Annotated in this window: 55 protein-coding genes and 1 tRNA gene (2 of these 56 only partly in view); 29 read left to right on the top strand and 27 right to left on the bottom strand. The window is 63.0% G+C overall.

Going from position 1 to position 56,159, the window contains the following annotated elements:
• The 3 genes in view from OCK01_RS07185 to OCK01_RS07175 are tightly spaced (at most 28 nt apart) and all read right to left on the bottom strand, a layout consistent with a single transcriptional unit that may run on beyond the window.
• A protein-coding gene (locus OCK01_RS07185; protein WP_263823516.1) for an HWE histidine kinase domain-containing protein crosses the window boundary here: on the bottom strand, positions 1-1,813 show its 5' portion. It extends 719 nt beyond the left edge of the window; only the first 1,813 of its 2,532 coding nucleotides appear in the window; it begins with the start codon at positions 1,811-1,813; the stop codon falls past the left edge of the window.
• Positions 1,810-2,361 carry a biliverdin-producing heme oxygenase gene (locus OCK01_RS07180; RefSeq protein ID WP_263823515.1) on the bottom strand — a complete coding sequence of 184 codons (552 nt, stop codon included), beginning with the start codon at positions 2,359-2,361 and terminating at the stop codon, positions 1,810-1,812. The genes OCK01_RS07185 and OCK01_RS07180 overlap by 4 nt, the downstream gene beginning before the upstream one ends.
• 28 nt (positions 2,362-2,389) lie before the next feature.
• On the bottom strand, positions 2,390-3,703 hold the full coding sequence (locus tag OCK01_RS07175) for a glycosyltransferase (RefSeq protein WP_263823514.1): 1,314 nt from the start codon (positions 3,701-3,703) through the stop codon (positions 2,390-2,392).
• A gap of 258 nt (positions 3,704-3,961) precedes the next feature.
• On the opposite strand from OCK01_RS07175, the gene glyA reads away from it, so the two are divergent.
• The 5 genes from glyA (at position 3,962) to OCK01_RS07150 (ending at position 9,165) form a co-directional block, all read left to right on the top strand.
• On the top strand, positions 3,962-5,251 hold the full coding sequence (gene glyA / locus OCK01_RS07170) for a serine hydroxymethyltransferase (protein ID WP_182826635.1): 1,290 nt from the start codon (positions 3,962-3,964) through the stop codon (positions 5,249-5,251).
• Between the two features lie 129 nt (positions 5,252-5,380).
• Positions 5,381-6,811: an adenylate/guanylate cyclase domain-containing protein gene (locus OCK01_RS07165; RefSeq protein ID WP_263823513.1), complete on the top strand. Its 1,431-nt coding sequence runs from the start codon at positions 5,381-5,383 to the stop codon at positions 6,809-6,811.
• A 144-nt stretch (positions 6,812-6,955) separates the two neighbouring features.
• The gene (gene nrdR / locus OCK01_RS07160) at positions 6,956-7,435 is read left to right on the top strand and encodes a transcriptional regulator NrdR (RefSeq protein ID WP_137158238.1); all 480 of its coding nucleotides are present in this window, start codon (positions 6,956-6,958) and stop codon (positions 7,433-7,435) included.
• 3 nt (positions 7,436-7,438) lie between these two features.
• Positions 7,439-8,539: a bifunctional diaminohydroxyphosphoribosylaminopyrimidine deaminase/5-amino-6-(5-phosphoribosylamino)uracil reductase RibD gene (ribD, locus tag OCK01_RS07155; protein ID WP_263823512.1), complete on the top strand. Its 1,101-nt coding sequence runs from the start codon at positions 7,439-7,441 to the stop codon at positions 8,537-8,539.
• A 17-nt stretch (positions 8,540-8,556) separates the two neighbouring features.
• The gene (locus tag OCK01_RS07150; RefSeq protein ID WP_263823511.1) at positions 8,557-9,165 is read left to right on the top strand and encodes a riboflavin synthase; all 609 of its coding nucleotides are present in this window, start codon (positions 8,557-8,559) and stop codon (positions 9,163-9,165) included.
• 154 nt (positions 9,166-9,319) lie between these two features.
• On the opposite strand, the gene OCK01_RS07145 is transcribed toward OCK01_RS07150, so the two are convergent.
• A complete protein-coding gene (locus OCK01_RS07145; RefSeq protein ID WP_263823510.1) occupies positions 9,320-9,796 on the bottom strand; it encodes a hypothetical protein in 477 nt (158 codons plus the stop codon).
• Between the two features lie 164 nt (positions 9,797-9,960).
• Between OCK01_RS07145 and OCK01_RS07140 the strand changes: the two genes are divergently transcribed.
• The 5 genes from OCK01_RS07140 (at position 9,961) to OCK01_RS07120 (ending at position 15,055) form a co-directional block, all read left to right on the top strand.
• Positions 9,961-10,461 carry a cupin domain-containing protein gene (locus OCK01_RS07140; RefSeq protein WP_263823509.1) on the top strand — a complete coding sequence of 167 codons (501 nt, stop codon included), beginning with the start codon at positions 9,961-9,963 and terminating at the stop codon, positions 10,459-10,461.
• A 121-nt stretch (positions 10,462-10,582) separates the two neighbouring features.
• Positions 10,583-11,029: a 6,7-dimethyl-8-ribityllumazine synthase gene (gene ribH / locus OCK01_RS07135; protein ID WP_182826630.1), complete on the top strand. Its 447-nt coding sequence runs from the start codon at positions 10,583-10,585 to the stop codon at positions 11,027-11,029.
• 3 nt (positions 11,030-11,032) lie between these two features.
• The gene (gene nusB / locus OCK01_RS07130) at positions 11,033-11,512 is read left to right on the top strand and encodes a transcription antitermination factor NusB (RefSeq protein ID WP_263823508.1); all 480 of its coding nucleotides are present in this window, start codon (positions 11,033-11,035) and stop codon (positions 11,510-11,512) included.
• 9 nt (positions 11,513-11,521) lie between these two features.
• Positions 11,522-12,760, top strand: a complete 1,239-nt coding sequence (locus tag OCK01_RS07125; RefSeq protein ID WP_263823507.1) for an MFS transporter — start codon at positions 11,522-11,524, stop codon at positions 12,758-12,760.
• 162 nt (positions 12,761-12,922) lie between these two features.
• Positions 12,923-15,055 (top strand): sodium-translocating pyrophosphatase, encoded by a 2,133-nt coding sequence (locus OCK01_RS07120; RefSeq protein ID WP_182826628.1) that lies wholly within the window; start codon positions 12,923-12,925, stop codon positions 15,053-15,055.
• Positions 15,056-15,129: 74 nt separating this feature from the next.
• Here the strand turns inward: OCK01_RS07120 and OCK01_RS07115 are convergent, their stop codons facing one another.
• Positions 15,130-15,651: an outer membrane protein assembly factor BamE gene (locus tag OCK01_RS07115; RefSeq protein WP_263823506.1), complete on the bottom strand. Its 522-nt coding sequence runs from the start codon at positions 15,649-15,651 to the stop codon at positions 15,130-15,132.
• Positions 15,652-15,844: 193 nt separating this feature from the next.
• On the opposite strand from OCK01_RS07115, the gene OCK01_RS07110 reads away from it, so the two are divergent.
• The 7 genes from OCK01_RS07110 to OCK01_RS07080 all read left to right on the top strand — a co-directional run bounded on the left by OCK01_RS07110 (position 15,845) and on the right by OCK01_RS07080 (position 20,489).
• Positions 15,845-16,393, top strand: a complete 549-nt coding sequence (locus OCK01_RS07110) for a ubiquinol-cytochrome C chaperone family protein (RefSeq protein ID WP_263823505.1) — start codon at positions 15,845-15,847, stop codon at positions 16,391-16,393.
• On the top strand, positions 16,390-16,947 hold the full coding sequence (locus tag OCK01_RS07105; protein WP_263823504.1) for a YceD family protein: 558 nt from the start codon (positions 16,390-16,392) through the stop codon (positions 16,945-16,947). Before OCK01_RS07110 ends, OCK01_RS07105 begins: the two co-directional genes overlap by 4 nt.
• Positions 16,948-17,085: 138 nt before the next feature.
• Positions 17,086-18,150, top strand: a complete 1,065-nt coding sequence (gene plsX / locus OCK01_RS07100) for a phosphate acyltransferase PlsX (protein ID WP_263823503.1) — start codon at positions 17,086-17,088, stop codon at positions 18,148-18,150.
• Positions 18,151-18,152: 2 nt separating this feature from the next.
• Entirely contained in the window at positions 18,153-19,124 is a 972-nt protein-coding gene (locus OCK01_RS07095) for a beta-ketoacyl-ACP synthase III (protein WP_263823502.1), read from the top strand.
• Positions 19,125-19,232: 108 nt separating this feature from the next.
• The gene (locus OCK01_RS07090; RefSeq protein WP_182826625.1) at positions 19,233-19,586 is read left to right on the top strand and encodes an integration host factor subunit alpha; all 354 of its coding nucleotides are present in this window, start codon (positions 19,233-19,235) and stop codon (positions 19,584-19,586) included.
• Positions 19,587-19,647: 61 nt separating this feature from the next.
• On the top strand, positions 19,648-20,232 hold the full coding sequence (locus tag OCK01_RS07085) for a MerR family transcriptional regulator (protein WP_263823501.1): 585 nt from the start codon (positions 19,648-19,650) through the stop codon (positions 20,230-20,232).
• Between the two features lie 65 nt (positions 20,233-20,297).
• The gene (locus OCK01_RS07080) at positions 20,298-20,489 is read left to right on the top strand and encodes a hypothetical protein (protein ID WP_182826624.1); all 192 of its coding nucleotides are present in this window, start codon (positions 20,298-20,300) and stop codon (positions 20,487-20,489) included.
• Here OCK01_RS07080 and OCK01_RS07075 read toward each other — a convergent pair.
• Entirely contained in the window at positions 20,483-22,060 is a 1,578-nt protein-coding gene (locus OCK01_RS07075) for a sensor histidine kinase (protein ID WP_263823500.1), read from the bottom strand. The two genes, OCK01_RS07080 and OCK01_RS07075, sit on opposite strands and share 7 nt — an antisense overlap.
• 330 nt (positions 22,061-22,390) lie before the next feature.
• Between OCK01_RS07075 and OCK01_RS07070 the strand changes: the two genes are divergently transcribed.
• Positions 22,391-22,464, top strand: a tRNA-Pro gene (locus OCK01_RS07070).
• 226 nt (positions 22,465-22,690) lie between these two features.
• On the opposite strand, the gene OCK01_RS07065 is transcribed toward OCK01_RS07070, so the two are convergent.
• The 5 genes from OCK01_RS07065 to OCK01_RS07045 form a co-directional block, all read right to left on the bottom strand.
• Complete coding sequence (locus OCK01_RS07065; RefSeq protein WP_263823499.1) at positions 22,691-23,836, bottom strand: glycosyltransferase family 4 protein; 1,146 nt, start codon at positions 23,834-23,836, stop codon at positions 22,691-22,693.
• On the bottom strand, positions 23,836-25,086 hold the full coding sequence (locus OCK01_RS07060; protein ID WP_263823498.1) for an O-antigen ligase family protein: 1,251 nt from the start codon (positions 25,084-25,086) through the stop codon (positions 23,836-23,838). Before OCK01_RS07060 ends, OCK01_RS07065 begins: the two co-directional genes overlap by 1 nt.
• The gene (locus tag OCK01_RS07055) at positions 25,083-26,624 is read right to left on the bottom strand and encodes an undecaprenyl-phosphate glucose phosphotransferase (RefSeq protein ID WP_263823497.1); all 1,542 of its coding nucleotides are present in this window, start codon (positions 26,622-26,624) and stop codon (positions 25,083-25,085) included. Before OCK01_RS07055 ends, OCK01_RS07060 begins: the two co-directional genes overlap by 4 nt.
• 99 nt (positions 26,625-26,723) lie before the next feature.
• A complete protein-coding gene (locus OCK01_RS07050; protein ID WP_263823496.1) occupies positions 26,724-27,878 on the bottom strand; it encodes a glycosyltransferase family 4 protein in 1,155 nt (384 codons plus the stop codon).
• Between the two features lie 11 nt (positions 27,879-27,889).
• The gene (locus tag OCK01_RS07045) at positions 27,890-28,429 is read right to left on the bottom strand and encodes a polysaccharide biosynthesis/export family protein (RefSeq protein WP_246697517.1); all 540 of its coding nucleotides are present in this window, start codon (positions 28,427-28,429) and stop codon (positions 27,890-27,892) included.
• Positions 28,430-28,701: 272 nt separating this feature from the next.
• Here OCK01_RS07045 and OCK01_RS07040 point away from each other — a divergent pair, with 272 nt between their 5' ends.
• Positions 28,702-30,909: a GumC family protein gene (locus OCK01_RS07040; protein ID WP_263823495.1), complete on the top strand. Its 2,208-nt coding sequence runs from the start codon at positions 28,702-28,704 to the stop codon at positions 30,907-30,909.
• Positions 30,910-30,935: 26 nt separating this feature from the next.
• On the opposite strand, the gene OCK01_RS07035 is transcribed toward OCK01_RS07040, so the two are convergent.
• Together OCK01_RS07035 and OCK01_RS07030 are read right to left on the bottom strand one after the other, a co-directional pair.
• Entirely contained in the window at positions 30,936-32,147 is a 1,212-nt protein-coding gene (locus tag OCK01_RS07035) for a GNAT family N-acetyltransferase (RefSeq protein WP_263823494.1), read from the bottom strand.
• 162 nt (positions 32,148-32,309) lie between these two features.
• Positions 32,310-32,525, bottom strand: a complete 216-nt coding sequence (locus OCK01_RS07030) for a DUF2842 domain-containing protein (RefSeq protein ID WP_182826615.1) — start codon at positions 32,523-32,525, stop codon at positions 32,310-32,312.
• Positions 32,526-32,604: 79 nt separating this feature from the next.
• Between OCK01_RS07030 and OCK01_RS07025 the strand changes: the two genes are divergently transcribed.
• Positions 32,605-33,705 carry a COX15/CtaA family protein gene (locus OCK01_RS07025; RefSeq protein ID WP_263823493.1) on the top strand — a complete coding sequence of 367 codons (1,101 nt, stop codon included), beginning with the start codon at positions 32,605-32,607 and terminating at the stop codon, positions 33,703-33,705.
• Positions 33,706-33,709: 4 nt separating this feature from the next.
• On the opposite strand, the gene OCK01_RS07020 is transcribed toward OCK01_RS07025, so the two are convergent.
• From OCK01_RS07020 to argC, 3 genes are all read right to left on the bottom strand, one after another.
• On the bottom strand, positions 33,710-34,405 hold the full coding sequence (locus OCK01_RS07020; RefSeq protein WP_263823492.1) for an acyl-homoserine-lactone synthase: 696 nt from the start codon (positions 34,403-34,405) through the stop codon (positions 33,710-33,712).
• 144 nt (positions 34,406-34,549) lie between these two features.
• Complete coding sequence (locus OCK01_RS07015) at positions 34,550-35,284, bottom strand: LuxR family transcriptional regulator (protein ID WP_182826613.1); 735 nt, start codon at positions 35,282-35,284, stop codon at positions 34,550-34,552.
• A gap of 104 nt (positions 35,285-35,388) precedes the next feature.
• Positions 35,389-36,321 (bottom strand): N-acetyl-gamma-glutamyl-phosphate reductase, encoded by a 933-nt coding sequence (gene argC / locus OCK01_RS07010; protein ID WP_263823491.1) that lies wholly within the window; start codon positions 36,319-36,321, stop codon positions 35,389-35,391.
• A 181-nt stretch (positions 36,322-36,502) separates the two neighbouring features.
• Between argC and OCK01_RS07005 the strand changes: the two genes are divergently transcribed.
• Positions 36,503-38,197 (top strand): sulfatase-like hydrolase/transferase, encoded by a 1,695-nt coding sequence (locus tag OCK01_RS07005; RefSeq protein WP_263823490.1) that lies wholly within the window; start codon positions 36,503-36,505, stop codon positions 38,195-38,197.
• 3 nt (positions 38,198-38,200) lie between these two features.
• Here the strand turns inward: OCK01_RS07005 and speB are convergent, their stop codons facing one another.
• Positions 38,201-39,148, bottom strand: a complete 948-nt coding sequence (speB, locus tag OCK01_RS07000) for an agmatinase (RefSeq protein ID WP_263823489.1) — start codon at positions 39,146-39,148, stop codon at positions 38,201-38,203.
• A 59-nt stretch (positions 39,149-39,207) separates the two neighbouring features.
• Positions 39,208-39,561: an antibiotic biosynthesis monooxygenase family protein gene (locus OCK01_RS06995; protein ID WP_263823488.1), complete on the bottom strand. Its 354-nt coding sequence runs from the start codon at positions 39,559-39,561 to the stop codon at positions 39,208-39,210.
• Positions 39,562-39,730: 169 nt separating this feature from the next.
• Between OCK01_RS06995 and OCK01_RS06990 the strand changes: the two genes are divergently transcribed.
• The gene (locus OCK01_RS06990) at positions 39,731-40,033 is read left to right on the top strand and encodes a DUF982 domain-containing protein (RefSeq protein WP_182826609.1); all 303 of its coding nucleotides are present in this window, start codon (positions 39,731-39,733) and stop codon (positions 40,031-40,033) included.
• Between the two features lie 76 nt (positions 40,034-40,109).
• On the opposite strand, the gene rpsI is transcribed toward OCK01_RS06990, so the two are convergent.
• Together rpsI and rplM are read right to left on the bottom strand one after the other, a co-directional pair.
• Positions 40,110-40,577 carry a 30S ribosomal protein S9 gene (gene rpsI, locus OCK01_RS06985; RefSeq protein ID WP_182826608.1) on the bottom strand — a complete coding sequence of 156 codons (468 nt, stop codon included), beginning with the start codon at positions 40,575-40,577 and terminating at the stop codon, positions 40,110-40,112.
• Positions 40,578-40,579: 2 nt separating this feature from the next.
• Positions 40,580-41,044: a 50S ribosomal protein L13 gene (gene rplM, locus OCK01_RS06980; RefSeq protein ID WP_137158197.1), complete on the bottom strand. Its 465-nt coding sequence runs from the start codon at positions 41,042-41,044 to the stop codon at positions 40,580-40,582.
• Positions 41,045-41,472: 428 nt separating this feature from the next.
• On the opposite strand from rplM, the gene OCK01_RS06975 reads away from it, so the two are divergent.
• Positions 41,473-43,650 (top strand): TonB-dependent siderophore receptor, encoded by a 2,178-nt coding sequence (locus OCK01_RS06975; protein WP_263823487.1) that lies wholly within the window; start codon positions 41,473-41,475, stop codon positions 43,648-43,650.
• Positions 43,651-43,679: 29 nt separating this feature from the next.
• Here OCK01_RS06975 and OCK01_RS06970 read toward each other — a convergent pair whose 3' ends face one another.
• The 3 genes from OCK01_RS06970 to cckA all read right to left on the bottom strand — a co-directional run bounded on the left by OCK01_RS06970 (position 43,680) and on the right by cckA (position 47,790).
• Positions 43,680-44,522, bottom strand: a complete 843-nt coding sequence (locus tag OCK01_RS06970) for a DMT family transporter (protein ID WP_182826606.1) — start codon at positions 44,520-44,522, stop codon at positions 43,680-43,682.
• A 113-nt stretch (positions 44,523-44,635) separates the two neighbouring features.
• Complete coding sequence (locus OCK01_RS06965) at positions 44,636-45,184, bottom strand: DUF924 family protein (RefSeq protein WP_263823486.1); 549 nt, start codon at positions 45,182-45,184, stop codon at positions 44,636-44,638.
• Between the two features lie 8 nt (positions 45,185-45,192).
• Entirely contained in the window at positions 45,193-47,790 is a 2,598-nt protein-coding gene (gene cckA / locus OCK01_RS06960) for a cell cycle histidine kinase CckA (RefSeq protein WP_182826604.1), read from the bottom strand.
• A 267-nt stretch (positions 47,791-48,057) separates the two neighbouring features.
• On the opposite strand from cckA, the gene OCK01_RS06955 reads away from it, so the two are divergent.
• The 3 genes from OCK01_RS06955 (at position 48,058) to OCK01_RS06945 (ending at position 50,722) form a co-directional block, all read left to right on the top strand.
• Complete coding sequence (locus OCK01_RS06955; protein ID WP_263823485.1) at positions 48,058-49,173, top strand: flagellar biosynthetic protein FliO; 1,116 nt, start codon at positions 48,058-48,060, stop codon at positions 49,171-49,173.
• A gap of 41 nt (positions 49,174-49,214) precedes the next feature.
• Complete coding sequence (locus tag OCK01_RS06950) at positions 49,215-50,210, top strand: TIM barrel protein (RefSeq protein ID WP_263823484.1); 996 nt, start codon at positions 49,215-49,217, stop codon at positions 50,208-50,210.
• A gap of 89 nt (positions 50,211-50,299) precedes the next feature.
• Entirely contained in the window at positions 50,300-50,722 is a 423-nt protein-coding gene (locus OCK01_RS06945; protein ID WP_263823483.1) for a DUF6455 family protein, read from the top strand.
• A 27-nt stretch (positions 50,723-50,749) separates the two neighbouring features.
• Here OCK01_RS06945 and OCK01_RS06940 read toward each other — a convergent pair whose 3' ends face one another.
• Positions 50,750-51,178, bottom strand: a complete 429-nt coding sequence (locus OCK01_RS06940; protein ID WP_263823482.1) for a CoA-binding protein — start codon at positions 51,176-51,178, stop codon at positions 50,750-50,752.
• Positions 51,179-51,242: 64 nt separating this feature from the next.
• Between OCK01_RS06940 and OCK01_RS06935 the strand changes: the two genes are divergently transcribed.
• Positions 51,243-51,560, top strand: coding sequence for a hypothetical protein (locus OCK01_RS06935; RefSeq protein ID WP_263823481.1), 318 nt, complete (start codon positions 51,243-51,245; stop codon positions 51,558-51,560).
• A 10-nt stretch (positions 51,561-51,570) separates the two neighbouring features.
• Here the strand turns inward: OCK01_RS06935 and OCK01_RS06930 are convergent, their stop codons facing one another.
• From OCK01_RS06930 to OCK01_RS06920, 3 genes are all read right to left on the bottom strand, one after another.
• On the bottom strand, positions 51,571-52,002 hold the full coding sequence (locus tag OCK01_RS06930; RefSeq protein WP_263823480.1) for a VOC family protein: 432 nt from the start codon (positions 52,000-52,002) through the stop codon (positions 51,571-51,573).
• Between the two features lie 152 nt (positions 52,003-52,154).
• Positions 52,155-53,072, bottom strand: a complete 918-nt coding sequence (locus tag OCK01_RS06925; RefSeq protein ID WP_263823479.1) for a pseudouridine-5'-phosphate glycosidase — start codon at positions 53,070-53,072, stop codon at positions 52,155-52,157.
• A 30-nt stretch (positions 53,073-53,102) separates the two neighbouring features.
• The gene (locus OCK01_RS06920) at positions 53,103-54,044 is read right to left on the bottom strand and encodes a carbohydrate kinase family protein (protein WP_263823478.1); all 942 of its coding nucleotides are present in this window, start codon (positions 54,042-54,044) and stop codon (positions 53,103-53,105) included.
• 223 nt (positions 54,045-54,267) lie between these two features.
• On the opposite strand from OCK01_RS06920, the gene recA reads away from it, so the two are divergent.
• Positions 54,268-55,356 (top strand): recombinase RecA, encoded by a 1,089-nt coding sequence (gene recA, locus OCK01_RS06915; protein ID WP_137158184.1) that lies wholly within the window; start codon positions 54,268-54,270, stop codon positions 55,354-55,356.
• 147 nt (positions 55,357-55,503) lie between these two features.
• A protein-coding gene (alaS, locus tag OCK01_RS06910) for an alanine--tRNA ligase (RefSeq protein WP_263823477.1) crosses the window boundary here: on the top strand, positions 55,504-56,159 show its beginning. It continues 1,999 nt past the right edge of the window; the window shows 656 of its 2,655 coding nt (coding positions 1-656); it begins with the start codon at positions 55,504-55,506; its stop codon lies off the right edge, out of view.

Below are 56,159 nucleotides of genomic sequence, written 5' to 3'. Positions count from 1 at the left end.
AATAGGTGCTGTTGTCGACCCAGACGGCCGGGCCGGACAAGGACACCGTCGCGCTCTGTTCGTCATAGGGCTTGAGCTCGGCGGCCAACAAGGTGCGGATCAGACCGCCGCCGTCGCCACGGACGATCTGGTCATGCGCGACCGCCAGGGCTTGTATCCGGCCGCGAAGCGTTTCCAGATACTCCTCGATCGTAGACGCGTTGAAGCTCCCTTGGCCGATCAGCGACTTGATCACCGCGAGAATATTCTTGACGCGATGGTTGAGCTCTTCGTTCAGCATACGCTGACGCAGGTCGGCTCGACCGCGTTCCTCCGCGATGATCTCATTGTGTCGGAGCACGATCTCGACCAGGGCCGACCTGATCACTTCCCCGACTTCATGCTGTGTTTCCGTCCATTTCCGCGATTGGAGCCGGACGGTTTCTTTCCAGATCGCGAAGCTCTTGCGCGGCGTGAGCCGTTCGCCGAGCGGCCCGCTCGAATAGGCCTTGTTGGGATTTCCCGCCCAGTTCAGCGTGTGTTCGAATTCGCGGCGGAAGAACAGCAGGCAGTCCCTGGTGTGTTGCGACAGCGGGACCATCATCACGCCGGCGGCCAGGGGCGTCTGCTCGATGCCGAGCGTCTCGCTGGCGATATGTGTGCTCCAGACGCGAGAGCCGCCTCTCGCCCCTGCGGCCGAGGCAATGTTCTGGATCGTCTCGACGGGGGGACAGAGCCCATATGTGCAAAGGCTGCCGTTCATGACCAGAGCCATTCCGTCGCTCGGGATCATGCTGGCGAAATCGGCCAGGTAATTGCGCAGGAGATCGAACAGTTCGGTGTGGAGGGGCGCTTCCTGCAACAGGCGGTCGAGAGCCTTGCGGGTGGTGTTGGCGGCCATGAGCCGGCGTTTCTGGCGCAGCACGTCCAGCTGGATCGAAAAGAGTTCGCCAAACACCTCGACTGCGGCGCGTTCGGCCATGTCGAGATATTTCGGCGAGTAGTGATGGCAGGCAACGAGCCCCCAGAGCGCGTCGTCGATGATGATGGAGATCGACATGGAGGCGGAGACGCCCATATTGCGCAGATACTCACAATGGATGGGCGAGACGCTGCGCAGATGCGCGAGAGAGAGGTCGAGCGGGCCCAGATCCGGCCGATTGGCCTGAATGATCGGCGCACGCGCGCCATCCGCATTGGAGATGATCCGGATCGTGCTTTTGAGATAGAGGATGCGCGCCTGCTGCGGGATATCGGAGGCCGGAAAGAACTGGCCCATGAAACTCTCGAGATGCGCGGCCTTCGACTCCGCGATGACCTGTCCCGATCCCTCCGGTTCGAAGCGGTAGATCATCACCCGGTCGTAGCCCAGCGTCGCCCGGATCAGTCTCGCCGCCTTGCGCGCCAGCGCATCGACGGTATCGGGCTGGCCGATGCGGCTCGTAATGCTGCGGATGAGGTCGATCGGTTGCCGCTGTTGAACGACTTTCGGTTCGAACTCGATCAGCGTCTCCTCGCCTGAGCGGTGGATGCTGACATCGAAACGGTCGTCGCCGATGGCCATGTCGAAGAACAGCGCCGGGCGATTGGTCATCTGCGCGGCGGCGAGGCCGTTTCGGAAGTGATGGCCGTTTTCGCGGCCGACGATCTGGTCGAGAGGATTTCCCAACAGGCGCCGATCCTCATTGAGCCGCAATATGTCGACGGCATTGCTCGAATGGCGGCTGACGACATCCAGATTGCCGTCGCACACGATCAATGCGCCATGTGTCTGAATGCTGCCGGGAATGTGGATCGGTTCTCGATCGCAATTGGAGAGATCGACCTGCATCATGTGCGTGCGGCCTTGAAGGTCTGGATTGCGATCGTGAACATCGTTTTTGCCGAGCTTGCCGCCGCGCGCCAATCTTTTTCATCGGAGGCATCGAGGAGTGACTGAAGTTTGGACCAGGAACGGTCCGTGCTGGTCTGGGCGTGGAGGTGACGGGCGCCCCAGTCGGCGCGGAATCCGAGATCCTGTGCCCGCTTATAAAGCAGACGCGCCCCGAGTGTGGAGCCTTCGATGACATACATTGCCCCGAGAATCGATGCCGGCGCGATTTCTGCGTCAATCTTGCAAGGATGTTCGACCGGTTCGATGTCGAGATCCTGCATGTCAGCCACGGCATGGTGATAGATGAATGTCGGCTTAAAGCCGGCAAACGTCTCACTGGCTCCAGCTCGCCGCATGGCCGGCTCCACGACCGCCCTGAATGCGCCGACTCCGCGCAGATAGACGCGGTAGCGCTCGGCGTTGTCGAACGATCCGATGCCTTGGTCCAGTTCCTGGTGCAGGTCGTGCGTTTGTCGGCGCAAATATGTGCGCAGGGATGCCGTTGTCATGCAGATGTCAGTATGTCCGCCCCACCAGTTAGTCAGCGCAACGTCCGGTGTCCGGAACGGTTCCATCTTTTCTTGGCCTCACTGCCTCGAAACCGGATTCGAGCGCAGCATTTCGTTCGTCGCCGACGTCTTGCATAAGTGACGCTATGATGTCGACGATTTCATATACTGCCCTGTTTTCGGGAATATTGCGACTGATATTGGCTTTCAACTCATCGAACCGCAACAGCATGTCTTCTGCGGCGGCCGCAAGATCGCGCCTGAAACTCTTGACCACCAATCCAACGCCGTTGTCGCGGATCCAGTCGAGATTGGGCCGCTCCTGCGGCATGGTCGAGGCGTTGCCTTCGACGATCACCGGGCGCCCGAGATGCACAGCCTCGCTGATGCTGCCGGGGCCGGGTTTGCCGATCAGGAAATCGGCGAGCCGGAGATAGTCGGGCACGGTCTGCACGAAGCCGACGGCGCAGCAGTTCGGCCGCCCCTGCAGCGCCTTCTTGAGCGCGGCGTTCTTGCCGCACATCACGATCGACTGGATGCCCGAAGGCGATTTGTCGAGCTGTTCGAGAATGGTCATCGTCGCCCGTCGCGCGCCGTTGCCGCCGAACATGATCATCGCGGTAGGACGACCCTCGGCAAGGCCGAGATCGCTGCGCGTCAGCGCATGCGGGGCGGGCGGCAGGTAGAATTGCTCCTTCAGGATCATGCCCGAGACTTCGTGGATATCCGTCTCGCGATAGAAGCCTGTCGCGCGGGCCTGATCAGCGGCTTTCGGCGTCCCGCAAACGATGGACTGCGCCTGATCCTCCATCCAGAAATGCGGCGGCACGTCGACCAGATCGGTAATGACGGTGAGATAGGGAATGGAGGCGTCGACCGTCTGCAGCGCCCGATGCATGACGCGGTTGAAGTTGGGAATGACCGAAATCACCAGATCCGGCCGCGGCTCCACCCGCCAGCGCTCGACGAGCAGGCGTTCGATCTCGGCGGAGAAGCGACGGATGAAGCCCTGCAGGATCGGCAGGATCGTGCCGAGCCCGCGCGTTGCGCCGCGCTTGAGCGCATTGTTGTAGATGTCCTGCGCCTGGATCGGCGCGATCGGCAGGCGAGGGGCGACCGGAAGCAGGATCTTCTTGAGCGAGCCGGTGATCTTCTGCGTCAGCCGATGGACGGGGTCGATCGGTTCGAGCAGCTTCTGCAGATCGACGGGAACGACGGTCCAATCCGAATGCGTCTTCTCGATCAGCTTGCTCAGCGCCGTCATCGCATTGCGATGGCCGCCGCCGGCGTCGAAATAAAAGATTTCGATGCGGCGGGCTTTTGGAGGCGCGTCTGTCGTCACGGGAAATCCCCTGGATGAAAGTGCGCGCACCATTTGCGGAAAGGATCCTGCTGTCAAGGCGGTCGCGAAAGCCGCGAAACCGTCGCGGAGCGGCGGCTGCGGCGCAAGCATGGCATTCGCCGCCGCAATCCGTCTTGCCCCGGCCCGCCGCAATCGCTAAGACCGTGGCAGCCCGAAACCCGCGGCTCGCCGGCGATGAACCGGTCCGGCGGAACGACGGTATAAGGTCATCCCGAGCCCAAGAAAGACGAGACAGACATGAGCGCGAACGACGCCTTTTTCACCCGTAGTCTTGCCGATTCCGATCCCGATATCTTCGGCGCGATCGAGAAGGAACTCGGCCGTCAACGCCATGAGATCGAACTGATCGCCTCCGAAAACATCGTCTCCCGCGCCGTTCTCGAGGCGCAGGGCTCGATCATGACCAACAAATATGCCGAAGGCTATCCGGGCAAGCGCTATTACGGCGGCTGCCAGTTCGTCGACATCGCAGAAGAACTCGCCATCGAGCGCGCCAAGAAGCTGTTCGGCGTCAACTTCGCCAACGTCCAGCCGAATTCCGGTTCGCAGATGAACCAGGCCGTGTTCCTGGCGCTCCTGCAGCCCGGCGACACCTTCATGGGCCTCGACCTCAATTCGGGTGGCCACCTGACCCACGGCTCGCCGGTCAACATGTCCGGCAAGTGGTTCAACGTCGTCTCCTATGGCGTGCGTGAAGAAGACCACCAGCTCGACATGGAAGACGTCGCCCGCAAGGCCGAGCAGCACAAGCCCAAGCTGATCATCGCCGGCGGCACCGCCTATTCCCGCATCTGGGACTGGAAGCGCTTCCGCGAAATCGCCGATTCGGTCGGCGCTTATCTGATGGTCGACATGGCCCATATCGCCGGCCTCGTGGCGGGCGGCCAGCATCCGTCGCCGTTCCCGCATTGCCATGTCGCGACCTCGACGACCCACAAGTCGCTGCGCGGCCCGCGCGGCGGCATGATCCTCACCAATGACGAGGATCTGGCTAAGAAGTTCAATTCGGCCGTTTTCCCGGGCTTGCAGGGCGGTCCGCTGATGCATGTCATCGCCGCCAAGGCCGTCGCCTTCGGGGAAGCGCTGAAGCCGGAATTCAAGGACTACGCCGCCCAGGTGGTCAAGAACGCCAAGACCCTGGCCGAGACGCTGATCGGCCACAATCTCGACATCGTCTCCGGCGGCACCGACAACCATCTGATGCTGGTCGATCTGCGCAAGAAGAACGCCACCGGCAAGCGCGCCGAGGCGGCTCTCGGCCGCGCCTATGTGACCTGCAACAAGAATGGCATTCCCTTCGATCCGGAGAAGCCTTTCGTCACCTCGGGCGTTCGCCTGGGCACGCCGGCCGGCACCACCCGCGGCTTCAAGGAAGCCGAATTCAAGGAAATCGGCAACCTGATCGTCGAAGTGCTTGACGGCCTGAAGGTCGCCAATTCCGACGAAGGCAACGCCGCCGTCGAAGCCTCGGTGCGCGGCAAGGTGGTTGAACTCACCAACCGCTTCCCGATGTATCCCTATATGTAAGACGGTCCGGCGAAGGTCGAACTGCGCAAACCCTCTCCGCTCGCGGGGAGGGTTTTTTCATGTCCGGTTCGCCTGTGAGATGACGCCTTCGGGCGCGGATGTTAGACTTGCCTGAAACAGGGGGCGAGCGTGGACCTGAATTCGATCGAACTGAACACATCGCGCGGGCCGACCTTGAGGACGCGCCTGTCCGCCCTCTGGGCCGAGCGTCCGTGGAACACGCGCATCGCCGAAGAGAAAATGGCCGCGAGCAATCCGCATCTCGCCGAAGCGCTGCGCATCGAAAAGATGGAGGGGCAGCGCATCGCCACATGGGCGCGAACCGTCGCGCTTGCGATCACCGCCGTGCTGCTCGTCTACGTCAACCCTCGCGTCGAGGTGCTCTATTACGAGGTTCTGCTGCTCATCTTTGTGCTGATCGGCATGGCGCAGCTGCGGGTCGCCAAAGTCGGCCAGTCGCATCTCGAGATGGCGCTGATCATGGCCGATATTCTGCTCCTGACGCTGACCTTGACGGTTCCCAACCCCTTCGCCGCCGAGCAGTGGCCGACAGCCTTTCAATTTCGCTTCGACGGCTTCGTCTATTTCTTCATTTTCCTGGCCGGGGGATCGCTGGCCTACAGCTGGCGCACGGTCCACAGCATCGGTGTGGCCGCTGCTCTGATCTGGCTGGCGGGCGTGGTCGCGGTCATGCTGTTCGGGACGGTCGATCCGGAACTGTCCGACCGGGTGAGGAGCGCGCTGGTCGGCTACGACCGCGTCTTCGCCACGCTTGATCCCAACAGCGTCGAATTCCACAATCGGGTGCAGGAAGCGGTGGTGATTGTGCTCGTCGCCTATATTCTCGGCCTCAAATCGCAGCGGATGAGCAAGCTGCTCATCCGCCAGGCGGGCCTGGCCTCCGAACGCGCCAATCTCTCCCGCTATTTCGCGCCGTCGATGGTCGAGGAGCTGGCGCACAGAAATCAGCCGATGGGCGGCGTGCGATCCCAGAATGTCGCGGTGCTCTTCGCCGATATCGTCGGCTTCACGCGCTTCGCCGAAGGGCGCAGTCCGGACGACGTCATCGCCATGCTCCGGGATTTTCACGCGGCGCTCGAAGAAGAGGTGTTCTCCCATCACGGCACGCTCGACAAATTCATGGGCGACGGGCTGATGGCGAGCTTCGGCACGCCGCAAACCTCGCCCGATGACGCCGGCAACGCCATTGCCGCCGCCTTCGCCATGCAGGACAGGATCGTGGCTCTCAATGAAGGGCGGATCCGGCGCGGGCTGGAGCCGATCCGGCTGTCCGTCGGCGTGCATTATGGTCCGGTCATCCTGGGGGATGTCGGCAACAACAGGCGCATGGAGTTCGCCATGCTCGGCGATACCGTCAACGTCGCCTCGCGGCTGGAAGCGGCCACCCGCGCGCTGTCCTGCCGCATCGTCTTCAGCAGCGCCGTCATGGAGGCGGTGAGCGATCAGGCCATGCGAGACGGCTATCGCAGCCGCATGCAGTTTCATCAGGGCCTGGTCCTCAAAGGACGCAGCGAGGCGGCGGATGTCTGGACGGCGTGATCGGCGACGAGGCCGCGTCCGTTGCACACAGTGTTGACCACCGCTTCCTGCGCGTTGGTCGCGCTTGCCCCTTGTCGCCGGGCGCTCGGACCGCTATCTCGGGACTGCGTCGCCTCCGACGCACAAGATGATGAGTGAAGTGACATGCGCTGCCCGTTCTGCAATTCCGAAGACACGCAGGTGAAGGATTCCCGTCCTGCCGAGGACGGCTCCTCGATCCGCCGCCGGCGCATCTGCCCCGATTGCGGCGGGCGCTTCACCACCTTCGAGCGCGTGCAGTTGCGCGAATTGATGGTGGTCAAGAAGTCGGGCCGCAAGGCGCCGTTCGAGCGCGAGAAACTGGTGCGCTCCTTCGACATCGCGCTTCGCAAGCGGCCCGTCGATCGCGACCGCATCGAGCGCGCCGTCTCCGGCATCATTCGACGCCTCGAAAGCTCGGGCGAAAACGAAATCAGCTCCGAGGATCTCGGCTTGCAGGTGCTGGAGGCGCTGAAGAGCCTCGATGACGTGGCCTTCGTGCGTTACGCCTCGGTCTATCGCGATTTCACCCATATCGAGGATTTTTCCGCCGCAATCGCCCAGATCACCGCCAAGATCGCCCGCGATCCCGCCGAGGACCGCTGACCCATGTCATCGCCGGCGGATGATCAGCGCTTTATGTCCGAGGCGGCGGCGCTGTCGCGTCGTCATCTCGGTTTGACCGGCTCCAACCCCTCCGTCGGCTGCGTGATCGTCCGCGATGGCGAGATCGTCGGTCGCGGCGTCACCGCCGCCTCGGGCCGCCCGCATGCCGAAACCGAAGCCCTGAAGCAAGCCGGCGAGCAGGCGCGCGGCGCCACTGCCTATGTCACGCTCGAACCCTGTTCGCATCACGGCAAGACTCCGCCTTGCGCCGAAGCCCTCATCGCGGCTGGCGTCGCTCGCGTCGTTGTGGCGATTACCGATCCGGACGAACGGGTCTCGGGACGCGGTCTCGCCATGCTAGAAGCGGCCGGCATAAAGGTCGTCTCGGGCGTCGGCGCCGACGAAGCTCACGCGGTGCTTGAAGCCTATCTCCACCGCCAGCGCAACAAACGTCCGCAAGTGATTCTGAAGCTTGCAGTATCGGCCGACGGCATGATCGGCCGGCGCGGCGAGGGCCAGGTGGCGATCACCGGCAAGGAAGCCCGCGCCCGCTCCCAGCTGCTGCGCGCCGAAAGCGACGCGATTCTGGTGGGCTCCGGCACGGCCATGGCCGACGATCCCGAGCTTACCTGCCGCCTTCCCGGCGAGGAGCATCGCTCGCCGATCCGTCTGGTTCTCGACCGCCGACTGGAACTGCCCCTTGGTTCCAGACTGGCGACCACCGCGCGCGCCGTGCCGGTCATCGCCGTCACCAATCGAGCCGATGCCCCTGATCTCGCCGCCCGCCGCGCGGCGCTGGAAAATGCAGGCGTCGAAGTCTTGCAAGCCTCAGATCTGGGCGCGCTGCTCGATGAACTCGGCCGTCGCGGGATATCATCGCTGATCGTCGAAGGCGGCGCGCGCGTCGCGACGGATTTTCTCGGCGCTGGCCTCGCCGACCGCATTCTTCTGTTCACATCGCCGGTTGTCGTGGGCGAGGGCGGCGTGCCGTCGCCGCTGACCGAACAGACCGTTCCCGCGAGCTTCCATCTCAGGTCCCGCAAGCCGCTTGGCGCGGACTGGCTGGCCGACTATATCAGGGCCGAAACATCAGATCCGCGCTGAGGCGTAAGAGGGGCATCATGTTCACAGGCATCGTCACCGATATCGGCGAAATCACCGAGGTCACCCCGCTCAATGAAGGCGTTCGGCTGCGCGTCGCCACCCATTACGATCCTGCGACCATCGCGATCGGCGCTTCCATCGCCCATGCCGGCGTCTGCCTTACCGTCACGCTCCTGCCCGACGCCGGCGCCAATGAAGCCTGGCACGAGGTCGAGGCCTGGGAAGAAGCGCTGCGGCTCACCACGGCCGGCGTCTGGGGCGTGGGAACGCGGCTCAATCTCGAACGGGCGCTGAAGATCGGCGACGAACTCGGCGGCCATATCGTCTCGGGCCATGTCGACGCCATGGCCGAAATCATCGCGGTTGCCCAGGAAGGCGACGCCACCCGCTACACCATCCGCGCGCCGCGCGATTACGCCAAGTTCATCGCGCCCAAAGGTTCGGTGGCGCTCGATGGAACCTCGCTCACCGTCAACAAGGTGGATGGAACTGATTTCGACGTGCTGATCATCCGTCACACCCAGGAAGTCACCACCTGGGGCGACCGCAAGGCGGGCGACAAGCTCAATCTCGAAGTCGACACCATGGCCCGTTATGCTGCGCGGCTTGCGGAGTTCAAGGACTGAGCGCAGCCTGAAAATTACGACGCCGCAGCATTTCTTCAACGTCAGGGGGCTTCGGTGCAACTCGTCGCTCGCCAGAAGGGACGCGGACACGAAAAAGCCCCCGCAAAATTAGCGGAGGCTCGATGAAGACCCTGAGTGGGTTTTATGCGCGCCGTCAGCGCACATAGACGATCAGCTGACCGTCGGCGCCGCGTTCGGCGGCCACCACATCGTCGGCGTTGATGTTCTGGGCGTCGAGCTTGCTCTTGATCGCGCTGTTCGACGTCATGGCCGACTGGAGTTCTGCTCCGCCGTTGGCGCCTTCGAGATGGCTGCGGCGGCTTTCATCGGTGATCGTGTCGAGCTTGACGACGGAGACGTTTTCGCCGCTCCACGAGTTGAGATCGCTCGCGCCGAGCATGGTACCGCCCGACATTGCGCCGCTGGTCGAGTTGGTGACGGAACCGCTGGTGGTCGGGTCGATCACGCCTTCCTCGTTGTAGCCCTGCGACTGGCCGGTTTTGACCGACGAACCGGAGTTCATCTTGCCGGCTCCGTCGGAGCTCTTGGATGCGTCGCCGGCCATTGCGGCTCCCGCCGGAACGACGATTGCCAGGGCGGACGCGAGGACGAGATTGGTGAGTTTCGCCATGTCTGTTTCCTTTCGTGTTTCCTGCAAATCTTTCGTTTGCAAAGGTCCAACGATCTGACTCCCTGATTGTTTCATAAAAAATTAGGGTTTCTCGCGCGGCTGCATCGGTTCTATTGTCTCTACGCGCCGGCTCGGCCCGGTGCTGTCAGCGCAAAGAGGAATATATGTCCGACATCAATCCAGTGGTCCGGCTCGCCGAAGCACGGACCGAGCCCTTCGCCAAAGGCGAGTTCTACCGATCCCGGGACGCCCGTCTCGGCGCGTTGATGGGCCTGACCTCGCTCGGCTGCTGCTATTCGGAGGTGCCCGCAGGCAAATCGGGCTGTCCGTTTCACAACCATCATGCCGAAGACGAGATGTTCGTGATCCTCGAAGGCGAGGGCGTCTATCGCTTCGGCGAACAGCGCTATCCTTTCCGAGCCGGCGATGTTCTCGCGGCGCCGGCGGGCGGGCCGGAGACTGCGCATCAGATCATCAACACCGGCGAGACGCCGCTGCGCTACCTCGCCATCTCCAGTATGGCTGACCTGGAGATTTGCGAATATCCCGATTCCGGCAAGTTCCTCGCGCGCGCTAAAGGCGCCGACGGCAAGGCCGGCTTTCGCCGGATCCGCGTCAGCGACGGCGACATCGACTATTGGGACGGCGAGCCCGGAGCGGAATGAAGGCCGGTTTTTCTCCTGTTTGGCGATGCCGACCTGAATTTGCTTGCCATTCGCGCGCCGTCGTGGTTTGACCCGGAAAAATCCGCCGCGAGACGGCCAAAGCCCCCATTCCGAGGAAACAATGTCCAATCCGCATCTGCTGATCGTTGAAGCCCGTTTCTATGACGACATGGCCGACGCCCTTCTCGAAGGCGCGACCGAAGCGCTGAAGGAAGCCGGCGCCACCTATGACGTGGTCACCGTTCCCGGCGCGCTCGAAATCCCCGCGGCCATCGCCATGGCGCTCGACGGCGCCGACGCCGGCGGCACGGAGTATGACGGCTTCGTCGCGCTCGCCATGGTCATCCGCGGCGAGACCTACCATTTCGACATCGTCTCCAACGAATCCTGCCGCGCCATCATGGATCTCACGGTCAGCGAAAGCCTGCCGATCGGCAACGGCATCCTGACCGTCGAAAACGAGGATCAGGCCTGGGCCCGCGCTCGCCGTTCCGACATGGACAAGGGCGGCTTCGCGGCCCGCGCCGCGCTCACCATGATCGATCTCAAGAAGAAGTTCGGCGGCTGATCCATGTCCAGCGATAACCAGACACCGGACGTCAAGCCGGCCAATCAGCGCGGCGCCGCTCGCCTCGCCGCCGTCCAGGCGCTCTACCAGATGGAGTTGTCCGGAACCGGCGTGCTGGAAATCGTGGCCGAATACGAGAATTTCCGGCTCGGCCAGGAGCTCGACGGCGATCAGTATCTCAAGGCCGATCCGTCCTGGTTCCGCTCGATCGTGGCGGGCGTGGTGCGCGATCAACGCGCGCTCGATCCGGTGATTGCGGATTCGCTCGTCGAAGGCTGGCCGCTGTCGCGGCTCGACGCCACGCTGCGAGCTATCCTGCGCGCCGGCGTCTTCGAGATCATCGAGCGCAAGGATGTGCCGACGCCCGTCATCGTCAACGAATATGTCGAGATCGCCCACGCCTTCTTCGCCGAAGAAGAGCCGAAGCTGGTCAACGCCGTCCTCGACGCCGTCGCCCGCAAGCTGCGGATCGACAAGAAGTAAAGAATAGGGATGTCAGCCATGGCGCCGGTGGAAGGTCTGGAAAAAGAACTGGGCCTTGCCCGGCGCAATGTGTTTCTGCTCACCGCCGCCCAGGCGATCCTGGGGTCCGCGCCGCCGATCACCTTTGCGATGGGCGGGCTTGCCGCCTATCAGATCCTCGGAGACGACAAGTCCCTCGCCACGGCCCCGCTGACCGGTTTCAACATCGGCGTGTCAATCGGCACAATCGTGGTGGCGATCTTGTCGCGTTACCTCGCCCGCAAACTCAGTTTCATCATCGGCGCGCTCCTGACGGCTTTCGGCGGCTTGATCGCCGCCGTCGCGATCTTCCAGAGCAATTTCTGGCTGATGGTGGCGGGACTGGCGCTCACAGGCGTCTCGGGCGGCTTCACCCAGAAGTTTCGTTTCGCCGCCGCCGACGCGTCGCCGTCCTTCTACAAGGGCTCGGCGATCTCCTGGATTCTCGCTGGCGGCATCGTCTCGGCGGTGGCGGGCCCGCAGATCGCCATCGCCGCCAAGGATTTGTTCGAGCCGGTGCTGTTTGCCGGCGCCTTCGCCGCCTTCGCGCCGATGGGGCTCCTTGCTGCTTGCATTCTGGCCTTCCTCAAACTGCCGCCGGTGCATGACAAGAATGCGCCGAACGCCGAACCGGCTCGACCGCTTTCAGATATCGTGCTGAAGCCGCGCTTCCTCACTGGCATGTTCTGCGGCGTCTCCTCCTATGCGTTGATGACGTTCATGATGACGGGCGCGCCGCTGGCCATGGTGGTCGGCTGCGGCTATTCGACGGATGACTCCACGCTCGGCATCCAGTTTCACGTGCTGGCGATGTTCGGGCCGAGCTTCGTCACCGGCGCATTGATCAAGCGCTTCGGCGCCGAAAAGATCGTCGCCTGCGGGCTCGCCATCCTGATGCTGTGCGCGGCCATCGCGCATATGGGCATCGAGCTGTGGAATTTCTGGGGCGCGCTCGTGCTGCTGGGCTTCGGCTGGAATTTCGGCTTCATCGGCTCCACGGCGATCGTCGCGTCGAGCTATCGTCCAAGCGAAGCCGACAAGGTGCAGGCCTATCACGACATCATCCTGTTCACCACCGTGGCCATGTCGTCCTTCGCCTCGGGTCAGATCTTCGCCCGTTTCGGCTGGGACGCGATGATTCTCCCGGTCTGGCCTCTGGCGATTCTCGGGCTGACGCTGCTGGCGATCCAGGGCAGGACGGGCCGCCCGGCGCTTTCCGCCAAGGATTAATTTTCTCTTTCGAAGCTTCGCCTCGCGCCGGACCCTTGACGTCCAGAAAGTCGCGCCGCACTCTCCCCCGGTCGAAAGGAGCGGGGCCGACGAGGGGAGTAGTCGATCCCGTTTCCTGGCCGGCGGATATCCCATCCGCCGTCACTGTGGAGGAAACTGGGAATGAGCATCATGTTTGGCGTCATAGTTTGCGGACTTCTGTCCGTGGCCTATGCGATCTGGGCGACGCAGACGGTCCTCGCGGCCGATCAAGGCAACGCTCGCATGCAGGAAATTGCAGGCTATATTCGTGAAGGCGCGCAGGCTTATCTGACGCGTCAGTACACCACAATCGCCATTGTCGGCGTCGCCGTTTTCATTCTTGCCTTTTTTCTGCTGTCGGCCGCGGCGGCCTTCGGCTTTCTCATCGGCGCGGTTCTTTCGGGCGCCGCGGGTTTCATCGGCATGCATGTGTCTGTGCGCGCCAATGTGCGCACGGCGCAGGCGGCCTCGCGCAGCCTGGCGGCCGGCCTCGACATCGCCTTCAAGTCGGGCGCGATCACAGGCCTTCTCGTCGCCGGTCTCGCGCTGCTCGGCGTGGCGGTCTATTTCTTCATCCTGACCGATGTCCTCGGCCATGAGGACGGCAGCCGCGAAGTCATCGACGCGCTGGTGTCGCTGGGCTTTGGCGCGTCGCTGATCTCGATCTTCGCCCGCCTCGGCGGCGGCATCTTCACCAAGGGCGCCGATGTCGGCGGCGACCTCGTCGGCAAGGTGGAAGCCGGCATCCCCGAAGATGACCCGCGCAACCCGGCCACCATCGCCGACAATGTCGGCGACAATGTCGGCGATTGCGCCGGCATGGCGGCCGACCTGTTCGAAACCTATGCCGTCACCGTGGTCGCGACCATGGTGCTGGCCGCGATCTTCTTCGCAGGCACGCCGGCGCTTGAAAGCGCGATGATGTATCCGCTCGCGATCTGCGCCGGATCGATCCTCACCTCGATCGCCGGCACCTTCTTCGTCAAGCTCGGCCCGTCCAACAATATCATGGGCGCGCTCTACAAGGGCCTGATCGCCACCGGCGCCCTGTCGGTCGTCGCCATCGCGGCGGCGACGTCGCTCACCGTCGGCTGGGGCGACTTCGGCAAGGAAGGCGCGATGATCAGCGGAACCAGCCTGTTCCTTTGCGGCCTGGTCGGCCTCGTGGTGACGGCGCTGATCGTGGTCATCACCGAATACTATACCGGCACCAACAAGCGCCCGGTCAATTCGATCGCCCAGGCTTCGGTCACCGGTCACGGCACCAACGTCATCCAGGGCCTCGCCGTGTCGCTGGAATCGACCGCTCTGCCGGCGATCGTCATCGTCGGCGGCATCATCGCCACCTATCAGCTCGGCGGACTGTTCGGCACCGGCATCGCGGTCACCGCCATGCTCGGCCTGGCCGGCATGATCGTGGCGCTCGACGCCTTCGGCCCGGTCACCGACAATGCCGGCGGCATCGCCGAAATGTCGCATCTGCCGCCCGATGTCCGCAAGGTCACCGATGCGCTCGATGCGGTCGGCAACACCACCAAGGCGGTCACCAAGGGCTACGCGATCGGCTCGGCCGGTCTCGGCGCGCTGGTGCTGTTTGCGGCCTACTCCAACGACCTGCAATATTTCGCGGCCAATTCCGCGCAATATCCCTACTTCGCCGATGTCGGGCAGATCTCCTTCGATCTCTCCAACCCCTATGTCGTCGCGGGCCTCATCTTCGGCGGCCTGATCCCTTATCTGTTCGGCGGCATCGCCATGACGGCCGTGGGTCGCGCCGCGAGCTCGATCGTCGAGGAAGTGCGCAGGCAGTTCCGCGAAAAGCCGGGCATCATGGAAGGTCGAGACAGGCCCGACTACGGCCGCGCTGTCGACATGCTGACCCGCGCCGCGATCCGGGAAATGATCATCCCGTCGCTCCTGCCGGTGCTCGCGCCGCTGGTCGTCTATTTCGGCGTGCTGCTGATCTCGGGGTCGAAGGCCTCCGCCTTCGCGGCCCTCGGCGCCTCGTTGCTGGGCGTTATCGTCAACGGCCTGTTCGTGGCGATCTCGATGACCTCGGGCGGCGGCGCCTGGGACAACGCCAAGAAGAGCTTCGAAGACGGCTTCGTCGACAAGGACGGCGTGCGCCACATGAAGGGCTCGGACGCGCACAAGGCCTCGGTGACCGGCGACACGGTGGGCGATCCCTACAAGGACACCGCCGGCCCGGCCGTCAACCCGGCGATCAAGATCACCAACATCGTCGCGTTGCTGCTGCTGGCCGTGCTGGCCTGAAGAAGGGCGCCTGAAAACAAGGAAGCCGCGCATGACCTGCGCGGCTTCTGTCGTTTCGGAGTTCCGAACAATTCTTAGTAGGGGTTGCCCTGCGTATTCGTGCCGCCGCCCAGCATCTGCTGGACCTGCTGGCCAGGGTTGATGCCGCCGCGCAGCAGGCGCATCAGGAAGGTCATTTCGGTGCCGCCGGTTGGCGTGGTGCGCGATATCATGTCGAAGACGCGGCCGTCCTGCAGCTTGTAATGGGCGATGCGTGAGACGACGCCGCCCTTGTCGAAATAGACGGCCATGATCGACTGATTGACCAGCTTAGGCTTCATGAAGGCGGCGGCGCGGGTGCGTTCCTGCGAGATATAGTAGAACACTTCGGTGTCGAAGGTCGCGGTCGCCGAAGGCGTTCCGAGCGACAGCAGCACCTGCTCGCGGCTCGATCCGACCGGAGCCAGCGCCAGCGTCTGCTCGTCGACGACATAGCCGTTCTTGATGATTTCGCTGGTCTGGCAGCCCGACAGCGCCACGGTCGTCATCAATACCGCAAGGACCACGCTCGCCGTCTTCCCCGCCCGGCCTTGCTGAATCTGCATTTTCAACGACATCTCCCAAGCTCATGACCCGAGGGCGGGCATTCGCGACAATCAGCTTCGACATCTGGCGAAGCGCCGATCCGGTCGCCACATAAGCCAACGCCATTGCATTTCATGCCTGCTTCGGTAAACCAGCTTTCAGCAGGATGCAACATGGCGTCTGTCCCTCGTATCCGATTTCACAAAGCCAAATCAGGGCAAATTGATGATCTTCAGCCTGTTTCGCAAAAATAACCCAGAGCGCGACGCGGCCTTCCGGCAATACGCCCTGCTGACCGACGCCGGCCGCAGGCCGGACTTCTATCTTCAAGGCAATGCGCCGGATACGGTGATCGGCCGTTTCGAAGTGATTTCGCTGCTGATGATTCTTTATTTCCGTCGCACCGCCGAGATCGGCGGCAAAGCCAAGGACATCGCCCAATATGTGGCGGACGCCTTCTTCGAGGATCTTGATCACTCGATGCGCGAGCTCGGCGTCGGCGATCACGGCGTGCCGAAACGGCTGAAGAAGCTCGCCCAGATGTTTTACGGCAGGGTCGATTCCTATGGTGCGGCGCTCGACGCAGGAGACGCCTCGACGCTGGAGGCGGCGCTCAAACGGAATTTACACCCTGAATCCACCGATACGGCGCTTTCCATGCGTTGGCTCGCCGATTATATGATCGCCGCCGAGCGCGATCTCAAAACCGCGCCGGCCGAAACAGTGCTGCGCGGCGAGGCTCGGATCCCGTCGGCGGCTGGAGACGCAGTATGAGCAAATCACCCAACGACGCGCCCTTTTCTTACAAGGTGAAGGTCGGCCATGTGTCGCACAATCCCATCGAGGTGCATGTCGAGGCCGACGCCCGTGAACTCACCGCGCTCGCGGCGCTGTGGGGGGTGCTGTCTGTCGATGCGCTGAGCGCCGATCTGAAGCTGCGCCGGTGGAAGAAGGACGGCGTCAAAGTCTTCGGCGAATTGCGCGGTCGGGTGACCCAGTCCTGCGTCGTCACTCTCGAGCCGGTCGAGAGCGACTTCGCCGAGGAGATCGACCAGATTTTCGTTCCGGAAGGCTCCGCGCTCGCGCGCATGCCCGCCAATGACGAAGGCGAACTGATCGTCGATCCCGACGGTCCGGATCTGCCGGAAACCTTTTCCGGCGATGCGATCGACATCGGCGCGCTGGTGGCCGAACTCGCCGCGATGGGGCTCGACCCCTATCCGCGCAAGCCGGGGGCGGCTTTTTCCGACCGGATCGAATCCACCGCCGCAGAGGACAAGAAACCTTCTCCGTTCGCGGTGCTCAAATCCATGAAGCTCGACAAATAAGCGGCGAGGCCACGTGGCGATCCCGGTTGCGACGAGATCCGAAGGGATCTTCATGGGGGTTGTAAGTGGGGCCGAAAGCATTATTTTGGCCGCAATGGCCGAGGCCCAGGCCTTGGGCTAATAGGGATCAGAAACGACGTGATCAGAATTTCCATCGACGCCATGGGGGGCGATTTCGGCCCTGAAGTCTGCCTCGAAGGCGCATCCATCGCTCTTCTGCGGCAGCCGGACATCCAGTTCATCATCTATGGTCAAGAGGATGTCTGCCAGCCGATCATGGCGAAATACCCGAAGCTCAGGGATCGCTCCGTCTTCCACCATTGCGATGTGGCGATCCGCATGGACGAAAAGCCGAGCCAGGCCCTGCGTCGCGGCCGGTACGCGTCGTCGATGTGGCGGGCGATCGAGGCGGTGAAGCTCGGCGAAGCCGATGTCGCGGTGTCGGCGGGCAATACCGGCGCGCTGATGGCGATGTCGAAATTCTGCCTGCGCACCATGGCGAATGTCGAGCGTCCGGCCATTGCCGGCATCTGGCCCACGACGCGCGGCGAGAGCATCGTGCTCGATATCGGCGCGACGATCGGGGCCGACAGCCAGCAACTGCTCGATTTCTCGCTGATGGGCGGCGCCATGGCGCGCGCGCTGTTCGAAGTGCGCAGGCCCACCGTCGGCCTTCTCAATGTCGGCGTGGAGGAAATCAAGGGCCAGGAAGAAGTCAAGGAAGCCGGACGCCTGCTGCGCGAGGCCAATCTCGATACGATCGACTATCATGGCTTCGTCGAAGGCGACGACATCGGTCGCGGCACCGTCGACGTCGTGGTGACGGAAGGCTTCACCGGCAATATCGCGCTCAAGGCCGCCGAGGGCACGGCGCGGCAGATTTCCGATTTTCTGAAAGCGGCCATCAAGCGCAGCCTGATGGCCAAGATCGGCTATCTCCTCGCCAAGAGCGCCTTCGACGTGCTGCGCGAGAAGATGGACCCGCGAAAAGTCAATGGCGGCGTGTTTCTCGGATTGAACGGCATTGTCATAAAAAGTCATGGCGGAACCGATGGCGAGGGCTATGCGGCTGCCATCAAGGTCGGATATGACATGGTCCGCAACGGTCTGCTGCAGAAAATCGACGCAGACTTGAGGAAATACCATACCTTACGGGTCCCGCCCTCGGACCCTCAGGACGAAAACGCCAACGGGATGCTGTAAAAATGATCCGATCGATCGTGCGCGGGTTCGGCTCCGCTCTGCCGAAACGCGTCGTCACCAATCGCGAAATGGAATCCATGGTGGACACCACCGACGAATGGATCGTGCAGCGAACCGGCATCCGACAGCGCTACATCGCCGGCGAGGGCGAGACCTCCGCATCGCTCGGGGAAGCCGCGGCGCGGGCGGCGCTCGACAATGCCGGACTGACGCCCGACGACATAGACCTGATCATCGTGGCGACCTCGACGCCCGACAATACCTTCCCCGCTACCGCGGTCAACATTCAGAGCCGCCTCGGCATGAAGCACGGCGCCGCCTTCGACATGCAGGCGGTCTGCACCGGCTTCGTCTATGCCGTCACCACCGCTGACGCCTATATCCGCGGCGGCCTGGCGAGGCGCGTGCTGGTGATCGGCGCCGAAACCTTTTCTCGCATCCTCGATTGGAACGACCGGACCACCTGCGTGCTATTCGGCGACGGCGCCGGCGCGCTGGTGCTGGAAGCCGGCGAAGGCGAGGGCGCGAGCAACGACCGCGGCGTGCTGACGGCGCATCTGCGCTCGGACGGTTCCCACAAGGACAAGCTCTATGTCGACGGCGGCCCGTCCTCGACGGGCACCGTCGGTCATCTGCGCATGGAGGGCCGCGAAGTCTTCAAGCATGCGGTGGGCATGATCACCGACGTGATCGTCGATGCGTTCAAAGCCGTGCAACTGCCCCTTGAATCGATCGACTGGCTGGTGCCGCATCAGGCCAATGTCCGCATCATCGAAGGCTCGGCGAAAAAACTCGGGATTCCCATGGAAAAAGTGGTCGTGACCGTCGACCAGCACGGCAACACCTCGGCGGCGTCGATTCCGCTCGCGCTTGCCGCAGCGGCAGGCGACGGCCGCATCAAGAAGGGCGATCTCGTGCTTCTGGAAGCCATGGGCGGCGGATTTACCTGGGGCTCGGTGCTACTGCGCTGGTAAAGCAAGGAAAATCCCGCTTTGATGCCCGGTCGGGCGCTTGACCCCGCCCGACAACAACAATAGTCTCCGCTATGATTTTCACTTAGTTGATAGATCAAGCGGGGGACCATGAGCGGCAAGACTGTGACGAGAGCGGATCTGGCGGAATCGGTCTTTCGCAAGGTCGGGTTGTCGAGGACGGAGTCCGCGCAACTGGTCGAGACGGTGATCGACGAGATCTGCAACGCCATCGTGCGCGGCGAGAGCGTGAAGCTTTCCTCCTTCGCCACCTTTCAGGTGCGCAGCAAGAACGAGCGCATCGGCCGCAATCCTAAGACGGGTGAGGAAGTGCCGATCTCGCCGCGTCGCGTGATGACCTTCAAGGCCTCCAACGTGCTGAAGAACCGCATTCTCAAGAGCCATCTGGCGCGCAAGGCCAAGGCTAAGCCCGCCGAGGCCAAGGCGGCCGAACAGAAGGCCTGACGCAGGCCTATCGCGCCTAAAGAAGCGAGAGGCCGTCGGCGACAGCGGAGTGTTTTGAAACATGGAAAAAAGTCCGGACGCGTTTCGCACCATTAGCGAAGTCGCCGAAGACCTAGACCTGCCGCAGCATGTGCTGCGTTTTTGGGAAACGCGCTTTCCGCAGATCAAGCCGCTCAAGCGCGGCGGGGGCCGCCGCTATTATCGCCCCGACGACGTCGAGCTGCTGAAGGGAATCCGCCATCTGCTCTACGATCACGGCTATACGATCAAGGGCGTGCAGAAACTCCTGAAGACGAATGGCAACAAGTTCGTCGCGGCGGCCGCGTCCGGCGATCTCGCCACGATGGAGGCGCTCGCCGCACAGAGCCGGGACGAGCCGGATGACGCGCCGCCTCCGCCGCCGATGTCCATTTCGCCATCAGTTGTTTCCCATGCGTTGCCCAAGGGCATCCTTTCTGACGACGACCAGTTGGTCGGCCGCCCCAAGCCGCCCGCCAACAGGCGCTTTTTCGGACTGATCGGCGGCGGCGACGACGAGCCGGCGTTCGGCGGCGGCGGTGCGATGGGCAAGGAAGACCGGGCGCTGCTTCAGGAGGCGCTGTTCGACCTGCTCGAATGCAAGCGTCTGCTCGATCAGGTGCGCTAATTCGTTAACGAAAAGGAACCTCGCTTCGACCGCGGCGTTGATGCTGCGTAGCCAAGGAGGTATCCATGCAACTCAGCGCTTCCATCCGCTCGCCGCTTCGCGAACGCGACTCGTGGCCGTCCACTGGACCGGTCTACGCCTTGCCCCAGGCGACGGCGCGTCGCGCCGGCGACCGAACCCTCTGGCTGAGGTTTCTGGACCGCCTTTCGGCTCCGGAAAAAGATGACGAAACGCCGGTATCGCCGATCTATTACTGAGGCGACGGTCGGTCGCTCGAGAAGCGAATGATGAAATGCGCGCCTCTTCCTGGTTCGCGCAGAATGTCGATTGCGCCGCCGATCTGTTGCGAGAAGGCCCGCACCATCGCCAGCCCCGAACTCCGTTCGGTGTGCTCCGGCAAGCCGACGCCGTTGTCTCGCACCGACAGTGTGATTTCCGGCCCAGCTCTTCGAAGTTCGATGTCGATCTTGCGATCCGAATCACTGCTGAAGGCGTGTTTCACTGCATTGGTGAGAAGCTCGGTGACGATGAGCGCCAGCGGCGTCGCCTGGTCGGCCCTGAGCAGAATGGGGCCGTCGTGCTCGAATTTCAGGACGATGTCGTTCTCCAGCGGGATGATTGCCGGGCTATGACTGATCTGGTCGATCAGACAGACGAGGTTGACCTGGGAATCTCCGCCGGCGCGATAGAGGAGGTCGTGAACCTCCGAGATTGCATGAACACGCGCGCGGAGTTCCGCGCCGTTGATGGCGCTTTCACGTCGCATCTGCATTCCGATCATCGCTTCCACCAGCGCCAGGTTGTTCTTTACCCGATGATTGAGTTCCTGCATCAACCGTTGGCGCTCGGCAGCGAGTTTTTCCGCATCCTGGCGCCGCCTTTGCGATTCCTCCGCTTCGCGGCGGGAGCTCTGGGCGGCAAGATCGCTCCTGACCTTGCCGACCAGAACAAACCCGATCGCGCCCGAGGCCAGCAGCATTCCCAGAATCGGGGCGATCTGCGTAGCCCATTCCATGAAAATATGGCGCGTCGTGACGCCGTAATTGACCATGAGAGACAGATCGGAGAGCATCGACATGGCGTAAATACGTTCGATATTGTCTATCTTCGCGACGGTGCGGATGACCTCTGCGCCCTCCCTCAGCGCCACCATGGCGCCGGAGTCGGCGGGCAGCATCGAGGGCGGGCTGACAAAGTTGCGGACCAGCAGTTTTCCGTCCAGACGCATCAGCGAGGCGGCGTTGCCGTTGTTTTCCACAATCGTCTGAAGGTAGCTGCGAAGCGCATCGACGGCGACGGCCGAGACGATCACGCCCGAAAACCCGTCGACCGAAAAGGGCTGCGCGAACACCATCGCATCGCTCTTTCCCGGCTTGAGCATGATACGGTCCACGAAAATCCGCTCGCCCCGCCGGATCGCGTCGATATAGTCGCGCTGTCCGAGCTTGGCCTTCACGGGATAGGAACGGCTGGAGGCCATGACCACGCCGTCAAAGCCGACGATCAACAGACCCAAGCTGCTCTTCTGCGACTTTTCCATGCCTTGGAGAAAGAGATGGAATGCTTCCGAATGCAGGAAGTTGGGGTTCTCGCCATGGGCGCGCTGCCGGGCCGCCTGGTGAACCAACGTGTGCGTGAGCGCCAGCCGGTCCACGAATTGATGGATGAGATCGGCCTTGGACCGGGCGTTGGCGATCGCTTGACGTTCGATCGCCTGATAGCTGAACACAGCCCAGAGGGCGCCGATCAGAATTGGCAACAGCAAACTGCTCCACCGCAGCGCCGCGAGCGATGCAGGCAGCGTCCGCCATTTTGAACCGTCCGTCATCGCGTGTCCGTCCCCGCACGCCCTGCCATTGGCGTCAAACCGTTCGGCGGCACCTTAAAGATGTTTTGTCAGTTTGCAACGCGCCTGCCGCTGTCTCTCGCCTGTGCGGACCGCGTCGTGGAAAACTGCCGCAGGAGGGAGCGTGTCGACGGAAAAGCGCGCGTAGCGAACATTTTATGCTTGCTTCTGCCGCGGGGAAAGTCTAACGAACCCAAGCCTTAGGGCGAGGTCTGAACGCAACGCGGCGCCGCAAGCGCGGTCCCGGCAAAGCCGGGAAAATGTGTTGCGAAAGGTCTGGAACTGTCTCTCTGGCAGTTCGAAAACGTCGTACGGAGTGTAGCGCAGCCTGGTAGCGCACTTGACTGGGGGTCAAGGGGTCGTGGGTTCGAATCCCGCCACTCCGACGTTTTCTTCTCGGATGACCGGCGTCTCCGATGGCTTTCACGGATAGTAGCCGCCGCTCTTCGATCGCTTGTCCTTGCGTATTTTTATCCAGAAGCGTGATGGATCGTGGAAACGCGTTCGCCGACTTTTCCGCCCCATGACCATGATCCGGAAAATGTGGTGAAGTCATCGCGACGGCTCCTACGCCCGACGCCTCGATAGGAGCGTATGGGCAGGGCCGCGCGCTCAGCGCCGCACAAGGCTCTGATAGACGGCTTCCGTCTCCGTGGCCATGTGAGCGAGGGAATGACGTCCGCGCCTGTCTGCTGCGGCGCGCCGCAGGCGGTCCAGCCTGTCTGGCGCCAGGGCGGCCTCGAGAGTGGCCGCCAATGCGGAGGGATCGTCTTCATTGGCGACAAGGAGCCCGTTGTCGCCGTCGTCGACGACCGTGCTCGAACCGCCGACACGGGTAAGGACCATCGGCAGACCGGCGGCTTCGGCTTCGAGCATCACATAGGACATCGCCTCATAGCGGCTCGGCATCGCCATGAGGTCGAAAGCCTGCATCGCTTCCGGCCCTGCAATGTCCGAGACGAGTCGGATCCGGTCGGCCGCGCCGCTCCGGGCGATCTCCGTCCTGACCATGTCCTCCAGCGGGCCGGAGCCGATCATCAGCAGATGCGCGTCAGCAACGACTTTGGCGACCCGTCCAAAGGCGCGGATCAGCCGTTCCGGGGCCTTCTGCTCGCAGAGCCGCCCGACGAAGCCTATGACGAGGGCATCGTCACGCAGGCCGCAGCGCGCCCGGATTTCCGCGCGCCGACCGCTCGGCGGCGCATCGGCCCCATTCACGACCAGGCGCAGGATGTCCCGGGGAATGCCGAGATCGTGATAGGCGTGGACCAATTCGTCTTCCGAGACGCAGATCAGCGCATCGGTGAAATAGCGTCCGAACAGGCTCTCGATGCCGCCGAAGATCTGCCGTCCCCTGGCGCCGAGGGTCGGGTCCATCGTGCGGAAAGCGTGGGGGGTATAGACCCGCGGCGCATGGGCCCCCGGCGCTCGGAGGCGGGTGAGAGCGCCCGCTTTGGACGAATGGCCGTGAATGATGTCGAACGGGCCATGCGCGGCAAAGATGTTGCGGATCTTGATCCATGCGCCGACATCGGAAGGCGAGGGGCTGCGCGTCATCGGGACCGCATGGACGCCGGCGAGGCCGAGACTCGTCAGCTCGTCGACGAAGCGTTCCTCCGCGCGCATGGGCGAATAGATCGCCGTCACTTCATGGCCGCGCCTCGACAATGCGCCGCAGAGATCGTTGAAGTGGCGGCCCGAGCCGCCGCCGCTGGGTTCCAGCACCTGGAGTATACGCAGAGACTGTTGGCTCGACATCACGCCCGCCCGACGGCGCCGCGCGCCAATTGTTTCTGATGCCGATGCTCGAGCGCTGCGCAGCCCCAGACGATGCCGAACAGCATGAAGTGATGTCGCCAATGATCGGTGTCGATGACGTTGCCGATCAGTTCGTGGGCGCAGAGCACGATCCAGGCGGCAACCAGGAAGGGCTGCCACGGTCTGTTGCGGAACATGTATTTGAAACCGAACCAGATCGACGACCAGACGAGTCCGAGATAGGTCAGCAGTCCGAGCCAGCCATAGGTGGTCAGCGATTTCAGCCAGATGTTATGCTCGTCTTCCGGATAGATGGTGGAGAACACCATCGGGCCGATGCCGAGCGGCTGGCTCATGGCCGAGAGGAAACCGAGCTGGTGGCGGGCGAAGCGTCCGAGCCGTTCGCCGTCGTAATCCTGCACCAGCTTGGTGCGCTGGGTCAGCAGGTCCGAAATCTGCGGGATCTGCAGCGCCACGATGATGGCGACCACGCCGAGGGCTGCGCCGGCCAGCACGATGATCAGCACCTTCAACCTGAAGGCGCCGGAGCGTTCCTTGATGAACATGATCGCCACCATCATCATGGCCGAGAACATGAACATGGCCCAGGCGGCGCGGGAGAAAGACAGGAACACGCCGAAGGTGAGGATCGCCAGACAGCCGCCCCGCAGGGGCAGATGTTTGAGCTTGCCGGTCAGGATGCCGTGGATCAGGTAGAGCGCCGGGCAGACCAGGTAGGGTCCGAACACGTTCGGATCCTGAAACGCGCCTTTGGCGCGGTCATACAGCGTGAACACATGCGAGCCGGGAAAGGCGTTGAAATAGCCGAGTATGCCGAGCAGCGCGGTGATCACCGCCGCCGCCGTCCAGGCGTCGAAGATCAGCGTCAACCGGCGATGGTCATCCTCGATGATGGCGCAGAAGAACACCGAGCTCAGCGCGAGGAAGAAAGTCACGGCGAGATAGATCGCGCCGTCCAAAACGCCCTTGGACATCTGCGTCAGCGACAGCATGCCGCCGACCATATAGAGCAGCATGAAGATCAACAGCACGCCGGTGGTGCGCGAGATCTTCAGCCCGAGGATGAACCAGAGGCCGATGAGACCCGCCATGAACACTTCATACGGCGCAGGCTCGTTGATGACGAAGCCGGAGAGGAAGACGCCCACCGCGACCAAGCCCGAGCCGATCAGCCGCGCAGTGGCGCGGCCGGGGCGAAATGCGTCGGGATGGGCGGCGAGGGCGGTCAATAGGCGTTTTCCGTGTTGAGCAGCCGGAAGGGCGTGAGGAACAGGATCTTCAGATCGAGCAGCAGCGACCAGTTCTCGATATAGTAGAGATCGTAGGCGGTGCGGAACTTGATCTTTTCGTCGCTGTCGATCTCGCCGCGCCAGCCGTTGATCTGCGCCCAGCCGGTGACGCCGGGCTTGACGCGATGACGACCGAAATAGCCTTCGACGATCTGGTTGTAGATGCGGTCATGGGTGCGGGCGGCGACTGCATGCGGACGCGGACCGACAAGCGACAGATCGCCCTTGAGCACGTTGAACAGCTGCGGCAACTCGTCGATCGAGGATTTGCGCAGGAAGCGGCCAACCGGGGTCACGCGCGGGTCGCCCTTGGTCACGGCTTTGGTCGCGGTCTGGTCGCCCAGGTCGGTGTACATCGAGCGAAACTTGAAGACGTCGATGACCTCGTTGTTGAAGCCATGGCGCTTCTGCTTGAAGAACACCGGTCCTTTCGAGGTCGCCTTCACCGCGATCGCTGCGCCGATCATCACCGGCCAGAGACATGCGATGGCCAATGTGGCGAAGGTCAGGTCGAAGGCGCGCTTGGCGACCGAGTCCCAATCGCGGATCGGCTTGTCGAACACGTCGAGCATCGCCATGCGGCCGATATGCGAATAGGCGCGCGGACGGAACCGCAGCTTGCTGGAATGGGCGGCGATGCGGATGTCGACCGGCAGGATCCAGAGCTTGCGCAGCAATTGCAGAATGCGCTGCTCGGCGGTGAGCGGCAGCGAGATGATCAGCATGTCCACGCGAGCGAGCCGGGTGAATTCCACCAGCTCCGCCACCGTGCCGAGCTTGGGATAGCCGGCGATCAGTTCGGGCGAGCGATGGTCGAGACGGTCGTCGAAAATGCCGAGAATGCGGATGTCGTTGTCGGCCTGGCTTTCCAGCGAGCGGATCAGATCCTGGGCCGGTTTGCCGCCGCAGACGACGACGGCGCGGCGCTCGAGAATGCCGTTGCGCAACCAGTGGCGCAGCAGCATGGCGAGCGAGATGCGCGCGACGGCGAGATAGGCGAGGCCGAGTCCGAACCAGAGCACGATCGCGCCCGGGCCGAGATCGCCCAGCACGAGTTCATCGATGCCGAGCGTCGCGGTGAAACCGATCAGCCAGCCGGCGGCGTTGCGCCACGCCATCCGGCCCGGCGTACGGAGATTTTGAATGACGTAAGCGTCGAGGGCTTGCATCGACAGGACGGCGAAGCCTGCGGCCAGAAATGTCATGCCCGATTGCGCCAGCGCCGCGCCTCCGTCCCGGAGACCGAAATTGGCGATGCCGCCGGCGAGCGCCAGCATCAGAAAGTCCAGCAGCCGAAACATGCCGCGCATGATCGACGGCGAGTATTTGTCGTCGCGATATTGAGCGGCCACGCGTTTTGCGAAATCGTTGAGTTCCGCCCGGGCGTCACCGGCGGCCGCGGCGTCGATCGAGCCTTCCGAGACCTGTCGTCTCAAGGCGTCGATATCGATTTCCGATTGCTTGTCGGGTTGGGTCATGGCGTGTCTCGGTCATGCTTCGGGTTCGTCCGAGCATAGGGACAAGCCACTAAGAAACGCTTACGCAACGGGGGCCGAACGTGTCGCATCGGGACGTGGTTAACGACTCTCGACACGAGCGAAATCCGCCAACTCCTTGTAGAGGTTGGTAATTCGAGCCGCCATGGTTTGCGAGGAGAACACCTCGTGAAAATGTTCGGGCTGCGGCATGTTGCGCTTGGCCCATTCCGGATCGGATATGCTCTCGGCCATGATTTCGGCCAGGGCCTGCGCGTTCCCCGGGGCCGCCATCGCCTTGCTTCCCCGGCCCAGGACTTCGGCGATTCCGCCGACGTCGCTGGCGATCAGCGGCTTGCGGGCCGCGAGCGTTTCGAGAACGATATAGGGCATCGCCTCGGCGCGTGACGGCACGACCACGGTCTTGCCGAGTTTGAACGCCTCTCGGATGTTCATCGCCGGAGCCATCCTGATGCGCTGGCCGAGACCACGCACCGTCATCATGGTCAGGTAGTCGTCGCGCTGCGGTCCATCGCCGATCATCATGGCGCTGAGCGGTCGGCGCAGAATGCGTTCGGCGCGCGCGAAAGCGTCGATGAACACATCGGGACCTTTGAGATCGCGGAGCATGCCGACATAGAGGAAATCGGCGGCGTCGGGATTGGGCAGGCTCGGCTCGAAATCACTCTCGCCGACGCCGTTGTAGACGACTTCGCTCCTGACGGTCGGCGCCCCGACTTTGGAAGCATAGGCGTCGCGTTCGAATTCGCAGACGAATACGATCGCGTCGGTGGCCCATTCCTGAATTCGCTCCAGGCGAAACACCAGCCAGCCGGACAGGCGCGTCGGGTCGAAATGCATGCTGCCGCCATGCGGCGAATAAAGGCGGGATACGCGATACCTGTTCACCCGCAAGGCTGTGCCGGCAAGCCTGGCCATCGCGCCGCCCTTGGCGCCGTGCCCATGCAATATGTCCGGCCGCAAGCTCCTGATCTGTTTGTAACTCCTCCAGAATGCCGGAATGTCGCGCGGCGAGACCGAACGGTCGATCGGCATTCGGGTCAGCCCGAGCGCGAGATAGGGCATGATGGATTGAAACAGCTTCTCCTCGTGCTCGCCGCCCGTCGAGCTGTCGCAGATGACGCCGACTTCGCAGCCGGCGGCGGCCTGTTCCTTGGCGAGGTCGCGCACATGCCGGAAGATCCCGCCGATGGGCGAGCGGAAGCAGTGCAAGATCCTGAGCGGTCGGTCCTCCATCGGCCGCGAGCCTAGAACAGACGTTCGCGGACGTAAATCGTATCTCCAGCCATCACCGGGTCCGAGATGGACACGCGGCCGGTATGGACTTCGCCGTTGATCTTGCGGGTGATGTCGGCATTGCTCTGGTTGGCGCGCGGCGAGAAGCCGCCGGCGACTGCGATGGCGTTCTGCACGGTCATGCCCGGGACATAGGAAAACTGGCCCGGCTGCCCCACTTCGCCCATGACGAAGATCGATCTGTAGCGATCGACCTCGATGGACACGTCGGGATTGCGCAGGAAGCCCTGACGGAGCTTGGCGGCCAGCTGGCCCTCGAGTTCCTGAAGCGTCCGTCCGCGCGCCGGCACCGAGCCGACCAGCGGGAAGGAGATATAGCCGGCCTGGTCCACCGAATAGGTGTTGGTCAGGTCGCGCTGGTCGAACACGGTGATGCGCAACCGGTCGCCGCTATCGATGCGATAGGGTTGGATCGTCGCCTCGTTGAAGGATTTCGGCGCCGGTCTGTAGGACGTGCACGACGTCGCGAAAGCGGCGGCGGCCAGCAGCATGGCGATCGGCAGTCTGCGCCAGGAAAGGACGGCAGGCATGGTCGACGGGCTCCGATGTGACGCCGGCTGGGCCGGCGGGTTGAATGCGCGAGGCGGGAGACCATGGTCTTCCTCACCGTGAGCTTCGTTATCTCTCTGGTAGGGTTAATGAATGGTAAAGCTGCTGGTTGTTCTCACGTTTTTTTGAAGTCGCGCATCCGGGGTCGCGCCGTTAAGGCTTTGCTTACCGCGTTTGTTTAGATTTCGCGCAGGATGTGTTTGTGGAGTGACCTATGTCCGGCGCTTGGAAAAATGGTGAAGACGCGGATATCGATCTCGCGGGTCTGTTCGGCGCGATCTGGCGTCGGCGCATGCTCGTGCTCGCCTCCACCGTCTGCCTCGGCGCGCTCGGCTTCGCCGGCGCGAGCTTCGTGTCTCCCAAATATCAGAGCGAAGCGCGGGTGCTGATCGAGGAGCGTTCGCCGGAACTCGCCCGCCGCCCGACCGACGCCGCCGCTGCGGGCAGCCTACTCGACGAAGCGGGCGTGGCCTCCCAGGTGGCGCTTCTGCAATCCACCGATCTGATCAAGAAGATCGCCCGCGACTTCAAGCTCCATGAGCGTCCGGAATTCGATCCGAGCGCCGATCCGTCGATCGCGACCCGATTCTTCGTCATGCTCGGCCTGATGAAGAACCCGTTGGACGCGCCGCCCGACGAGCGCGTGCTCGGCGAGTTCGCCAAGAAGCTGCAGGTGTATCAGGTCGATAAATCGCGCGTCATCGCGATCCAGTTTTCCTCCAAGGATCCGGCGCTCGCCAACGCCATCCCCAACGCGATCGCGGATGTCTATCTGTCGCTGCAGGCCGGCGCGAAACTCGACACCACCAACGAGACCGCGAAATGGCTGGAGCCCGAGATCGCCAACCTGCGCGAAAAGGTGCGCGAGGCCGAGGCGAAGGTGGCCGAATACCGGTCCCAGTCCGACCTGTTCCAGACGGGCCAGCAATCGACCTTCTCGGAACAGCAACTCAACGACATCTCCCAGGAACTCGCCCGCGTCCGCGGCGACCGCGCCACGGCCGAAGCGCGGGCTGAAACCGTGCGCAACGCGCTGACATCGGGTCGAGGCGCGGATTCGCTCGGCGAAGTCGTCGGCTCGCAGATGATCCAGCGCCTCAAGGAAACGCAATCCGGCATCGAGGGCCAGATCGCCGATCTGTCGACCCAACTGCTCGACGGGCATCCGCGCATCAAGGGTCTCCGTTCCCAGCTGGTCGGCATTCGCGAGCAGATCAAGTCTGAGACCCGCAAAATCCTCGCCAGCCTCGAAAGCGAGGCCAGGGTCGCGAAATTGCGCGAGCAGCAATTGCTGAAGCAGCTCGGCGAGGTCAAGGCGGACACCGCGACCTCTCAGGAAAAGCGGGTCGGACTGAACGCGTTGGAGCGCGAAGCGGCCGCCCAGCGCCAGCTGCTCGAAACCTATCTCTCCCGCTATCGCGAGGCGATGAGCGAAAAGGATATGAACGCCACGCCGGCCGACGCCCGCATCATTTCGCGCGCGCCGATGCCGACCGAGCCCTATTTCCCCAAGACGCTGCCGATCACCATCGTCACCGCGCTGGCCGGTTTCGTGTTGAGCTCGGTCTTCATTCTGCTGACGGAACTGTTCTCCGGCCGCGCCATCCGACCCGTCCGCTACGAGGCGGATATCGAGGAGGACGAGGAGCGGACGCCCGCGCCGCAGGCCGAATTCGTGAAGCCCGCTCTTCGCGCCGAGCCTGTCGCGACCCCTGTCGCCGCGGTCGCCAAGCCGGCCGCGTCCAAGAGCCTGCTGACCATCGAAGACGACGAGGATCAGGAGGACGAGGAACTCGCGCCGAGCGCGGAAGCTGCATCTCCGGTCGATGACGAATTTTCGCGCGAGGCCGTTGCGGACCATCTGATCAAGGCCCGCATTCCCTTGGTCGCGTCGGTGTCGCTATCCGGCGACGAAGGTTCGGCCGCCGTGGTGGGTCTGGCGCGCCTGATGGCCGAGAGCGGCGCGCGCGTGGTGGTGGTCGACATGACTGGCTCCGCCATCCCGACCCAGTTGATGGCCGAACAGCGCTCTTTGCCAGGCGTCACCAATCTGCTGGTCGGAGAGGCCGCTTACAGCGAGATCATTCATGCCGATGTCGACAGCGACGCCCATATCGTGCCGCAGGGCGATGCCGATCCCCGACAGGCCATGCGCGGCGTCGAGCGCATCGCGCTGGTGCTCAGCGGTCTCGCCCGCGCCTATGATTGCGTGATCGTGGATTGCGGCGCCGCCGATCCGCGCGCCGTCAGCCGTATCGCCAGGGCAGGCGACATCGACATCATCCTGTCGGGCGTCGATGTCGAGCCTGCCGAAATCGAGGAGACGGCGACAGCCTTCCTCGACGCCGGTTTCGAAGACGTCATGCTGATGCTGTCGTCGTCCCATCCTGTCAGCGCGGAAAAACGCCGCCGCGCCGCCTGATCGGCGCAACGGACTTGGCCCCGCCGTTACTCCTCGACGACGGGCGCCGTGTGCGAGCGTGAGCGGATGCGTTGCAGGAGCTGGTAGAGCGCCGGGTTCTGCTTGATCATGGTTTTGAGCCGCGTGGCGGTTTCTTCCTTCAGCGCCGCCAGCCTGCCGACGGGCGTCACCGGAATCGCCAAATTGATCTGAACCGTCTCGTCGGTGCACCAGGAGCGCTTGAACGGCATGTCGCCGATGCCGAAATCGAAGAGACCGGCGCCGTCTTTGTTGTACTGCTCGATCATCAGGTGAAACAGGAGTTCGCCGGGGCTCGCATCCGTCGTGGGGCCCGAACCGATCGAGCAGAACTGCACGATCACATGGTCGCCCTTGCGCGTCAGTCCTGCAATCGCCGGCGTTTCGCCCGCGAAGTCTCCCCCCGTCATGCGCAGCGCATGCATGCGCAGCGGGAAATTCGCCTCGTCCTGCGGCGCATCGAGAGTCCCGTGCAGGAAGGCGCGCGTCTTGGGGCAGGCGAAGACGTTCGGCAGACCGAATTCGGCGAGCCGCGCCGCCTTCTGCTCGAAGAACATATCGAGCAGGGCGTGCTTTTCTTCGGACGTCGTCGCCACGATATGGTCGTATCCGCCCAGTGTTTCGAGCCGGCGATGGCCGACGCTATATTTCTTGCGGCGGCGCTTGGCGTTGAGCTGTGCGAGGGTCTCGACGAAATTCGCCTTCATCCGAAGCTGGAAAGCGTGGTTCTGATTGGCGATATGCGGCAACAGCGTAAAGGGCATCACCGTATCGCGCCACAGGCCCGGCATGTTCGTCAACACGATGCAGTCGACCCCGGCCAGCGCGTCGCGCATATCCGCAGCGATGGCGTCCATGGTCGAGCGACTGGCGCGCGTCAGGAATTCGGACGAGAAAAGGCCCGTGTTGATGTTGGAATGTTCGGCGCCGACGAACTGGGCGCGCGTGAAGAGCCGGCCGCGTGTGATTTCGAGCGGAAGCAGGAAGGCGAGGCGGCCGTCCATTCGGCCGACGACGATTCGCAACGGTCGCTCGAAATTGTCGCGCCACGCGCGGCAATAGTCGTAAGCCTGATGCGGGGAATTGTGGGCTTCGGCTTCGAGCGCCCGCCATTCCGCCTCGAGCGGCTCCATGTCCGTATGAACGCTCAGGGAAACGCCGGAGGCGCCTTTCGGCGTTTCCTTCGCGATCTGCGGCATCTCCCCTTCGGTGATGTCCACGTAACTAGCCCTCGACTGTCCCGCCAACACGGCCCAACACTCCCATCACGAGAATTTGAGGCGTTCTAGGTCTGGTTTGGCCAACAAAGACTGAATCTTCGGGTGAATCTGCGCCTTTTTGAAAAAGCGCGGTTAACGCTGGGTTATCTTGCACAGCCTCGGTCAAGCCTTGGGGCGATCGGGCCGCTCCATCCATTTGATGATGGCCATGGCCGGCAAGATCCAGAGAAGGCCCGTGACGAGGAAATAGAGCAGGTGGATGCTCCAATGCGCGGCGCCGAGAGTGGCCGCGGCCACCGTGGTGGCGACCAGCGCATAGATCAGCACCAAGGCGATGATCAGCACCACACCGATCAGTTTGCGAAGCGTCTTGGGCATTTTGTCTCACATCCCGCTTATGGGTCTTGCCAGGCTCGTACATGTTATAGCAGAGCTTGACGCAAAAGGATGACCCGTCATGATCGATACAGCCATAACCGCCCATGAGGGCGCGGACAAGCGTTCTGACCGCGGCGAGGCCAATCGCCGCGCCGTCCGCGCATGGCTCGGCTTCGTGCTTCTCGCAATCCTTGCGTTGGTTCTGGTGGGCGGCGCGACCCGTCTCACCGATTCGGGTCTGTCCATCACCGAATGGAAGCCCATTCACGGGGCGATCCCGCCGCTGAGCGTCGCCGAATGGGAAGAGGAGTTCGCCCTTTACAAGCAGATCCCGGAATACAGCCAGATCAACAAGGGCATGACGCTGGACGAGTTCAAGACCATCTTCTGGTGGGAGTGGGCGCACCGGCTGATCGCCCGATCGATCGGGATCATCTTCGGCGCGCCGCTCTTGTTTTTCTGGGTGACCGGGCGGCTGGAGAAATCGCTGCGCTGGCCGCTGGTCGGCATTCTCGCGCTCGGCGGGCTGCAGGGCGCGATCGGCTGGTGGATGGTGTCCTCCGGCCTCGCCAAGCGCGTCGATGTCAGCCAATACCGATTGGCGGTTCATCTGACGGTGGCCTGCCTGATTTTCGCTTCCATCGCCTGGGTGTGGCGCGGGCTCGCGCCGCATCACGGCCGCGCGCTGCCGCACAGCCCGCAGGCGAGAGCGGCGGGCGGCCTGCTGTTTCTGGTGCTCCTGCAGATCTATCTCGGCGCGCTGGTGGCGGGGCTGGACGCGGGCCTCGCTTTCAACACCTGGCCGCTGATCGACGGCGCTTTCATTCCGGAAGGGCTCGGCGTGATGAAGCCGCTCTGGCACAATCTTTTCGAGAATATCAAGACGGTGCAGTTCGTGCACCGGATGAACGCCTATCTGATGTTCGTTCTGGCCCTCGCCAACATGATCTGGCTCCTGCGGAGCCTGCCGGGAACGACGCACGCCAATCGATCGGTTATCCTGTTCGGCATGGTGTTTCTGCAGGCTGGCCTCGGCGTGGCCACGCTTCTGACGCATGTCGATATTGGCCTGGCGCTGGCCCATCAGGGATTTGCGGTCGTCATCCTCGGATTTGCGGTCGCCAATCTGCGCGGATATTTCGGCGAATATCCGCGCAGTGCAGGCGTTGCTCGCGCCTGACGGCTCAGTTGGAGCGCGAGCCGGAGCTTTCCCGCATGGCTGTGAAATCGACGTCGGCGCGGAAGGCGACTTCCAACTCGTTCGTGTCGATGCGCTGACCATAAGGACGGACGAGGCCCATGCGGGTGACAGGATTGATGAGATCCTCGTCGATATCGAGCACGCTGCCGCGAATGCCAAACATCGTGCGATGCCGCTTCAGCGCCTTCTCCGTCATGCCGATATGGACGGCGACGACCGGCACGCCGTTGATGTCGCGCGGCGGCGCCAGCGTTTCGACTTCGTAACTGGTTTCCAGCATCCAGGTGACCAGCTTGGGATGGGTCTCGACCACCAGCCCGCGAATGCCGGCCGACAGGCTGAATTCGAGCACGCCGGTGATCAAGAGATGCGACGCCTGCACCTCCCCGAACTGGCCGGCGTTTTGGTCGGAGATGCAGCGCGTCCATTCGTAGATGTCGGCCTCCTGAGGCCAGGATCTGCCCTGCATGAGGTCGGGATAGACGTCGCGCAGCAGATGCGGACCCGAAGTGCGCAACAGGCGCGTATAACCGACGACCGTTTCGCCGCGCGCCGCCACCAGATGGATGGCGTCGTCATCGTCGAAGCGGTCGCGCTCGCGGCCGTCTTCCGAATTGAGTTCACGCCATCCCAATCGCTCCACGAATTGCGTGTGGCGGAAACGCCAAACATTTTCCATGAGCGTTGCGTTTTCATCGATGTTTTGTGAAGTAATAATCTTGAGCATTAGAGACTCCCGTTGAATAGGAGAGAGTCTCTGCGGGTTTACGAAACCCGGCTATGGGGTGTTTTACCTAGTTGACAGCGCCGATCTAGCCTTTAATCACTTGATTAACCCGGCGCGCAGCGCCTCGGCAACCAGTTGGACGCGATTGGTTGTGTTCATCTTGCGCTGCGCATTTTCAAGGATATGCGACACGGTGCGCTCGGAAATCCCGAGGATCGTTGAGATTTCCCAGGCCGTCTTGCCCTCCGAACACCAGGAAATGCATTCCCGCTCCCGCGGCGTCAGCTGAATGCTGCGCTTGATCAGTTGCGGCTTGTTGCCGCTCTTGAGTTCCTTGATCTTGTTGTGCGCATAGATGGATATCATGTGCAGGGCGCTGCGGCCTTCCTGCGGCATGTCGACCTTCTCGGCCGCATAGGTGACGATGGCGCGGAAACCCATGATCGAATGGATCGGCACCGAGAAACCGTCGATGAATTTGAAGTCGCGCGCCTCGCCCATGAAATCGAGCGACCGCTTGTCCACGCTGGCGGGATCGAGAGCGTCGGACCAGACGAAGGCGTTGTCCGATAGCAGCGTGCGCTGGATCACCGGGTCGATTCGGAAATATTGCCGCTCGAGATAGCGCGCCGCCCATTCAGACGGCCAGCCGTTCAGAAGCACGTACGGGTCCATCTTCTCGTGCGGCTCGGGTATGCCGGAAATGGCGAACGCGTTGAGGCCGAAGAAATCCGCGACCTTGCGCAGTTCCGCGAAGGCCTGTTCCTCGCTGGACATTTTGTCCAGCCGGTCGATGACGTCGAACATCATGTTCGCGATGATGGAGCGCATAAGCCCTCGGCGGCGCAATTCAGATCACGCTGCGTAACATGTAAACAGGTGGTGCGGAATTGCAACAATTCGCACTACCTATATTTTAGCGAGCGCCGTTCAGCTCATGCGGCGAGCATGAGGTCCATGTTCTGCACGGCCGCGCCGGATGCGCCCTTGCCGAGATTGTCGAGCAACGCCACGAGATTGATGTGTTCGCCATCGGGTTGACCGAAAACGAACAGCTTCATCGTGTCCTTGCCGGCGAGTTCGACCGCGTCGACGCGCGCCATCTTCGCCGAGACGTCGAGCGCCACGACCTCGACGATCGACTGACCGGCGTAGTGGGCCGTCAGAGCCGCATGCACGCTTTCGACGCTCGCGCCGGCGGCCAACTGGTCTCGGAACAACGGAACCTGCACGATCATGCCCTGGGGGAAGCGACCGACCGAGGGCGAGAACAGCGGCGAACGGTCGAGTAGGCCATGTTCTCGCATCTCAGGCACATGCTTGTGCGTGAGCGGCAGGCCATAGAGGAAGTGCGGCGAGGCGATGTGGTCCGCGTGGCCCTCGTCCTCCATCTGCGCGATCAGCTGCTTGCCGCCGCCGGTATAGCCGGAGACGGCGTTGACGGTCAGGGGATGAGAGGCCGGAAGCAAGCCCGCCATGCGCAACGGGCGGATCAGGCCGATCGCGCCGGTCGGATAGCAGCCGGGATTGGCGACATAGCGCGCCGCACGGATCTTGTCCGCCTGCGCCGGATCCATTTCCGCAAAGCCATAGGCCCAGTCGGGATGCACACGGAAGGCGGTGGAGGTGTCGATGATCCGGACTTTCGGGTTGGCCGCCGTCATCGCCACCGCTTCTTTCGACGCATCGTCCGGAAGGCAGAGAATCGCGATATCGGCGCTGTTGAGCAGATCCTCGCGCATCTCGGCGTTGCGGCGTTCCGTTTCGGGAATCGACAGGAGCTCGACATCGCGGCGCTCGGCCATGCGCGCGCGGATCTGCAATCCGGTTGTGCCATGTTCGCCGTCTATGAAGATTTTCGCGCTCATCGAATCCGTCCTGTTTCATTTTGATGCATCGGCGCCATGCAGCGACCGACGAAACTGGTTTTCGCAACCGCATATACCGGCGGATTAACCGTGACTCAACGCCATAGGACCCCAGGTTTGCAAAATTGGCGTTTCACGGGCATGACAAATTTATGACAGCGCCTTTGAGTTGAGGAACGCCATGCTTACCATGTCGCATGCGAGACTGCTCGGACTGCCCACCGCCACGCAAATCTTCGCGATAGGCGCAAGTTGCATCGGCCTCTTCGCCTTTGTCCGCTACATGGACTCGCGATGGGCCTATATCCCCTATGTCTTTGCGGTGACCGGCATCATTGCGGCGGCGGTGTTCATCGTCAGTCGCAGACCGGTCTTCTCGACCATGACGGCGGTTTCCCTGACTGTGCTCCAGGGGCTGGCGTCCTTTGTGAAGCATGCGCTCAACGGAATGGCTCTGCACATCTACGACCTCCTGTTCACAGCCAGGGATGGGGACCTGTTCTCGTTCCTTGTCGAATATTACCCGATGCTCGGCTTGGCGGCGCTCGCCGCCGTCGTCGTGGTCGCGGTCCTCTTGATCGTGGTGTTCAGGATGGAGCGCCCGGTCTTCGTCATGCTTCCGCCGCGTCTGTCTCTCCTTCCGCTGGCGATCGCGCTCAGCGTGGCGACCTATCCACGCGCCCAGACCTTCGATTCCGACTACCTGCCTTTCACCGCCGGCTACAACGCCTCCGCGCTCTATTTTTCTTTCGGCCATATCCGACACCTGACCGGGCCCGCGCCGATCCGGGCACATTTCCTCGCGGCCAAGCCGACGGTCGATCTTTCTGCGGCGCCCATCTGCGGTCGCGCCGAGGATAAGGCGGATTTCTTCCTCGTCTTGTCCGAAAGCCAGGCTCCGGCGGCGCTCGGCCCCGATCTCGCGCTGCCTGAGGATGTCCGCGCATCCTTCCGTTCCGGCGATGGGCAGGTGCGGGCGATGAATGTGGAGACGTTCGGCGCCGGCACCTGGATGACCAATTTTTCCGTGCTGACCGGTCTCTCCACCGCCGATTTCGGCTGGCAGGCGCCCTATGTCAACGCAGTCATGGAAGGGCGCGTGCGCCATTCGCTCCCGCGTCTTCTCGCCGATTGCGGCTATCGCACCATCGCCCTGATGACGTTGCGCTATCGCTCGGTGAATGAAGGTCCGTTCCTCAAATCGCTCGGCTTCGAGAATGTCTATGACGCGGATGCGATGAAGCTCGGTTCGTTCGGCACGCGCGACCGGGATTACTTCGACTTCGTTCGGAAGCTGGTGGCCGAGCATCGCAAGACCGATGGCCGGCCGCTGTTCATCTCCATGCAGACCATGTTCACGCATGGGCCGTTCACGACCCACTTGCCGGCGGCCGACTCCGTCGGCCTGTCATCCCTGTCTGATGATGCGGAGCTGGACGAATATGCCCGGCGCGTGGTGGTCAGCCGTCGCGACATGGCGGCGTTTCTGGAGCAGAGGCGCACGGATCCCGGCCCTCGCGGCGCTGTCGTCGCGGAGTTCGGCGACCATCAGGCCACGGCCACCAAGCGCTTCGTCGATCCCGACAATCTCGGCCGCGAAACCACCGATTTCCGCGCCAAGATGTACGAGACGTTCTTCGCCGTGCACGGATTTGGCGCGACAGTCGATTACGCCAAACTCGGCGAGCGGATCGATGCGGCCTATCTGCCGGCGCGGATCCTGGCGGCGACCACGTTGCCGAAATCCGCCGTTTTCGACGATCTCGCCGCCCTGAGCCGGCGTTGCGGCGGACGCATGCATCTCTGCCTGGAGCGGGGCGCCGTGGATCGGCATCTCGCCGCCAGGAATCAGGCTGGCTTGCTGGTGGTCGACTGAGCCTCAGCCGGCCGCCAGCTTCTCCGCGCGGAGACCGAGCAGATACATGGCGACGCTCGCGCCGGCGATGGCCGTGACGAGCCCGTGGTCATAGGGCGGCGACACTTCCACCACATCCCCGCCTTTGATGTCGAGCGCGCCGAGCTTGCGCAGCACCGACAGCATTTTGGCGCTTGACGGGCCGCCGGCCACAGGCGTGCCCGTGCCGGGCGCATAGGCGGGATCGAGGCAATCGATGTCGAACGTCACGTAGCAGGGGCGATCCCCGACCCGGGCGATGATCGCCTCGGCGATCTCGGTCGCCGACATCTCTTCGACCTCATGGCCATAGACGATCCTGATGCCGCAATCCTCCGGCGCATGCGTGCGGATGCCGATCTGAATGGAGTGGTCTGTATCGATGACCCCGTCGCGCGCCGCCCGCGCCACGAAGGACCCGTGATCGATGCGCCTGTCCTCGTCGAACCAGGTATCCTGATGGGCGTCGAACTGCACCAGAGCGAGCGGTCCATGTTTGGCGGCGTGCGCCTTCAGAACGGGCCAGGTCACGTAATGATCGCCGCCGAGCGACAGCAGGAAGGCGCCAGATTTCAGGATCTTGGCGGCTTCCTTCTCGATCGTCAGAGGCGTCTTCTGGTGGTCGCCGTAGTCGAACAGGCAATCGCCGTAATCGATCACCGCCATGGCCTCGAACAGATCGCGATGAAACGGATATTGCGGATCGTTGTCGAAGATGGACGACGCCTCACGGATGGCGCGAGGCCCGAAACGCGCGCCAGGGCGATGCGAGACCGCGGCGTCGAACGGGATTCCCCAGACGACCGCATCCACGCCGGTCAGGCTCTTGGTGTATTTGCGACGCATGAAGGACAGCGCGCCGGCGTAAGTCGGGTCCGTGGCGGCGCTCTTGAGGGATTTGGCGGTAAAGGCGTTGTCTATGCTCTTCTTCACGGATGCTGCTCCGACTTCCTTAAAATGTGCGACGAGGGTAGAAAAGCCAGCGGAACCGGTCAACCACCCGTGTCGGCTGTGAAGGAATAGACGCGTTCCACCCGGGCGACCCGCACGGCGTAGCGCCTGTACCAGCGCTGCCGCCCCTGGCTCTGCGCATGCAGGTGATCGACGTCGCGCTTCCAGGCCCGGATACTGTCTTCGTCTTTCCAAAAGGAGTTGGTCACGCCGAAGCCGTCCGCGCCTCGCACGCTCTCCACGCCGAGATAGCCCGGCTGGCGCGCGGCGAGCTCGACCATATGTTCGGCCATGGCGGCATAGCCGTCGTCGCCGTGGCGGCGAAGCGACGAAAAGATCACCACGAAATAAGGCGGTTCGGGCAGGGCTGCGAAGGGAGAGGACGTTTCGGCCATGGTCGGACCTCGGCTAGGATTTTCTTCATATTGCAGGGAACCGGGCGGCGGCCAAGCGGGTTAATGGTCCGCTCGCACACGAACACGAGGCGTCATCCGAGGATGTTCGATGAGCGAAAAAAGACGAATGCAGCGGCGCGCTGAAAGCGTCCTGTTTGGGAGAACTATCATGCAGATCAACGATATTCCTTGGCGTCAAACGATCACCGTCCAGTTGCAGAACGGCGCTTTCAGGCATTTTGCCGGCGCCTATGACGCGCTCGATTTTCTCGAAAACGAATGGCCCGTCCGCAAGGGCCGTCACTACGAGAATGCGATCACGCAGTGCCGCGCCGCGCTCTGCCGCGCCGCGCCCGTCGAGGTGGCGCGAGAAGCCTTCATCGCGTCCTGCATCGAAGCGGCGCTGGTCTGCCATGCGCCCGTTCTTCGCGCTCCCGCAAACGTCAACGGCGCATCCGCTCGCGCCGCCTGACACCGTCTCCGAGATGGATAACGACAAAGGCCGGGCGAAAGCCCGGCCTTTGCAATTTCCGCCAGCGGCGAAGCGATCAACGCTTCGAGAACTGGAACGAACGACGGGCCTTGGCGCGGCCATACTTCTTACGCTCGACCACGCGGCTGTCGCGAGTCAGGAAGCCGGCCTTCTTCAGGACCGGGCGCAGACCCGGCTCGAAGTAGGTCATGGCCTTGGAGAGGCCGTGGCGCACAGCGCCGGCCTGGCCGGACAGACCGCCGCCGGCGACGGTGGCGATGATGTCGAACTGGCCGTCGCGGGCAGCTGCGAAGATCGGCTGACGCAGGATCATCTGCAGCACCGGACGGGCGAAGTACGCCGTGTAGTCCTTGCCGTTGACGACGATCTTGCCGGAGCCGGCCTTGACCCAGACGCGTGCGACCGCATCCTTGCGCTTGCCGGTGGCGTAAGCGCGGCCGAGCGAGTCGACCTTGCGAACGTGAACCGGAGCAGCGGCTTCGGTCGTGGTGGCGATATCCTTGAGGGCGGAAAGGTCAGCCATGATCAGCCTCTTTTCGTGTTCTTGTCGTTCAGCTTGGCGACGTCAAGAACGACCGGCTGCTGAGCTTCATGCGGATGGGTGGCGCTGGCGTAAACCTTGAGGTTCTTCATCTGGCGACGGCCGAGCGGGCCACGCGGAACCATGCGTTCCACGGCCTTTTCGAGCACGCGCTCCGGAAAACGACCTTCAAGGGTCTGGCGCATGGTGCGCTCCTTGATGCCGCCCGGATAGCCGGTGTGCCAGTAGAACTTCTTGTCGGTGTACTTCTTGCCGGTGAAGACGACCTTGTCGGCATTGATGACGATGACGTTGTCGCCGTCGTCGACATGCGGGGTGAAGGTCGGCTTGTGCTTGCCGCGGAGACGATTGGCGATGATGGAAGCGAGACGGCCGACGACGAGGCCTTCGGCGTCGATCAGGACCCACTTCTTCTCGACTTCTGCCGGCTTCTGAACGAAGGTGGACATATGTCTGTTCTTTCGTGTTGGATCCCCAATGCCCGAAGGCAAGGGGCGTTTTTTGTTGCTTGCTTTGCAGCGCCGGAGCCCTGCAAAAATTGACGTCGCCCGGTGAGGAGCGACGTTGCCGGGCTTATACGGCAGAGTTTCCCCGATATCAAGATCGGAGAATTCCGGCGCTCAAAATATTACCTAGTAAAATCAGATGATTAGATATGTGGTAACATGAAACCACATCGATTTTCGTTCGTTGGGCTCGATAAAGGCCGAAATCAGGCTTTTATAAGTTGAGATATTGACTCCTGTTATGGAGCGCTTCTATCTGGGATGCGATGTCCCGATAGCTTTCTTAGAAAACCCATGCCAATTGCCCGAACCGTCCTCTGTCTTCAGCCTCTCCCACGGGAGAGGCGTGCAAAAAAAGAAGAAGGGACGCCATGTCTAGAGAAAAATCAGCCCGATTCGGGCTTCGGGTCGCGGGCCGCGCATCGCTTCTGGCGCTGACGGCGGCGCTGGCCGCATCGGCTGCGCATGCGCAGGATGCGGAAACGCCAACCGTTCTGAAGAAGATCGTCGTCTCGAGCGCCGGCAAGGGCCCGCGGGCGGCGGCGGAGGGCCGCGCGAGGGACAATGACACGATCGCGCCGGAAACGTCGGACTCCGTCTTGAAAGACAGCGCGCCGCTGTCGCGCACGCCGCGCAGCGTGGCCGTGATCACCCGCAAGGAACTGGACGAGCGCGCCGTCAACGACATGATCGACGCGGTCAACTATGCGGCCGGCGTCCAGACCGGCCAATACGGCTTCGATCCGCGTTTCGATCAGATCAGCATTCGCGGTTACGCCACCGTCACCACGGGCGATTTCCGCGACGGGCTTCGCCAGCCCTATATGAATTACGGCACGTTCCGCACCGACGTCTACGGATTGGAGCGGGTCGAAGTGATCAAGGGTCCGGTCTCCGTGCTCTATGGCGGCTCCAGCGTCGCCGGCATCGTCAACCGCGTCTCGAAAATGGCAGACGGTTTGGAGCATGGCGAGGTCGAGGCTCAATGGGGCAGCTATGGACGCGCGCAGCTTGCGCTGGATTACGGCGACGTCTCGCAATCCAACGACGCCTTTTCCTGGCGGGTGGTCGGCGTCGCCCGGCGCGGCGACACGAGCTATGACATCGCCGACGACAGACTCATGCTGGCGCCGTCCTTCCAGTGGGCGCCGGACGATGCGACGTCTTTGACAGTCTACGCCATCGGCCAGAAGGACGAGACCGACACCAATGTCCAGGGCTTCGACTATGGCGGCGAAATCCTGCGCTATAGTGACCCGGACTACGATTATCAGAAGGTCTCGCAACTGCAGACCGGCTACAGGTTCGAGCATGAATTCGACAATGGCGTGAAGTTCAGCCAGCATGTGCGCTATAGCGTCATGGACCTCGACAGCCGCTATCTCGAAGTCAGTGCCACGGACGAAGCGACCGGCGTCATGAGCCGCTATCCGGTCGGCGTCTCCGATCACATGAATGTCTATCAGGCGGACAATCGCCTTTCGGGCGCTGTCGACACCGAACCTCTCGAACACAAGCTCACCGCGGGTCTCGACGCAACCTGGATCAATTCCAGTTTCGGCCTCGGTTACGGCGTCGTGAGCCCGGATTTCGACCTCGATCTCGACAAGCCGTCGACCGGCGTGTCCGGGCCCACGCCGGAACTGACCTCGTTGACCGGTAGCGACCAGCGCCAGATCGGCGTCTATGCGCAGGACCAGATCACCTTCGGCGGCTGGACAGCCGTGCTCGGACTACGCAACGACTGGATCAAGCAGACGACATGGGATGACGCGGCGGGCGTCGAGACGGGCGAGGGCAGCGACAGCGCTCTATCGTATCAGGCCGGTCTTCTCTATCGCTTCGACAGCGGCCTCGCCCCCTATGTCAGCTATGCGACGTCCTTCGTGCCGCAATCCTATCGAGACGAAGGCGGCGCGCTTCTGACGCCGATGACCGGCGAACAATTCGAAGCCGGCGTCAAATTCCGGCCGGACGACGCCGATTACGCCGTCAATCTCGCTTATTATCATATGGTCCAGTCCGATGCCGCCACCTATGCCGGCTCCAACGATACGGTCGGCTACTACTACCGCGCTCTGGGCGAGGTGACGTCCAACGGCATTGAGATCGAGGCCCGCAAGGCCTTCGACAATGGCTTCGATCTGATCGCGGGCTACAATTACAACGCCGCAGAAATCACCGAATCCACAAATCCTGCGGAAGTCGGCAATCGGCCCTCGACCACGCCGCTGCACAGCGCCTCGTTATGGGCCAATTACACGGTCCAGGAAGGCGGCTTCATGGATGGGCTGAGCGGCGGTCTGGGCCTGCGTTATGCCGGCAAGTCCTTCAAGGACACCACCAACACAACTGAAAACGAAGACAGGATCTATCTCGACGCGGCGCTCAATTTCGACATCGGCAAGCAGTTCAGGCGCGCCGATGGCCTGAAGGCTTCCATCAGCGTCAAGAACGTCTTCGACAAGCGCGACGAGGTCTGCACCGACGGCTATTGCTATTTCGCTCAGGGCCGCACGGTGCTCGGCTCGCTGAAATACAGCTGGTGAGCATGGTCATCGGATAGGCGGGGCGCCGCCTATCCCAATTTCATGATCAGCGCGCCGAGCGCGATCACGCCGCCGGCGATGTAACGCCAGACGCTGGCCTTTTCCTTGAGAAACACCACTGAAATCACCAGGGCGAACAGAATGGAGGTTTCGCGCAGCGCCGCGACCGCCGCGATCGGCGCCTTCGTCATGGCGTAAAGCGCAAGACCATAGGACGCAACGGATCCGGCGCCCCCGAACAGGCCGCGCCGCCAGGTGCGGCGGACGTGAGCCAGGACCGGCCTGACGCCGCGCATGAAAAAGGCGAAGGAAAACAGCAGGAGCGGCGGCAGAATGCAGATCCAGATCGTATAGGTGATGGGATCGCCGGCCGCGCGCGCGCCGAGCCCGTCGACATAGGTATAGGCGGCGATGACGAAGGCGTTGAGAATGGCGACGCCGGCCGCCTTCATATTGCCGCTGCGCGCTTCCGCCGCCAGCGTCAGCACGCCGGCCGAGATGGCGATTACACCGGCATACATCATCGGAGACAGGGTTTCCGCCAGAACCGTTCCGCTCGTCGTGGCCACGATCAGCGGCGCGACGCCGCGCATCAGCGGGTAGACCAGCCCGATATCGCCGAAGCGGTAGGCCGCGCCGACCAGCTGATAATAGGTGAAGTGGATGCAGATCGACGCCAGGATATAGGGCCAGGCTTCGGGATGCGGCAGCGTCATCGGCAGGAAGGGCAGGGCGCAAAGTGAAGCGACCGAGGCGCCCAGCGCGATCATGCTGGAATCGAGTTGCTTGTCGGACCCCGATTTGACCAGGGCGTTCCAGGTCGCGTGAAAGGCCGCGCCCACCAGAACGAGAAAGACGACATCCAAAGGCATGATGGGGAAGGATCCGGTGAATCGTGTGAAGGTTTTGCGACACTATCCCCGGGAGCGATGCGGATAAAGCGAGGCCGGCGCAAATAATTCGACGCCAGAGTCCCGTCTGCCGTTCAAAACCCCTTGTGCTGTTTGAGGAACTCTTCCTCTTCGTCGGTGCTTTCGCGCCCCAACACGTCGTTGCGATGTGGAAAGCGACCGAAGCGCTCGATGATATCCAGATGCTCCCGGGCGAATTTCAGCGCGTTCTCGTTGTCGATCGCCTCGTAGAGCGCGACGCAGGTTTGCTGATGGTCCGGGTCTTCGCTGTGCATCAGGGGCAGATAGAAGAACTGTCGTTCCCGCTCCGGAAATTCGTGGTCCCAACTCTTCCCGAGCGCCTCGAGCGCCAGCGACAGCGCCTTGCGATCCTCGGCGAAGGCGCGTGGTGTGCCGCGATGCAGGTTGCGCGACAACTGATCGAGCAGGATGATCATCGCCAGTGCGCCTTTCGGCGACTGCGTCCAGGCGTCCAGCCTGCCCGCGCAGGCCTGGTCATGCAACGCGGCGAACCGGCTTTCCAGCTCTTCGTCGAACGCCGCGCCGCCGTTGAACCATTTCTCTTCCATGCCCCCCGCGAACCAGAAGGCGAGGAGATCGTCGATGTGGGCGTCTTCCGTCATATCGTCTCTCAGCTGTCGAGCATTTCGCGCACGGTGGTGGCGAGCTGCTTGAGCGAAAAGGGTTTCGGCAGGAAGCCGAACTTGGAGCCTTCCGGCAGGTTCCGCGCGAAGGCGTCTTCGGCGAAGCCGGAGACGAAGACGAACTTCATGTCCGGCCAGCGCTGGCGGATTTCCTTGAGCAGCGTCGGGCCGTCCATCTCGGGCATCACCACATCCGAGACGACGACGTCGACCTGACCGTCGAGCTCGTCGAGGATTTCGAGCGCTTCGACGCCGGAGCCGGCCTCGTGTACGGTATAGCCGCGCGTCTCCAGCATGCGCTTGCCGCCGCGGCGGACCGCTTCTTCGTCTTCGACCAGCAGCACGACGGCGGAATTTCCGGTGAGATCGGGCTCCTCCTGCGGAGGCTGCGGCGCAGCGGCGGGAACTGCGGCGACATTCGAATTCGCCGCGACGTCGCCGGCCGGAACCTCCTGCGGGATATGCCGCGGCAGGAAGATGTGGAAAACCGTGCCTTTGCCGACTTCCGACTCCGGAAACACATAACCGCCCGACTGTTTGATGATGCCATAGACCATCGACAGGCCGAGGCCCGTGCCCTTGCCCACATCCTTGGTGGTGAAGAAGGGCTCGAAGATCTTGTCCATGATATCGGGCGCGATGCCCGTGCCGGTGTCGACCACGTCGATCACCACATAGTCTTCGACCGGCAGGCCCCTGAACGGCGCAACGGCGGCCTCGGAGGCCGGCAGGTTGCGCGTGCGGATCGTCAGCGTGCCGCCGCCGGGCATGGCGTCGCGGGCGTTGACCGACAGGTTGACCATCACCTGTTCGAATTGCGAAAGATCCGTCTTCACGGGCCAGAGATCGCGGCCGTAATCGATCTCGAGCTTCACATTCGTGCCCGAGAGCATGCGGGTCACCAACATGCGGAGATCGCCGATCGCGTCGGTGAGATTGATGACCGCCGGCCTCAGCGTCTGCTTGCGCGAGAAGGCGAGAAGCTGGCGCACCAGCACTGCGGCCCGGTTGGCGTTGCGCTTGATTTCCATGAGATCGGCGAAGGAGGAATCCGATTGCCGCGCCTGCAGCAGAAGATGGTCCGACGACAAAAGGATGGCGGTCAGCACATTGTTGAAGTCGTGCGCGATGCCGCCCGCCAGGGTGCCCACCGCGTTCATCTTCTGCGTCTGCGCCATCTGGGTTTCCAGCGCCTTCTGCTGCGTCGTCTCCACGGCGTAGACGATGGCCGCTTCCTCGGGCGCTTGGTCGGACTGGTCGATCACCGCGTTGATGTAGAAACGGAAATACCGGCTTTCGTCCGCCGGATGGCGCGCGTCGACCGGCTCGATATCGGCCTTGAAATCCTTGGCGGCATGCAGCGCGGCGGCGAGCTTGTCGCGTTCGGTCTCCGCCACCACGGAAAACAGGTCCTGGCCATCGGCGCCTTCCGGAGTCTTCAGGCTCGCGAACAGCTTCATGAACTGGGTGTTGGTGCGGAGAATCCGGCCGTCGCCGTCGACCGAGGCGATGGCCATCGGCGTGTTGTTGAAGAATCGGTTGAAGCGCTGGGCCGCCGAGGAATCCTCCGACGCCGCCTCGTCCTGGACCCGCTTCAGCACGATGGTGCGGCTTTCGCCCGGTGCGCCGTCCTTGGCGGCCGAGACGCGATGGATGATCCGCACCGGCGCCGAGCGGCCGTCCAGCTTTCGGAAATCGAGATCGAGCGTTTCGGTGCGGTTCTGGCCGGGTTCGGGATGGATCGTCTCGAGCCTGGTCAAGCCTTCGCCGGCGCAGATGTCGCGGATCGACAGCGAGCCGGGACGGAACCGGGTGAGGTCGATATCGAGCCAGTCGGCCAAAGTGGCGTTGAGATAGAGGATCTCGCCCTTCCGCCCCGCCGAGAAGAAGCCGGCCGGCGCATGGTCGAGATAGTCGATGGCGTTCTGCAATTCGCGAAAATACTTTTCCTGCTCGCCGCGTTCGCCCGTCGTATCGGCGATTTCCCAGAGGAAGAAGGGGCCGCCCGGTTCGTCCTCGATCTCGACCGGCCTCGCCTTCAGCCGGTACCACCAGGCGGGCTCGTTGTCCGAAACGGTCTGGCCGAGCGGTCGCGCCAGCCGGAACTCTTCATAACCGGACTTGCCTTCGACCAGACCATTGGTGAGGCGATAGACCGCTTCGGTGGATTCGCGGCTGCGCGAGAGGAGATGCTCGATCGTGACGGGCCCCGCCGCCGGGTCGGCGCCGGTCAGGCGGCCGTAAGCGGCGTTGGCGTAGACGGCGCGGCCCTTGCGATCGGTGATCAGCACGCCTTCGGGCATCGTGTCCAGCACGGCGCGCGAGACGGTGTCGGTGCGGTTCTGCGGCATCACCTCCACGAAGCCGACGATGCTCGACACCAGAAAGAAGATGCCCGCCATTGCCAGGACGCCGAGGATGCCGAGCACCATTTCGTTTTCCAGCTGGTCTCGAAACCAGACGAAAGCCGCCGCCGCCGCGACCAGCGCGAGCGCGAGCAGAAAGAGGCGAAGCGCCGTTCCCGGTCGCTGTCCGTTCACCACCACCGGCCTGTAAGGGTCGGCCGTCCCGTTCGCTTTTGTCATCCAGTCCTCGATATGCGCCCCGGCGGACCGGCCGAGCGTGATTGCGCATTGCGCCGACTCATGTTTATCAAGTTGAAACAGTTCCACAAAGCGCGCACAGGACTAATTCACCACTCAATTGCATCGGTTGATTGACGTGAGCGGGCAAACTGGCCCGCCGCGGCGATGGATAAGATGGGATTTGTCTTGCCAAGCCGGAAAAATGCCTTCAATGACCCTTACTGATATGCTCTTGTCGACGTATATCGGACGAAAAAGGAAAGCATGATGCTGGATGGATTGGCGCCTGATCTCGCGCCGCGACTGGTAATCGCCATTGGCGGCGTCGTTCTCGCATTCGTCGCCTTCATCGTCGTTCTGATGATCCTCAAGAAGCGGAACTCTCCTTTGTTCATCAAGGGCGGTCGCGCCCGCGAGCACCGACTGCATGTCCTCGACGCCGCCGCCGTGGACGCCAAGCGCAGGCTCGTGCTGATCCGTCGCGACAACACCGAGCATCTCATCATGATCGGCGGTCCCACCGACATCGTCATCGAAACAGGCATCAATCCGAACCGTCCGTTGTCGGGCGATATCGCGCAACTGCCGGCGCAGGCGCCGGTGGCGATCGCCACAGAGCCGAAGCCGCAGCCGCAGATTCAGCCGCCGCAACCGCAGCGCCGCGTGGAGCCGCCGCGCCCGCCGGAGCCGCGCGTCGCGCAGCCCGTGGTCCAGGCGGAGCGTCCGCGCGAAGCGGCCAGGCCGGCGCCCGCAGTCGCGCCGCCTGTCCATCCCGCATCCCCGCCGCGTCCGGCCCAAACCGAACAGCCGAGCAAACCGGTCGAGCCGCGTATTTCGAATATGGGCGCGATGCTGTACGACGAGGGCCGCGAGCCTTTCGCCGGCGCCCAACCGCCGACAAGCGTCGCGCAGACGCCGAAGGCGTCGCCGGCCTCCGCGACCGCGAGCCAGGCCGATGCTATCCTGGAACAGGCGCGCAGCCGTGTGCTGCCGCAGGCCGGCGCGGTCGAGGCGCCGCCGCCACGCACGGAGCCTCCACGGGTCGATACGGCCGCCAGCGATGCGAAGCTTGAGGCGATGCGCGCTGAAGCCGCTGCGCGGCTCGAGGCGGCGCGCCAGGCGCAATCTTCGCCGCCGCGTCCAGCACAGCCGGCCCAGCGCCCGCAGGCGAGCCTGCCGCCTCCTACGCCGGCGTCCAATCCGGACAGGCTGGCTTCCGATTTCGCGAGCTTTCTCGAAGCCGAACTCGAAGCCGGGGGCGTGCTGGCCAACGGCGCGCGAACGCCCGGCGCGCCCGCCGGTCAACCCGGCGGCGGCAGCGCCGAACAGGCGGTGACCCGCCGGCTCGGGGAAATCAACGTCAACAAGACCGACCCCGCCTGACAGCGTTACGCATCGACGGGGACGGCGCCCGGGGAGGGGACATGCCCGACATGAAAACCAGACATTACGCCGCGCGGCTCAACGCCTTCAAGATGGACGCTGCGCGCTATTGGCCGGGGAAGAACCGCATCACCACGCTCGACCTCATCGAGCGCGCCGCCACCGTCGACGGGCTGAACGCCGCCGACCTCAACTATCCCGATCACTTCGTCGATGCCCCGGCCTCCGAACTCAAGGCGCGGATGGACGATCTCGGCATGGCCCTGAACGGCGGCGCCATGCGGTATTATACCGATCCCGGCTTCAAGCTCGGCGCCTTCACCCATCCGGATGAAACCATTCGCCGCGCCGCCATCGACCTCACCAAACGCGGCATCGACGCCGTGCGCGAAATGGGCGGCGGCCTGATGACGCTGTGGATGGGCCAGGACGGCTTCGACTATTCCTTCCAGGGCGACTACAGGCGGATGTGGGACGACACGATCGCGGCGCTCGACGAGGTCTGCGGCCATGACGCGGCGTGCGACATCGCCATCGAATACAAACCGAACGAGCCGCGCTCCTATGCGCTGATGCCCGATATCGGCACGACCCTGCTCGCGATCCGCGAAGCCGGCGCGGCCAATCTCGGCGTCACGCTGGATTTCGCCCATGTGCTGTTCGCAGACGAAATGCCGGCGCATGCGGCGAGCCTCGCGGCTCGACACTCGCGTATCCTCGGCGTGCATTTGAACGATGGTTACGGCAAGCGCGACGACGGCCTGATGATCGGCACAGTGCATCCGGTGCAGACGATCGAACTTTTGGTCGAACTGTCGCGCAGCGGTTATGACAAGGCCATCTATTTCGACACGTTCCCCGATCACGGCGGGCTCGATCCCGTCGAGGAATGCCGGACCAATATTCTCGCCGCCAATATGATGTTCGATATCGCCGAGCGCCTGAGCACGCATGCCGGCCTGGCCGAGGCGATCGCGCGGCAGGATGCGGCGATCAGCCAGCGCATCATCATGCAGGAACTTTACCAGCGAAGCTGAGGCGTCCGGCGGCTTGACCGATGTCAATGCGTCGTCCCGAAATCGGATGGAGAATGTCCCCCATCGCATTCTTGTCTTTGGGGGACGCCATGAACATGCCACTCGCCGCGCACTCGGTTATCGACACGGTCTCGACCTGGTGGCGCGACCGCATGCAGATCTCGGCCGAACTCGACGAGATCGCGCGGCTGAGCTATCAGGATCTCGAAGACGTCGCCAGCGACTGCGGCATGACCACGCTGCAACTGGTCGACGTCATCAAGGCCGGGCCGCATGGCTCGGACGAAATGCTGGCGCTGATGAAGGCGCTGAACATCGATCCGGACGCCGTCAGGGAATTCAACCCGCGCAATTTTCGCGACATGCAGGTGGCCTGCGCCCGGTGCAGCGCCAAGGGCGATTGCCGGTCGCATCTCTCCGACGGCTCCATCTCCGAACATTATCGCGACTATTGCGAAAACGCCGACGTGATGAATGCGCTTCGGGCGCAGCCGATGATGTTGTCGGAATAACCCGAGAAAAACGAGAAGCGGCCGCCGTCAGCCGAAGAGACGCGGATACTCGATCGCGGGGCACCGGTCCATGATCACCGTGACGCCTGCGGCCTCCGCCTTTTCCGCCGCCTTGTCGTCGCGCACGGACAACTGGCCCCAAATGGCCTTGGGCTTCGGGGCGAGCGCGAGCGCCTCGTCGATCACGCCCGACAGTTGGTCGGCGGCGCGGAACACGTCGACCATATCGATCGTGTCCGGTATCTCGGAGAGCCGGGCATAGACCGTCTGCCCGAGAATCTCTCCGCCCGCGTGGCCGGGATTGACCGGTATGACCTTGTAGCCCTTGTCGATGAGAAACCGCATGACGCCGAAGCTCGGCCGCGCGGGATTGGCCGAAGCGCCGACCACGGCGATGGTCTTCACGGAACCAAGCAGATCCCTGATGGTTTTCGGATCGTAAGAATCATGGTTCATGCGCGTTCCTCCTGAAGCATCACGTCATCAGGACATAGGAACCGCGGCTGAAGGAGAAAAGACCATGCGCGCAACAATTCTCGCCGCTCTCCTGCTTTTGCCGACTGCGACGCTCGCCGATCCGGTGCGGGTCAACGCCCTGAAGCACAGCTGTGAAAGTCTGCGTCGGATCGTCGAGGAGAACGGCGTGGCGATCATTCGCTATCCCTCGCGAAACAAGCCCGGCCTCACGCTCTACGACCGCTATATCAGCTCCGTTTCGTCTTGCGGCAACCGCCAGATGGTCGAGACCATGAGCATCCCGGCGGCGGACACCGACAGCTGCCGCATGCGCCACTGCGTGCCGTCCGATTGTGACCCGGGCGAACCCTTCTGCTTCTGACGGGGGAAGCTCAGGCGTCGAGGACCAGATGTCCCTCGGCGTCCATCGTGACGAAGGGATTGTAGGCCACTTCCCAGAGATGCCCGTCGGGATCGGCGAAATAACCGGAATAGCCGCCCCAGAACACTTTCTCGGGCTCTTTCACCGCAGTTGCGCCGCAGGATAGGGCGAATTTGTAAACGGCGTCGACGCCGCGCTCGCTGGTGACGTTGTGCGCGAGGGTGACGCCCGAAAATCCACGCGCCGTATTGTCGACATGGGCGTCTTCGGCCAGCGACTGCCGCGAAAAAAGCGCCAGGGTTACGCCCTTGAGCTGGATGAAGGTGATGGCGTCCTGGCTGGCACCGGATTTGCTCCAGCCGAGCCTCTCATAAAAAGCGGTGGAGCGCGCCACGTCTTCGACGCCCAGGGTGATCAGGGATATTCGGCGGTCGAGAGACATGCGAGCTCCACTTGTTCGCTGAATGTTCTTCATCTGTACATAAACTTCAGCGAACCGTCAACAAAGCTTCAATTTTTCTGATTGGTCGAAGAGCGGTTGGCGGGCGATGCACAGCCGCGTGATCGACGCGGCTGCTATGCGGGACGCGCCGATCAGTCGTTCAGCGCCAGCGCGATGCGGGCGGCGAGGCGGGCGTTGTTTTCCACCAGCGCGATATTGGTTTCCAGGCTGCGACCCTCGGTGATGTCGAATATGCTCGACAGAAGATAGGGCGTCACCGCCTTGCCCGCGATGCCGTCGGCTTCGGCGTTGTCGAGGGCGCGATTGATGTAGATTTCCATTTCTTCGCGTTCGATTTCCTTGTCTAACGGCACCGGGTTGCCGATCAGCATGCCGCCATGGATGCCGAGTTCGTCGCGCATCTTCTGGAACCGCGCGATGGCTGTGGGGCTGTCGAGACGGAGCGGGCTCTTGAGGCCAGATCGGCGCGACCAGAAGGCGGGAAAATCGTCCTGCCCGAAGGTGACAACCGGAACGCCTTTGGTTTCCAGCACTTCCAGCGTCTTGGGAACATCGAGAATGGCCTTGGCGCCGGCGCAGACGACGATGACGCCGGTGCGGGACAGCTCCTCCAGATCCGCCGAAATGTCGAAGGTCTCCTCGGCCTTGCGATGGACGCCGCCGATGCCGCCGGTGGCGAACACCTTGATGCCCGCTCCGGCTGCGGAGATCATCGTGGCGGCCACGGTGGTCGCGCCTGTGCGGCCTTCCGCCATGGCGAAAGCGAGATCGGCGCGCGACAGCTTCATCGCATCCGGGGTCTGCGCCAGCTGTTCGAGCTCCTGCTCGTCGAGGCCGACATGCAGAACGCCGTTGATCACGGCGATGGTGGCGGGAACCGCGCCCTCGGCCCGGATGATCGCTTCGACGCTGCGGGCCATGGCGAGATTGCCGGGATAGGGCATGCCATGGGTGATGATGGTGGATTCGAGCGCGACGAGAGCCCGGCCCTCGGACTTGGCGACGGCGACCTCCGCCGAATAGGTGATCGGGAGCTTGTGGCTGGACATGGGCGTTCCTGACTGGTTTCTAAAAGAGGCTTACAACAATATTTCCGCTTCCGGCACAAGGGCGAGGGTGGAGGCGAGCAGCGAACGGCTGAGCGCCTCCGACGCCGCCATCTCGCTTTCGAGCGCGATGCGCGCCGTGGCGGTGGCCGATTTCAGGCAGGCGTCCAGCGATGCGCCGGAGAGCGCCGCGTCGAGAAATCCGGCGGCGAAGCCGTCGCCTGCGCCGGTGACGTCGCCGATCGAGGCCAGCGCCGGCGGAGCGAGGCAAGCGCTTTCCCCGCCCATCCAGGCCACGGCTTCGCGGCCGCCGCGGGTGATGGCGCCGCCCCGGAGGCCGAGCCCGGTCATCACATCGGGCCAGCGCCTGAAATCATCGATCTGCCGGCCGGACAGCGCTTTGGCTTCCGCCTCGTTCATGAACAGGAAATCGAGATCGGCAAGCGCATTGGCAAACCTCACGATCTTGGCGGGCGAGATGCCGATCGCCGCCACCGTCTTGCCGAGCCGTCGGCCCATGGCGGCGATCACCGCAAGCGTATCTTCCGGCAGGTTGGCGTCGGTGAGGACGGCGTCGGTGGCGTCGAACGCGTCGCGCACCGCGCGCACCGACAGCCGGCGAGGCGAAAACAGCCTGTAGAGCTCCATGTCCGCGAGCGCGATCACCAGATTGCCGTCGCGCTCCAGAATGGCGGTGTAGCTGGGCGTTCGGCGATCGAGGAAGGTGAAGGGCCGGTCGACGACGCCGGCCGCCTCCGCCGCGATCGCCACGGCTTCGCCCTCGGCGTCGCCGCCGCGCGGCGAGATCAGCGTCACGCGATGGCCGAGGCGCGACAGGTTGCGCGCCGCGTTGAACACGCCGCCGCCGGCCTCCTGCCGCCACGAGCCGGGATTGGAGGCGCCGGGCGCCGTCTCGCCGGAAATGCGGCCCCGTCGATCGATATGGGCGCCGCCCAGCGCCAGAATTGCGGTCATTCCAGAATACCCCGATTTTCGAATCATCTTAGCCGGGAGGCGCGTTCCGCCGCAAGCGCGGCCTGAGACGGAACCTCTTGAAAACACCCGCGAAAACAAAAAAGGAACATGGCGGAGAAAACTATTTCGCTTCAATTGCTTGGGGTTATCTTGCAACAACAGAACAAAGCGTGTACATAGACTGCATTGCTTCGCCAGCCCGGATAACCTAAAGGTGGATGACATGGCCCAGAACACATTGCGACTCGTAGAGGAAAAATCAGTGGATAAAAGCAAGGCACTGGACGCGGCCCTGTCCCAGATCGAACGGTCCTTCGGCAAGGGTTCGATCATGCGCCTGGGCTCGAACGAGAATGTCGTCGAGATCGAAACCGTGTCGACCGGCTCCTTGAGCCTCGATATCGCGCTCGGCATCGGTGGTCTGCCCAAGGGCCGCATCGTCGAAATCTACGGCCCGGAAAGCTCCGGTAAGACGACGCTGGCGCTGCAGACCATCGCCGAAGCGCAGAAGAAGGGTGGCATCTGCGCCTTCGTCGACGCCGAACACGCGCTGGATCCGGTCTATGCCCGCAAGCTCGGCGTCGATCTCGAAAACCTCTTGATCTCGCAGCCCGACACCGGCGAGCAGGCGTTGGAAATCACCGACACGCTGGTGCGCTCCGGCGCGATCGACGTGCTCGTGGTCGACTCCGTCGCGGCGCTGACGCCGCGCGCCGAAATCGAAGGCGAAATGGGCGACAGCCTGCCGGGTCTCCAGGCTCGCTTGATGAGCCAGGCGCTGCGCAAGCTGACCGCCTCGATCTCGCGCTCCAACTGCATGGTCATCTTCATCAACCAGATCCGCATGAAGATCGGCGTCATGTTCGGTTCGCCCGAAACCACCACCGGCGGCAATGCGCTGAAATTCTACGCCTCGGTTCGTCTCGACATCCGCCGCATCGGCTCGGTCAAGGAGCGCGACGAAGTCGTCGGCAACCAGACCCGCGTCAAGGTGGTCAAGAACAAGATGGCCCCGCCTTTCAAGCAGGTCGAGTTCGACATCATGTATGGCGAAGGCGTGTCCAAGACCGGCGAACTGGTCGATCTCGGCGTCAAGGCCGGCATCGTCGAAAAGTCGGGCGCCTGGTTCTCCTACAACAGCCAGCGTCTCGGCCAGGGCCGTGAGAACGCCAAGTCCTTCCTGCGTGACAATCCGGACCTCGCCCGCGAGATCGAACTGTCGCTGCGCCAGAACGCCGGCCTGATCGCCGACCGCTTCCTGGAGAATGGCGGTCCGGAGCCGGGCGAGGGCGACGACGCGCTGGAAGCTTGATCTTCCACGATTTTCAGTTCTTCAGCCGGCGTCGGGACAAGTCCCGGCGCCGGTCTTGTTTTTCTGGACATGAGCAAGGCTGAACGATAAAAGCCGTTGACCAAAAAACGGCCGGAACACCGGGCATACAAGCGCAAAGGGCATAAAATGAGTGGCGTGAACGAAATCCGCTCCGCATTTCTGGATTATTTCGGCAAGAACGGCCACGAAATCGTGGCGTCGTCTCCGCTCGTGCCCCGCAACGACCCGACGCTGATGTTCACCAATGCCGGCATGGTGCAGTTCAAGAACGTCTTCACCGGCCTGGAATCGCGCCCTTATTCCACGGCGGCCACCGCCCAGAAATGCGTGCGCGCCGGCGGCAAGCATAACGACCTCGACAATGTCGGCTACACCGCGCGTCACCACACCTTCTTCGAGATGCTCGGCAATTTCTCCTTCGGCGACTATTTCAAGGAACGCGCCATCGAGCTCGCCTGGAACCTGATCACCAAGGAATACGGCATCGACGCCAAGCGCCTGCTGGTCACCGTCTACCACACCGATGACGAAGCTTTCGGCCTCTGGAAGAAGATCGCCGGCCTCTCCGACGACCGCATCATCCGCATTCCGACCTCGGACAATTTCTGGGCGATGGGCGACACCGGCCCCTGCGGTCCGTGCTCCGAGATCTTCTACGACCATGGCGACCATATCTGGGGCGGGCCTCCGGGTTCGGCCGATGAAGACGGCGACCGCTTCATCGAGATCTGGAACCTCGTCTTCATGCAATATGAACAGGTGACCAAGGAGGAGCGCGTCAA

The sequence above is a fragment of the Rhizobium sp. TRM95796 genome (assembly GCF_025779995.1).
Taxonomy (GTDB): domain Bacteria; phylum Pseudomonadota; class Alphaproteobacteria; order Rhizobiales; family Rhizobiaceae; genus Rhizobium_E.
The sequence above is the reverse complement of the archived record's forward strand: the minus strand, read 5'-3'. Positions and strand labels throughout refer to the sequence as shown.

Coding starts and splice junctions, on each gene's coding strand:
- argC (WP_263823491.1), bottom strand. CDS start 36,321: ATGAGCGCGAAAATCTTCATAGACGGCGAACATGGCACAACCGGATTG.
- ribD (WP_263823512.1), top strand. CDS start 7,439: ATGTCATCGCCGGCGGATGATCAGCGCTTTATGTCCGAGGCGGCGGCG.
- OCK01_RS07015 (WP_182826613.1), bottom strand. CDS start 35,284: ATGCGCTCCATCATCGCGAACATGATGTTCGACGTCATCGACCGGCTG.
- recA (WP_137158184.1), top strand. CDS start 54,268: ATGGCCCAGAACACATTGCGACTCGTAGAGGAAAAATCAGTGGATAAA.
- cckA (WP_182826604.1), bottom strand. CDS start 47,790: ATGACAAAAGCGAACGGGACGGCCGACCCTTACAGGCCGGTGGTGGTG.
- OCK01_RS06950 (WP_263823484.1), top strand. CDS start 49,215: ATGCCCGACATGAAAACCAGACATTACGCCGCGCGGCTCAACGCCTTC.
- OCK01_RS07140 (WP_263823509.1), top strand. CDS start 9,961: ATGTCCGACATCAATCCAGTGGTCCGGCTCGCCGAAGCACGGACCGAG.
- OCK01_RS06920 (WP_263823478.1), bottom strand. CDS start 54,044: ATGACCGCAATTCTGGCGCTGGGCGGCGCCCATATCGATCGACGGGGC.
- OCK01_RS07110 (WP_263823505.1), top strand. CDS start 15,845: ATGATCTTCAGCCTGTTTCGCAAAAATAACCCAGAGCGCGACGCGGCC.
- OCK01_RS06940 (WP_263823482.1), bottom strand. CDS start 51,178: ATGAACCATGATTCTTACGATCCGAAAACCATCAGGGATCTGCTTGGT.
- OCK01_RS06935 (WP_263823481.1), top strand. CDS start 51,243: ATGCGCGCAACAATTCTCGCCGCTCTCCTGCTTTTGCCGACTGCGACG.
- OCK01_RS07020 (WP_263823492.1), bottom strand. CDS start 34,405: ATGGAAAATGTTTGGCGTTTCCGCCACACGCAATTCGTGGAGCGATTG.
- OCK01_RS07090 (WP_182826625.1), top strand. CDS start 19,233: ATGAGCGGCAAGACTGTGACGAGAGCGGATCTGGCGGAATCGGTCTTT.
- OCK01_RS06955 (WP_263823485.1), top strand. CDS start 48,058: ATGCTGGATGGATTGGCGCCTGATCTCGCGCCGCGACTGGTAATCGCC.
- OCK01_RS07080 (WP_182826624.1), top strand. CDS start 20,298: ATGCAACTCAGCGCTTCCATCCGCTCGCCGCTTCGCGAACGCGACTCG.
- OCK01_RS07085 (WP_263823501.1), top strand. CDS start 19,648: ATGGAAAAAAGTCCGGACGCGTTTCGCACCATTAGCGAAGTCGCCGAA.
- OCK01_RS07040 (WP_263823495.1), top strand. CDS start 28,702: ATGTCCGGCGCTTGGAAAAATGGTGAAGACGCGGATATCGATCTCGCG.
- OCK01_RS07150 (WP_263823511.1), top strand. CDS start 8,557: ATGTTCACAGGCATCGTCACCGATATCGGCGAAATCACCGAGGTCACC.
- OCK01_RS07055 (WP_263823497.1), bottom strand. CDS start 26,624: ATGACCCAACCCGACAAGCAATCGGAAATCGATATCGACGCCTTGAGA.
- OCK01_RS06990 (WP_182826609.1), top strand. CDS start 39,731: ATGCAGATCAACGATATTCCTTGGCGTCAAACGATCACCGTCCAGTTG.
- OCK01_RS07075 (WP_263823500.1), bottom strand. CDS start 22,060: ATGACGGACGGTTCAAAATGGCGGACGCTGCCTGCATCGCTCGCGGCG.
- OCK01_RS07095 (WP_263823502.1), top strand. CDS start 18,153: ATGATCCGATCGATCGTGCGCGGGTTCGGCTCCGCTCTGCCGAAACGC.
- OCK01_RS07045 (WP_246697517.1), bottom strand. CDS start 28,429: ATGCTGCTGGCCGCCGCCGCTTTCGCGACGTCGTGCACGTCCTACAGA.
- OCK01_RS07125 (WP_263823507.1), top strand. CDS start 11,522: ATGTCAGCCATGGCGCCGGTGGAAGGTCTGGAAAAAGAACTGGGCCTT.
- glyA (WP_182826635.1), top strand. CDS start 3,962: ATGAGCGCGAACGACGCCTTTTTCACCCGTAGTCTTGCCGATTCCGAT.
- OCK01_RS07180 (WP_263823515.1), bottom strand. CDS start 2,361: ATGACAACGGCATCCCTGCGCACATATTTGCGCCGACAAACGCACGAC.
- OCK01_RS07050 (WP_263823496.1), bottom strand. CDS start 27,878: ATGGAGGACCGACCGCTCAGGATCTTGCACTGCTTCCGCTCGCCCATC.
- nrdR (WP_137158238.1), top strand. CDS start 6,956: ATGCGCTGCCCGTTCTGCAATTCCGAAGACACGCAGGTGAAGGATTCC.
- OCK01_RS06965 (WP_263823486.1), bottom strand. CDS start 45,184: ATGACGGAAGACGCCCACATCGACGATCTCCTCGCCTTCTGGTTCGCG.
- OCK01_RS07105 (WP_263823504.1), top strand. CDS start 16,390: ATGAGCAAATCACCCAACGACGCGCCCTTTTCTTACAAGGTGAAGGTC.
- nusB (WP_263823508.1), top strand. CDS start 11,033: ATGTCCAGCGATAACCAGACACCGGACGTCAAGCCGGCCAATCAGCGC.
- OCK01_RS07115 (WP_263823506.1), bottom strand. CDS start 15,651: ATGTCGTTGAAAATGCAGATTCAGCAAGGCCGGGCGGGGAAGACGGCG.
- OCK01_RS06945 (WP_263823483.1), top strand. CDS start 50,300: ATGAACATGCCACTCGCCGCGCACTCGGTTATCGACACGGTCTCGACC.
- OCK01_RS06925 (WP_263823479.1), bottom strand. CDS start 53,072: ATGTCCAGCCACAAGCTCCCGATCACCTATTCGGCGGAGGTCGCCGTC.
- OCK01_RS06970 (WP_182826606.1), bottom strand. CDS start 44,522: ATGCCTTTGGATGTCGTCTTTCTCGTTCTGGTGGGCGCGGCCTTTCAC.
- OCK01_RS06975 (WP_263823487.1), top strand. CDS start 41,473: ATGTCTAGAGAAAAATCAGCCCGATTCGGGCTTCGGGTCGCGGGCCGC.
- rplM (WP_137158197.1), bottom strand. CDS start 41,044: ATGTCCACCTTCGTTCAGAAGCCGGCAGAAGTCGAGAAGAAGTGGGTC.
- rpsI (WP_182826608.1), bottom strand. CDS start 40,577: ATGGCTGACCTTTCCGCCCTCAAGGATATCGCCACCACGACCGAAGCC.
- OCK01_RS07145 (WP_263823510.1), bottom strand. CDS start 9,796: ATGGCGAAACTCACCAATCTCGTCCTCGCGTCCGCCCTGGCAATCGTC.
- OCK01_RS07005 (WP_263823490.1), top strand. CDS start 36,503: ATGCTTACCATGTCGCATGCGAGACTGCTCGGACTGCCCACCGCCACG.
- OCK01_RS06995 (WP_263823488.1), bottom strand. CDS start 39,561: ATGGCCGAAACGTCCTCTCCCTTCGCAGCCCTGCCCGAACCGCCTTAT.
- OCK01_RS06930 (WP_263823480.1), bottom strand. CDS start 52,002: ATGTCTCTCGACCGCCGAATATCCCTGATCACCCTGGGCGTCGAAGAC.
- OCK01_RS07030 (WP_182826615.1), bottom strand. CDS start 32,525: ATGCCCAAGACGCTTCGCAAACTGATCGGTGTGGTGCTGATCATCGCC.
- OCK01_RS07025 (WP_263823493.1), top strand. CDS start 32,605: ATGATCGATACAGCCATAACCGCCCATGAGGGCGCGGACAAGCGTTCT.
- ribH (WP_182826630.1), top strand. CDS start 10,583: ATGTCCAATCCGCATCTGCTGATCGTTGAAGCCCGTTTCTATGACGAC.
- OCK01_RS07120 (WP_182826628.1), top strand. CDS start 12,923: ATGAGCATCATGTTTGGCGTCATAGTTTGCGGACTTCTGTCCGTGGCC.
- OCK01_RS07065 (WP_263823499.1), bottom strand. CDS start 23,836: ATGTCGAGCCAACAGTCTCTGCGTATACTCCAGGTGCTGGAACCCAGC.